Below are 57671 nucleotides of genomic sequence, written 5' to 3'. Positions count from 1 at the left end.
ATGTAACAGGGACCCCGAAGTCGGGGGGTCATGCATTTGCCTCATTGTTTTAAGAGGTCAGATGCGAACAACCCTGTTGGTGAGGATGGCAAATGGGCTGTCCCAACGGGATATCAGGAGACGGAATTCGTTATGATGTTCAAGTCTGAAAAGAAAACACGGGCAGCCCTGTCCGTAATGGCAGTGATGCTTGGCGCCGCAGTGGCTCCGGTGTCTTCTTATGCGCAGGATGCGTCTGCCGACGCTGGCGCACAGGCTGCCGGCGCACCGCGCCTCGGTTGGTACAAGACCTGCAGCAAGCAGGAAGACAATGACGTCTGCGTCGTGCAGAACGTCGTTCTGGCCACCGGCGGTCAGCTCGTTACGGGCGTTGGCCTCATCACCGTTTCCGGCAAGGTGAACAACAAGAGCCTGCAGGTTTCCGTTCCTCCTGCACGTCTGATCCCGCCGGGCATCGGCATGCAGATCGACGGCGGCAAGCCGCAGAAGATCGACTATCTGATGTGCATGCCGGATCGTTGCGTTGCGCAGATCCCGCTGACCGACGCGATGGTTGCCAGCCTGAAGAAGGGCACCGATCTGGTCCTGACCTCGATCAACTTCCGCCGTGCGCCGAACCCGATCAAGATCTCGCTTGAAGGCTTCACCGGCGCATTCGACGGCGAAGCGGTTTCCGCTTCCAAGCTCGCCGAAAGCCAGAAGAGCCTGCAGGACAGCATGCAGAAGAAGGCTGACGAAGCGCGCAAGAAGCTTGAAGACGCCCAGAAGGCTGCCAAGGCCCAGTAATTTCGATCCTTACGGATTGTCGAGAAACCCGGCTTCGCGCCGGGTTTTTTGTTGCCTGAATTCCGGGTTCCGGCCAAAGAAAAACCCCGCTGGGAAGGCGGGGTTTGAAATGGATATGCAGCCGCTTAGTGGGTGAAGCTCATCTTGGGTTTGAACTGTCCCGTCGGTGCCATATCGAAAATCTGGTAGACCTGTTCGTTACGAAGCGGTTCGCCGCTTTCGTCATTCATCAGGTTCTGTTCGGATACGTAGGCGACGTATTCGTTTTCTTCGTTTTCGGCGAGCAAGTGGTAGAAGGGCTGATCCTTGCTGGGGCGCACGTCGGCGGGAATAGAATTCCACCATTCTTCCGTATTCGCGAATTCCGGATCGACATCGAAGATGACGCCGCGAAACGGAAATACCTTGTGCCGAACCACTTCGCCGATACTGAACTTAGCTAGTCTTTCTTTCATGGTACGACTTCCTTTCATCACCTGATTTGGTGATTGATCTCACTCAAATCAAGATTTGTGCGAGAACTCGTCACATGAGTGTCACATCGACGCGAGGTTTCCGTGACATCGGATAGACGAAAGCCCCGGCGAACCGGGGCTTTCTGAGGGCTTACGCCGAGTAGTACATGTCGTATTCGACCGGATGCGGGGTCATGTCGTAGCGCATGACCTCGATCATCTTCAGCTCGATGAACGAGTCGATCTGGTCGTCGTCGAAGACGCCGCCGGCGGTCAGGAACTTGCGGTCCTTGTCCAGGCTTTCCAGCGCTTCACGCAACGAACCGCACACCGTCGGGATCTTCTTCAGTTCCTTCGGCGGCAGGTCGTAGAGATCCTTGTCCATGGCCTTGCCGGGATGGATCTTGTTCTTGATGCCGTCGAGGCCGGCCATCAGCATGGCGGCGAAGGCGAGGTAGGGGTTCGCCATCGGATCCGGGAAGCGGACTTCGACGCGCTTTGCCTTCGGGTTGCTGCCGAACGGAATACGGCACGAAGCCGAGCGGTTGCGCGCCGAATAGGCGAGCAGAACCGGTGCTTCATAGCCCGGGACGAGACGCTTGTAGGAGTTCGTCGACGGGTTGGTGAAGGCGTTCAGCGCCTTGGCGTGCTTGATGATGCCGCCGATGAAGTAGAGGCAGCTCTCGGAGAGACCTGCATATTCATCGCCTGCGAAGCTCGGCTTGCCGCTCTTCCAGATCGACATGTGGACGTGCATGCCCGAGCCGTTGTCGCCGAAAATCGGTTTCGGCATGAAGGTTGCCGTCTTGCCGTAGGCATTAGCGACCTGGTGCACGACGTACTTGTAGATCTGCATCTTGTCGGCGTTGCGGACGAGCGTGTCGAACTTGATGCCGAGCTCGTGCTGGGCAGCGGCCACTTCGTGGTGGTGCTTTTCGACGACGACGCCCATTTCCGAGAGAACCGTCAGCATTTCGGAGCGCATGTCCTGGCAGCTGTCGATCGGCGGAACCGGGAAGTAACCGCCCTTGACGCGCGGACGGTGGCCCAAGTTGCCGGTCTCATATTCGGTGTCGTCGTTGGACGGCAGTTCGGTCGAATCGAGCTTGAAGCCGGTGTTGTAGGGGTCGGCCTTGTAGCGAACGTCGTCGAAGATGAAGAACTCGGCTTCAGGACCCACGAAGACGGTGTCGCCGATGCCTGATGCCTTCAGATAGGCTTCGGCCTTCTTGGCGGTGCCGCGCGGATCGCGGTTATAAGCTTCGCCGGAGACCGGATCGAGAATGTCGCAGAGGATGACCATGGTGGACTGCGCGAAAAACGGGTCCATGTGGACCGTTTCCGTGTCGGGCATCAGCACCATGTCGGATTCGTTGATCGCCTTCCAGCCGCCGATCGAGGAGCCGTCGAACATGACGCCATCGGCGAACATGTCTTCATCGACGCAAACCACGTCCATCGTGACGTGCTGCAGCTTGCCCTTGGGATCGGTAAAGCGCAGGTCAACAAACTTGACGTCGTTATCCTTGATTTGCTTGAGGATTTCGCTTGCGGTCGCCATAAAATGGTTCCTTCATTTGAGAAGACGAGACGATTGCCTCGCCTGGACCAAACAGGTCAGATCGCATCGACACCGGTTTCGCCGGTACGGATACGAATGACTTCTTCGATATTGGATACGAAAATCTTGCCGTCGCCGATACGGCCGGTTTGCGCGGCCTTGCGGATCGCGTCGATGACGGCCTCCGCGTTCTCGTCGGCGAGGACGACTTCGACCTTCACCTTCGGCAGGAAATCGACGACATACTCCGCGCCACGGTACAATTCCGTGTGGCCTTTTTGGCGACCGAAGCCCTTTGCTTCCGTGACTGTGATCCCCTGCAGGCCAACTTCCTGAAGGGCTTCCTTCACTTCGTCCAGCTTGAAGGGCTTAATGATCGCTTCGATCTTTTTCATGAGAAAATGACTCTCCGCTTCTCCCGTTATAGCAGGCTCATACCCACCCCCCGATAGAATGCAGTTATCGTGCCAGTTGGAAAGCGGAATCTTCGTGGAAATGGCAGCCGGAGACCGAAAGTCGAGCGATTTTCAGCAATTTCAACGATTTTTTTGTCAAAAACGGCGCGGGTTGCAAGCGAAAAGCTTAAATTTCGACCGAAATGAGGAATATTCGCGATGTCTGATGCTTTCTTTCTGGCTTGTAGTGAAGGTTAAAATATATGCAAATGACTAAATAATAACCTTCCAGATTTTGCGCCAATCGGTTGTTTTTTAGGCGGATTCTGCTTGAATGGCCGGATGGACACTCAACTCGCCGACCTTCTCCTTACCCCCGCCGAAATGACCACCGTCGATGCTGCCGCAGCAGCCTCGGGCATCGACAGTTTCGGCCTGATGCTGCAGGCGGGCGCCGGCGTGGCGGCGGCCTTCCTGCGGCACTACCCGTCTGCGCGGCGGGCCGTCGTACTGTGCGGCCCCGGCAACAATGGCGGCGACGGATATGTTGCGGCACGCTGTCTGCAAGATAGTGGTGTCGCGGTTGCGGTGTTTCACTTGGGGGATCCCGATCGACTGAAGAGCGACGCTGCGCGGGCTTTCAGCGGTTGGTCCGGTGAGGGTGCGCCGATAGAGGCCTATCAACCCGCAGGCGGTGACGTCGTGATCGACGCGCTGTTCGGGGCCGGGTTGACGCGGGCCGTGCCAGAAGTCGTCAGTGCGGTAATCGTGCGTATAGAAAAAGCTCGCCTGCCGGTGCTTGCCGTCGACCTGCCATCCGGCATCGATGGCCGGACGGGCATGGTGCTGGGGGCGGCATTTACCGCCGAGCGCACGATCACCTTCATGACGCGCAAGCCGGGCCATCTGCTAATGCCGGGGCGGGAGCTTTCGGGCGTGCTCGAGGTGCTCGATATCGGCATACCCGCGCGGATCGTGCGCAGGCAAGCGTCAGGCAAACTGGCGGAGAACCGGCCGGAACAATGGCAGCGGTGGCTGCCGTCTTCGGGGCAGGAGACCCACAAGTACAAGCGCGGCCACCTCGTCGTCTTCTCTGGCGAGAAGGGCAAGACGGGTGCCGCGCGGATGTCGGCCATGTCTGGATTGAAGGCGGGCGCCGGGCTGGTGACGATCGCTTCGCCTGCGGATGCCCTGGAAGAGAACGCGACGCATCTGACGGCCGTGATGCTGCACGGCATCGATAGGGACGCCGAGCTCCTGGATTGGCTGAAGGACGAACGGTTGCGCAGCTTCGTGCTCGGGCCGGGCTTCGGAGCTGGCGAGAAGGCGCGTGGTTTTGTGGTGGCACTCGCGGCGCGGCATCTGGTTCTGGATGCCGATGGCATCACCTCCTTCCGCGAGGATCCTGCGGCGCTGTTCGCGTTGTTCGCTGAAGGCGAGACGCGGCTGGTTCTGACGCCGCATGAGGGAGAGTTTTCGCGGTTGTTTCCGGATATCGCCGCCGACGACAATCTAGGCAAGGCCGACAAGGCACTGGCGGCCGCGGCGCGGGCGAATGCGGCCATCGTCTACAAGGGGCCCGACACCGTGATCGCCTCGCCGGATGGTCGGGCGTTGATCAACACCAATGCTCCGATCTGGCTCGCCACAGCCGGCTCCGGCGATGTGCTGGCGGGGATCATCGGAGCGCTGATGGCGCAGGGGCTGCCGGCCTTCGAGGCCGCCGCCGCCGGCGTTTACATGCATGGCGAAGCGGGCAACCGGGCCGGCAAGGGGCTGACGGCGGAGGACCTCGTCAGCCACGTGCTGCTACTCTGATTGTTTCGCGCTCTGACTACTTGCCGACCTCATCCTGCAGCGCGATGGCGCCGAAGGGGGCATTGACCTTGCCCTCGTGGATCATGAAAGCGAAAACGTCGCGCGGCTCGACCTTGACCTTGCGGTCGCTATCGATAAGCGGCAGATCATCAGGCACCTTGCCTTCCGCCCAGGTTTCCAGGCGCTTGGCCCAGGCTTTCAGCTCTTTCGGCGGATAGCAGGTCCGGATTTCGTCCGAGCCCTTTTGCAGGCGTGTGTAGACGAAATCGGCGGTGACATCCGCCACCATCGGATAATCGAAATGTTCGGCGATAACGGGTGCGACACCGTATTTCGCCAAGAGCGTCACGAACTCAGGCACCTTGAAGCTGTCGTGACGGACCTCGACGACATGTTTAAGCGGCAGGCCATCCTGCTTGTCCGGCAAGAGCTTCAGGAAGCCCTCGAAATCCTCCGGCTCGAACTTCTTCGTCGGCGCGAACTGCCAGAGAATGGGGCCGAGATGCGGGCCAAGCTCGACGATGCCCTGGCCGAGAAAGCGCTCGACCGATTCACCGGCTTCGGAGAGGATCTTGCGGTTGGTGCTGAAGCGACTGGCCTTCAGCGAGAAGATGAAACCCTCGGGGACATCGGCGGCCCACTTGGCGAAGGTCTCGGGCTTCTGCGAGCTGTAATAGGTGCCGTTGACCTCGATGACCTTCAGCTGCCGGCTGGCATAATTCAACTCGTCCTTCTGCTTCAGCGTGGACGGGAAGAAGTGGTTGCGCCAGGGCTCGAATGTCCAGCCGCCGATGCCGACGCGAATGGTGCCGGGTTTTGTCATGACTTCAATCCATCCTATTCGTTTTCGCCAAAACCGCTTTTCGGATAGTCGGCCTCACGCGGCACGAGCCGGTAAACGCGTCCATCCTTCTCTGCACCTTCGAAATCATGGTCTCGCAAGGCACGACGTACGCGATCCAGCTTGCGGATATCCTCCGGGCTTACCGTCGGGGACCACTCGCCAACGTCGTCGTGAAGCTCCACGATGACCTCGGCGGCATATTCCCCCTCACGAATGAGCTGCGACGCCTGTCTCGTCATTGCGGCTTCCTCCTGGTGAAATCGTCATTCCAGCGATCTGGATCGGGAATGTATGCTGTTATCAACACCGCCGGTTCGGATGCACCTGATGGGATGCCCCAAAGCAAATGTACGGGTCTTCCCCGCTCGTCCGTCTGCAGGACCAGAACACAGGGCCCCTTGTGATAGTCCGGATACTCCTCCACGACGAGCGCCGACGATATGTCCATCACCAACGGCTCGATCAGCAGACCGTCGTTCAACAACTCCTGCAGTGCGTGTGCCGAGACCCTGAATTTGCCGTCAGCGATCAACACACGTACCGTGGAGAGGATCTCGCTCACTCCGCCGCCTGCACCTTCTTCACCGGCCGCCGCTCCAGCAGTTCCTTCAGGAACTGGCCGGTATAGGACCGCTTTTCCTTGACGATCGCCTCGGGCGTGCCAGACGCCACGATCTCGCCGCCGCCATCACCGCCTTCGGGGCCGAAGTCGAGGACCCAGTCGGCGGTCTTGATGACTTCAAGATTGTGCTCGATGACGACGACCGAGTTGCCCTGGTTGACCAGTTCGTGCAGCATTTCGAGCAGCTTGGCGACGTCGTGGAAGTGCAGGCCGGTCGTCGGCTCGTCGAGAATGTAGAGCGTGCGGCCGGTCGAGCGCTTTGAGAGCTCCTTGGCGAGCTTGACGCGCTGGGCTTCGCCGCCCGACAGCGTGTTCGCCTGCTGGCCGACCTTGATGTAGCCGAGGCCGACATCGAAGAGGGCCTGCAGCTTGTCGCGCACGGCGGGGACGGCGGCGAAGAACTCGACGCCTTCCTCGACGGTCATGTCGAGCACGTCGGCGATCGATTTCTGCTTGAAGGTGACGTCGAGCGTTTCGCGGTTGTAGCGCTTGCCGTGGCAGACGTCGCAAGTGACGTAGACGTCGGGCAGGAAGTGCATCTCGATCTTGATGACGCCGTCGCCCTGGCAGGCCTCGCAGCGGCCGCCCTTGACGTTGAAGGAGAAGCGGCCGGGCTGGTAGCCGCGCGCCTTGGCTTCCGGCAGCCCGGCGAACCAGTCGCGGATCGGCGTGAAGGCGCCGGTATAGGTGGCCGGGTTCGAGCGCGGGGTGCGGCCGATCGGCGACTGGTCGATGTCGATGACCTTGTCGATATGCTCGAAGCCGTCGATGCGATCGTGATCCGCCGGGATTTCGCGCGCGCCCATGACGCGGCGGGCGGCCGACTTGTAGAGCGTCTCGATCAGGAAGGTGGACTTGCCGCCACCGGACACGCCCGTGACCGCCGTGAAGACGCCGAGCGGGATCGACGCCGTGACGTTCTTCAGATTGTTGCCGCGGGCGCCGACGACCTTGATTTCCTTGCCCTTCTTAACCTTGCGTCGTTCTTCCGGCACGGTCACGCCGAGCTCGCCCGACAGGTATTTACCGGTCAGTGACTTCGGGTTGGCCATGATGTCCTGCGGTGTGCCGTGGGCGATGACCTGGCCGCCATGAATGCCGGCGGCCGGTCCGATATCGACGACATCGTCGGCTTGCAGGATGGCGTCCTCGTCGTGTTCGACGACGATCACGGTGTTGCCGATGTCGCGCAGGTGCTTCAGCGTTTCCAGCAGGCGGGCGTTGTCGCGCTGGTGCAGGCCGATCGACGGCTCGTCGAGTACGTAGAGAACGCCGGTGAGGCCGGAGCCGATCTGCGAGGCCAAGCGAATGCGCTGGCTTTCGCCACCCGACAGAGTGCCGGAGTTGCGCGAGAGGCTCAGATATTCGAGGCCGACGTCGTTGAGGAAGCGCAGGCGGTCCCTGATCTCTTTCAGGATTCGGACGGCGATTTCGTTCTGCTTCGCGTTGAAGCTGTCAGGCAGTGTTTCGAACCAGTCGCGGGCGACGCGGATCGACATATCCGTGACCTGGCCGATATGCAGCTTGTTGACCTTGACGGCCAGCGCTTCCGGCTTCAGGCGGAATCCGTTGCAGGACGGGCAGGGGGCGGCCGACATGTAGCGCTCGATCTCCTCGCGCGCCCAGGCGCTGTCGGTTTCTTTCCAGCGGCGCTCGAGATTGGTGATGATGCCTTCGAAATTCTTGTGCGTCGTGTAGGAGCGGGCGCCGTCGACGTAGTGGAATTCGATCTTCTCCTCGGTGCCGTTGAGGATGACGTCCTGCGCCTTGGCGGAAAGATCGTTCCAGCGGGCGCCGAGCTTGAAGCCGAAATGCTTGCCGAGCGCTTCCAGCGTCTGGTTGTAATAGGGCGAGGACGACTTGGCCCAGGGGGCGATGGCGCCGTCGCGCAGCGTACGCTCGGGTTCCGGCACGATTAGGTTGGCGTCGATCTTCTGCTGGGCGCCGAGGCCGTCGCAGGTCGGGCAGGCGCCGGCCGGATTGTTGAAGGAGAACAGGCGCGGCTCGATCTCGGAAATCGTGAAGCCGGACACCGGGCAGGCGAACTTTTCCGAGAACAGCACGCGCTCGTGCGTTTCGTTCAGCGACTTGTTGGCCGAGCCGCCGGCGGCGGTTTCCTCCACGGGCAGCGGCTTGTCGGCGAATTCGGCGATGGCGAGGCCGTCTGCGAGCTTCAGCGAGGTCTCCAGACTGTCGGCCAGTCGCGCCGAGACATCGGCGCGCACGACGACGCGGTCGACGACGATATCGATGTCGTGCTTGTATTTCTTGTCGAGCGCGGGGGCATCGGCGATCTCGTAAAACTGGCCGTCGATCTTGACGCGCTGGAAGCCCTTTTTCATGAGCTCCGCGAGTTCCTTCTTATACTCGCCCTTACGGCCACGCACGAGCGGGGCGAGGATGAAGAGGCGCGTGCCTTCCTCGAAGGCGAGGATGCGGTCGACCATCTGGCTGACGGTCTGGCTCTCGATCGGCAGGCCGGTGGCCGGCGAATAGGGAACGCCGACGCGTGCGAAGAGCAGGCGCATATAGTCGTAGATCTCAGTGACGGTGCCAACAGTCGAGCGCGGGTTGCGTGAAGTCGTCTTCTGCTCGATGGAGATCGCCGGCGAGAGGCCGTCGATCTGGTCGACATCGGGCTTCTGCATCATTTCGAGGAACTGGCGGGCATAGGCCGACAGGCTCTCGACATAGCGGCGCTGGCCCTCGGCATAGATGGTGTCGAAAGCGAGCGAGGATTTGCCCGATCCCGACAGGCCCGTCATGACGATCAGCTTGTTGCGCGGCAGATCGAGGTCGATGCCCTTCAGATTGTGCTCGCGCGCGCCACGGATTGAAATCGTCTTCAGTTCGCTCATCGTCTTCTGCTTCTGTGCTGGAACAAGCCCCTTATTTAGTGATGCCGGCGGGCGAGTCGAGGCTCAATGTCTAGATGGTGCAAGGTTTTCGATTCGGTTGACAGGATCATAGGGATAAAATAGAACAAATAAAGAACAAAATTCCTTGTGGATGAACCGCTATGGACGTCCATCGCGCCGCCTCTATGGTTTAAGGTGCATCGATTGTTTCAAGCGCCGCCGGGCAGGGCGGCAGGTAGGGTGAAAAGTATGGCTGGCAGCGTGAACAAGGTAATTCTGATCGGAAACGTGGGTGCTGACCCCGAAATCCGTCGGACGCAGGACGGCCGGCCGATCGCCAACCTCCGCATCGCGACATCGGAGACCTGGCGCGACCGCAATTCGGGCGAGCGCCGCGAGAAGACCGAGTGGCACACCGTGGTCGTCTTCAACGAAGGCCTGTGCAAGGTCGTCGAGCAGTACGTCAAGAAGGGCGCCAAGCTCTATATCGAAGGCGCGCTGCAGACCCGCAAGTGGCAGGACCAGCAGGGTCAGGATCGTTATTCCACGGAAGTCGTGCTGCAGGGCTTCGGCTCAACGCTGACGATGCTCGATGGACGCGGCGAAGGCGGTGGCGATCGCTCTGGCGGTGGTTACGGCGGTGGCCGTGGCGGCAATGCCGGCGGTGGTGATTTCGGCGGTGGCGGCGGTTATGGCGACGATTACGGTTCGCCGTCGCAGTCTTCCGGCCGTGGTGGCTCGGGCGGTGGTTCGTCTTCCGGCGGTGGCGGCAATTTCTCGCGCGATCTGGACGACGATATTCCGTTTTGATCGAACGACAGACCGAAAGGTTTCAGACGGCGCGCTTTGGGGCGCGCCGTTTGCGTTTTAACTGAAAGCTCAGACGGGCGAGGGAACGAGGTTCATCGCCGACTTGATGCCATCGACGACGAACTGGGTCGCGAGCGCCGCCAGGATGACGCCGAGCAGGCGGGTCAGGATGGCGCGGCCGGTGACGCCGAGGAAGCGGTCCAGCCGGTCGGCGATCAAGAGCGCCAGGAAGAGCAGGAGCAGGCTTGCGGCGATCACGATGATCAGCTGCGCCAGTTCGAAGGCCGTCTGCATCGAGCCCGCGATCAGGATGGTCGCGGAGATGGCGCCCGGGCCCGAGATCAGCGGAATGGCCAGCGGGAAGACGGCGATGTTCTGGATGTGGTCGACGGTGATCGCGGCCGTGCCGGTCTTTTCCTTGCGATCCTGGCGCTTCTCGAACACCATTTCAAAGGCGATCCAGAAGAGCAGCAGGCCGCCGGCGATGCGGAAGGCGCCGATCGAGATGCCGAGCACGCCGAGCACGCTGGATCCGAAGAGCGCGAAGACGGCGAGAATGATGAAGGCGATGATCGTGCCGCGCATCGCCACCTGCTTGCGCTGGGCTCTGCTCATGCCGACAGTGAGGCCGAGAAAGATCGGCGCGAGACCCGGCGGATCGATCGTGACGAGCAGGGTTGTAAAGGCGTTGATCAGTTGGTCGGCGCTTGCCATCATCTCTCCATATACCCATATCCGGGCTTGGTTTTCGCGCGATTGTGATGTGGGCAAACCGATTTTGCAAATGGCGCGGCGTGCGTGACGGTGATTGGGGCGCATAAGCCTCGTTTCGCCCTGATTAGACCGTAAAAGCCTGTTCAAAACTTCCTGCAAAATTGGCTTAGGAACAGCCTTTCCGCTATAAATCTTCAAGTGATTCTAGAAGAGATGTGATCCATTTTGACTGAGCAAACACCCCCCGGCGGCGGGAAGCTCCCGCCAGGCATCGAGCCCATCTCCATTATGGAGGAAATGCAGCGGTCGTATCTCGATTACGCGATGAGCGTTATCGTCAGCCGCGCGCTTCCTGACGTGCGCGACGGCCTCAAGCCCGTGCACCGGCGCATCCTCTACGGCATGTCCGAGCTCGGCATCGACTGGAACAAGAAATACGTCAAATGCGCCCGCGTGACCGGGGACGTGATGGGTAAATACCATCCGCACGGCAACACCGCGATCTACGACGCGCTGGCGCGTATGGCGCAGGACTGGTCTCTTCGCCTTCCGCTTATCGATGGCCAGGGCAACTTCGGCTCCGTCGACGGTGATCCGCCGGCGGCCGAACGCTACACCGAATGCCGCCTCGAGAAGGCCGCGCATTCGCTGCTCGACGATCTCGACAAGGAAACGGTCGATTTCCGCGACAACTACGACGGTACGCTCTCCGAGCCCGTGGTGGTTCCCGCGAAATTCCCGAACCTGCTCGTCAACGGCGCCGGCGGTATCGCCGTCGGCATGGCGACCAACATTCCGCCGCACAATCTCGTCGAAGTCATCAATGGCTGTATCGCGCTGATCGACGATCCGGCGATCGAGTTGCCCGAGATGATGCAGATCATTCCAGGTCCCGATTTCCCAACCGGCGCCAAGATCCTCGGCCGTTCCGGCATCCGCTCGGCTTACGAGACGGGCCGTGGCTCGGTGATCATGCGCGGCGTCGCGACGATCGAGCCGATGCGCGGCGATCGCGAGCAGATCATCATCACCGAGATCCCGTATCAGGTGAACAAGTCGACGATGATCGAGAAGATGGCCGAACTGGTGCGCGACAAGCGCATCGAGGGCATCTCCGACCTGCGCGATGAGAGCGACCGTCAGGGCTACCGCGTCGTCGTCGAGCTGAAGCGCGACGCCAATGCCGACGTCATCCTGAACCAGCTCTATCGCTATACGCCGCTGCAGACCTCGTTCGGCTGCAACATGGTGGCGCTGAACGGCGGCAAGCCCGAACAGCTGCAGCTGCTCGACATGCTGCGCGCCTTCGTCTCGTTCCGCGAGGAAGTCGTTAGTCGGCGTACAAAATTCTTGCTGCGCAAGGCTCGCGAGCGCGCGCACGTCTTGGTCGGTCTGGCGATCGCTGTCGCCAACATCGACGAAGTCATCCGCGTCATCCGCCAGGCACCGGATCCGCAGTCCGCCCGCGAAGAGCTGATGACCCGCCGCTGGCCGGCGCATGACGTCGAAAGCCTGATCCGCCTGATCGACGATCCGCGCCACCGCATCAACGACGACATGACGTACAACCTCTCGGAAGAGCAGGCACGGGCCATTCTCGAACTGCGTCTCGCTCGTCTGACGGCCCTTGGCCGCGACGAAATCGGCGACGAACTCAACAAGATCGGCGAGGAAATCAAGGATTACCTCGATATCCTGTCGTCGCGCGTGCGCATCCAGTCGATCGTCAAGGACGAGCTTGCTGCTGTCCGCGACGAGTTCGGCACGCCGCGCCGCACCGAGATCATGGATGGCGGCCTCGAAATGGACGATGAAGATCTCATCGCCCGCGAGGATATGGTCGTTACCGTCTCGCACCTCGGCTACATCAAGCGCGTGCCGCTGACGACCTACCGCGCGCAGCGCCGCGGCGGCAAGGGTCGCTCCGGCATGACCACGCGTGACGAAGATTTCGTTAGCCAGCTATTCGTGCTCAATACGCATACGCCGGTTCTGTTCTTCTCGTCACGCGGCATCGTCTACAAGGAAAAGGTCTATCGTCTGCCGATCGGCACGCCGACCTCTCGCGGCAAGGCGATGATCAACATGCTGCCGCTCGCTCCAGGCGAGCGCATCACCACCATCCTGCCGCTGCCGGAGGACGAGGACAGCTGGGCTACGCTCGACGTGATGTTCTCGACGACGCGCGGCACCGTGCGCCGCAACAAGCTCAGCGACTTCGTCCAGGTCAACCGCAACGGCAAGATCGCGATGAAGCTCGAAGAGGAGGGCGACGAGATCCTCTCCGTCGAGACCTGCACCGAGCACGACGACGTGCTTCTGACGACGGCGCTCGGCCAGTGCATCCGCTTTGCGGTCGACGACGTCCGCGTCTTCGCGGGCCGCAACTCGATCGGCGTACGAGGGATCAACCTCGGCGATAACGACCGCATCATCTCGATGACGATCGTCGGCCATGTCGATGCCGAGCCGTGGGAACGCGCCGCTTATCTCAAGCGCGCAGCCAACGAACGCCGCCTGACGACGGGTGAGGCCGAGGAAATCGCGCTGGTTGGCGAGGAAGTCACCGAAGAGGGACAGCTGAGCGACGAGCGCTACGAAGAGCTGAAGGCACGCGAACAGTACGTGCTGACGGTTTCCGAGAAGGGCTACGGCAAGCGGTCTTCCTCCTACGACTTCCGCATCTCCGGCCGTGGCGGCAAGGGCATTCGCGCCACCGATACGTCGAAGACGGGCGAGATCGGCGAACTCGTCGCTGCCTTCCCTGTCGATGACAACGACCAGATCATGCTGGTTTCGGATGGCGGTCAGCTGATCCGCGTGCCGGTTGGCGGCATCCGCATCGCCAGCCGCGCGACGAAGGGCGTGACCATCTTCTCGACCGCCAAGGACGAGAAGGTCGTGTCGGTCGAGCGCATCCGCGATCCGGAAGACGAGGTCGAAGAAGGTGCCGAGAACGGCGACGAGACCGCTGTTGTGCCGGGCGAGGAGCCTGCCGCAGAGGCTGGCGACGAAACGCCGCCGGACGCCGAGGCGTAAGAATTCCGCGCACCGGGTTTCCGGTGGGTGGATATGAATTGAAGAGAAGGGCCGGACCTTATGGGTTCGGCCCTTTTTGTTTGAGTTGCGGAGGCCTTGGCGCCGCTCTCAGCGAGCTTGCCGCGGGGATGTCGATGCTCTGCGGGACGGCAAAAGAGATATTGTTTTTCCTGATAAATCCCTGGGTTGCAGTCCTCGTTGTTTTTGGTGAGTATTCCTCACGATGCAACCAGATGGCGATTCGCAGGCTTGATGGAGGATCTGCCCGCCGATCGCTCGATGACCAGTAAGGAGGACGTCATGCACCCGTATTTGCTGCAATCAATTGAGACCGCTCAAGCCTCGGATCGCCTTGACGTGGCCGATATCGCGCAGAAGCGGATGCTCGTCATATCGGCCGCGAGAGCGATCCATCGCATGCATGCCGAACTGGGCATCGATCTCGCCCAGAGCGAGCTGCGGCGCGGGCATATCGTCTACGACCTCGCGGAGCTTGCGACGCTGATCGATGACGGCGTGCCGGATCATGTGGTGGCATCCGGGCTGAAGGAAGCGGCTGAGGTAATGGCAAGTCTTTGCCATTTACTGACGGAGGATGCCGCCGCGGAGTGAATTTCCGGCGCCGCTATTTGGTGCGGCGGTGGTCGCGGGCATTGAGCGTTCGGCCCAAGCCAACAGAACAAAAAGGCCGCATCGTTTCCGATGCGGCCTTTTGTTTGTCTCTCGTTCCGCCTTAGTTCAGGCGGCCTGCCGCGTGGGCGAGCATGGTGTAGACCTTGCCGGTGTCTGACGTCAGGTAGGACTGGGTGATCGTCCGGTCGCGGTCGGTGCGGGCGACGTCGGCGAGCAGCTTTTCGAAGTCGGCGATGTAGCGGTTGACGGCAGTGCGGAATTCCGGCTCGCGGTCATACTTGTGCTTGATCTCGTCGAAGGTCTGCTGGCCCTTCAGCGTGTAGAGGCGGCGCGTGAAGACGTCGCGTTCGCCACGCTGGTAGCGGCGCCACAGATCGACCGAGGCATCGTGATCGATGGCGCGGGCGATATCGACGGAGAGCGAGTTCAGCGATTCCACCACGTGGCGCGGATTGCGGTTGTCGCCGGCGCGCGGCGCCTGGGGTGCCGGTGCCTCTACGCGGGGCGCCGGCTGGCGGGCAACGGATTCCTCTGCGCTCTCGTCGCGCGATGCGCCGCGAAGCAGGTCGCTGATCCAGCCGCCGGATGCTGGCGATGCAGCAGGCGCCTGGGTCACGGCAGGCGCGCGCTGCGGCGTCGCGGGCGTTGCTGCCGCAGTGCCGAGCGAACCGCGCAGGCCGAAGCCTTCGATCGAGGAGGGCGGAATGGCGGCCGCGGCCGGGGTCGGCAACGGCGCAGGGGCCGGTACTGGAGCCGGTTGCGGCTGCTGCTGGATCGCGGGCTGCACCGGCGCCTGGCGCGGCGCAGGTTGTGGCTGCGGCTGCTGGGGCTGGGCAAGCGTGCGGGCGGCGGGCTCGGAAACTTCGAGCTGCTGCGTCGAGCGGCCGACGATGTGCGAGATGTCCTGCAGCGCCTTGATCTGCTCGGAGACGGCGCGGCGCATGGCAGCCGCGCTTTCCTTGGCTTCCTCGGGCAGGTCGAACGCGCCGCGCTTCAGCTCGCTGCGCGTCATGTCCAGTTCCTTGCGGATATCGCCGGCGGAGCGGCGGATTTCCTCGGTAGCGCCAGAGAAGCGGGCGACGGCTTCGTCGACGGCTTCGCGCAGCGATTCACGCATCTGCTGTGCGGCGCCATCCGACAGGCGACCTGCGTCGCCCATCATGCGCTCGACTTCCGACAGCGACGCCGTCAGGCCGCCGCGAACGCGGTTGGCGAGTTCGCCGGAGCGGCGCTCGGCATTGCCAAGCGTGGTGTCGAGCGTCGCGTTGACGTCTTCGCTGGCCTTGCTGACGCTGCTGCGCATCGCTTCGGCGGCTTCCGCGGCGCGCTTTTCGGCATCCGAGAGCGTGGTGCTGATATCGGCGAAGGACGACTGCACGCCTTGGCGCAGATTGTGGCTGACCTGGTTCGAGCGCTGTTCGGCGCGATCGAAGGCCGAGTCGACCATGCTGCCGAGGGCACGCATCGTCTTTTCGATGTCTTCCGAGCGCTGGACGAGGCCGACCGACAGCGTCTGCAGCGCGGATTCGCGATCTTCCAGCGTCGAGACGAGGTTGGACTGGGCGGCGCCGAGCAGGCTGGAGGCCTGCGTCAGAACCTTGGAGTGCTCGTCGAAACGGCCGATGATGCTGCCGACCTGCGAAAGCGTCTGGCCGGAGATGTCGGAGAGGCGATCGACCTTGCCTTCGAGAAGGCGGGTCGAGGCTGCGACCATTTCGGCGGCCTTGGAGGCCGAGTCGGTGAAGCGCGAGGTGGTGTCGCCGAGGCGGCCATCCACGGCGCTCAGCTCTTCGGCCGCGCGGCTCATCATCTGGCCCATGACCATGCTGTTGTCGGACAGGCGGTCGATCAGGCGGTTGACGTTGGAGAGCAGGCTGTTTTCAATCGCATCGACGGCCGAGGTGGCGCGTTCGGTGCGGGCGTTGATCGCGTCGATCAAAGCGGTGTTTTCGGTGCGCAGGCGCTCGGCGCTCTGGTCGCTCGCCGCCGTGAGCTGCGCAGCACTCTGCTCGCTGGCGGCGGTGATCTGTGCAGCACTCTGTTCGCCGGCAGACGTGATCTGCGCCGCGGCCTCGCGGCCGGTCTGCGCGTAGCGATCGATCATCGGGCGGGCGGTCTCGTCGAGAATGCGCGACAGCTCGGTCGTGCGGCCTGCGAGCATGGAGTTCAGCTCGCGGGTGCGGTCATCGAGGGCGGCGCGGATCGAGCTTCCACGCGCTTCGAGGGCCTGCTCCACGGTGTTGAGCGTGCCGTCAAGTTCGCGCGAGCGCTCTTCAAGGCCGCTGCGGATCGCATTGCCGCGGGCTTCGAGCGCGCGGTCGACATCGGCCATGGTGGAGGCGATCTCTTCGCTGGCGCTTGCGATCGTCGTGCGGATATCCGTGCCGTGGCTGGCGAAGGTGTTCTGCGCGTCGTTCAGCGCCTTGGAGATGGCGCCGACCTGGCCGCTGACGAGCGTTTCGGCCTCTGCCACCTTGTTGATGATGGCGTTGCCCGCTTCGGAGAAGGTCTGGGCGACGGCTGCGGCCTGGCCGGCGAGGCGGTTCTGCGCCTCGGAAACACGGCCGACGATCTGCTCGGAGCGCTCACCCATCGAACGGGCGAAATCGCTGCTCTTGGCGTCGAGGCCTTCGGCGAACTGCTGGCCGGTCTGGCTGAGGGAGGCTGCGGCGCGCGTGGCTTCCTCGTCCATGCCCTGCGTGGTGTCGGCGACCGCGCTGCGCAGCGAGGCGGCGAGGCCGGCGGCCTTGCCTTCGATCGTGCGGTTGACGGCGTCGAGGCCGACGTTGAGCGCGCGGTCCATGGTGGACAGACGTTCGTCGATCTTGGCGGTGCCACGGTCCATGGCTTCGCCGATACCTGCGGTGCGGGCGTCGATACCGTCAGTCAGGCTGGCGGCGCGGCTGTCGATCTCGGAGGCGAGGTGGCTGGTGCGGCCATCGATCGTCTCGGAGAACTTGGCAATGCTATCATCGACAGCGGATGCGATGCGGCCGGAGGTTTCGTCGCTGAGAGCGCCGAGCCTTGAGATGCCATCCGTCAGTGTGCCCGTCAGGCGTTCGCCCGCGGCATCGACCTGCTGTGCAACACCGCCGACGCCGTCGCGAATCCGGTTTTCAAGCGCTGCGAGGCCGGCTTCGACGCGCGAGCCGGTGTCGGCGAAGCGGCCGGTCATGCCTTCGATCGACTGGTCGAGGTGCGAGGCGAAGCTCTCCGTCGAGCGGGAAATTTCGTCGGCCGCGGTCTGGAAGCGACCGGCGATGTTGCCGGTGCTGTCGCGCAGGCGGTCTTCGAGCGACTGGGCGCTGTTGTCGATCGCCTGGCGAATGGAGGCTTCGCGATCTTCCAGCGACATTTCGAGCATGCTGACGCTTGCGGCGATCGAGGCGCCGATGGTGGTCGCCTGGTCGGAGAGCGTATCGCCAAGCTGGGCATGCGCTTCATTGAGCGTCAGGTTGATCGCCTGCGTGCGGTCGTCGAGCGTGGCGCGGATGCGGGCATGCGCCGAAACGAGGCCGTCTTCCAGCTTGGTCGTGGCATTGCCAGTCAGCGCCTCGAAGCGGTCGGCGGCGGAGGTCAGGCCACCTTCGATGCGGTCGGTACCATCGGTGATGGTGCTGGAGATGGAGGAGGCGTGTTCGGCGAGCGTGCGTTCCAGGCGCTGCTGATTTTCGGTGTAGGCGCCGCGGATTTCCTGGGCCTTGTCGGTGAAGGCGCCGGCGACGCGAGCTTCGGCTCCGGCGACGCTATCGATCAGCGCATTGGTGCGGGCGTCCAGAACCTCGTCGAAGCGGCTCTGGCTGTCGCCGAGCGAGATGGCAAGCGCCATGGACTTTTCGGCGAGCGTGTCGGCGAGGCGGTCGTGCACGTCGGCAACCGTGTCGTTGATCGACTTGGCGTTCTGCGAAAGCGTGCTTTCGATACGGTCGTGGCCGCTGACTAGCGAGTTCGCGATGCTTTCGGCATGGTGGCCGAGCGTGTCCTCAAGGCGCGAATGGCCTTCGTTGAGTGCGATCGCAAGACCCATCGCCTTGTCGTCGAGGGCTTCGTTGATCCGGTCGTGGCCGCTGGCGAGAGAGGTCGCGATGTTGCCGGCATGGCGGCCGAGCGTGTCTTCGAGGCGCGAGTGGCCTTCGTTGAGCGCGATCGCCAAGCCCATGGACTTGTCTTCGAGCGCTTCGCTGATGCGGTCGTGACCGCTGGAGAGCGAGGCCGCAATGCCATCGGCGTGGTGCGCCAGCGTATCGGCGAGGCGGCCCTGGCTGTCGTCGAGCGAGATGGCGAAGGCCATGGCGCGGTCGTCGATCGCTTCGGTCAGCTTCTCCTGGCCGGCGGCGAGCGATTGCGAGATCGCTTCCGCGCGGGTGTCGAGCGCGGTCTCGATCAGGCTGCGGCCCTCGTTCATCGAGGCATTGAAGGCGGCGCTGCGTTCGGCGATGGCGTCGGCAAGCTTGCGCTCGCCTGCTGCCAGCGACTGCGAGATGGCGCCGGCATGCGAGCCGAGTGTGTCCTCGATGCGGCTGTGGCCTTCATTGAGCGAGATGGCGAGCGCCATGGCGCGGTCGTCGAGCGTCTCGGCAAGACGATCATGACCGGAGGCGATGGAGCCGGCGATGGCATCGACCTGCGAGCCAAGCGTCTCCTCGAAGCGGCTCTGGCTTTCGTTGAGCGAGATCGCGAGCGCCATGGCCTTGTCATCGAGCGTATCGGCGAGGCGGTCATGGCTGCCGGTGACGGCTTCGATGATCGCTTCCGAGCGGCTGGCAAGGGTGTTTTCGAAGCGCGACTGGCTGTCGGAAAGCGCGCCGAGGAAGACGCCACTGCGCGCCGACATGACGTCGTCGATGCGCTCATGGGCGGAATCCAGCGCCTGGGTGATATCCTCAGCGCGCTTGGAGATCGTGGTGTTCAGCTCGTCGGCACGGCCGAAGGCCGAGGTGATCTGGTCGGTACCGGCCGAAACCGCCGAGCTCAGATCCGACGTCGTCGACAGCAGCGTATCGCGGAACTCGGTGGCGCGGGCCGAGAGGTTGTTGTGGAGCTCCGAGGTGCCGGAGGCGAGCGCCAGCGAGATTTCGGAGGTGGCGTGGCTGAGCGCCGAGGTCATTTCGGCAGTGCGGGCGCCAATCGCGCTCGCGACTTCGTCGACCTTGCCCGAAAGCGTGCTTTCCAGCACTTCCTGGCCGGTCGAAAGCGCCGTCGTCAGCGCGAAGGACTGGTCGGTCAGCGACGAGCCGATGCGCTCGATGCTGGAACTCAGGATGCCGTTCAGCGAATCCGAGCCGCCGGTCAGGGTATCGTTGATGCGGTTCAGGCTCTCCATCAGCTTGGTGTCGAGCGTGCCGGCGCGCTTGTCGAAGGCGTTGGCGAATTCGGCGACACGTTCGTCGAAGGAGGTGGACAGCTGGGCGACGGTCGCCTGCAGGCGCTCGTCGAAGAAGCCGGAGCGCAGGTCGAGGTCCATGATCGTGTCATCGACGCTGGACTGCAGGCTGTGGCGGAAGCTGGTGCCGCGCTCGTCGAGCGTGCTGTTCAGCTTGGCGAGCACGTCATCCAGCGTGCTGGTGATCGTACGTTCGCCGCCGGTCAGGCTTTCGTTGATATCGCGGGTGCGCGCGATCAGGATCTCGTTCAGCTGGCGGGCGCGGTCGTTGAGCGCGGCGTTCAGCTTCTCGGCGTTGCTGTCCATGGTGGACGCACGCGTCTCGAACTGGCTGAGAATGGTGTTGCCGTGGTCGCTCAGGCTAGACGTCAGCGAATCCAGGCGGTTATCGAACTCGTTGGCGAGCGCGAAACCGGAGGAGGTCAGCGTCTGCAGCAGCGAATCGGTCTTGGCGGCGAGCAGCGTGCCAAGCGACTGGATGGCGGATTCCGACTTCTCGGTGATCGTGGCGGCGCGCGTGTCGATCATCGAGGCGAAGGCTTCGCCTGAGGTCGCAAGACGCACGGCGATTTCTTCGGTGGCCAGCGACAGGTCTTCGCGCAGCTGGTCGTGAACGCCGACGATCGAGGTGCGGATGCGCTCGGCGTGATTGACGATCGCCTCGCGCTCGGAGCCGAGTTCGTGGACGAGACCGCGCACGCGCAGTTCGTTGTCGGCGTAGCTGCGCTCCAGCGCATTGACTTCCGAGTGGACGAGGGTTTCGAGCTCGGAGGCACGGGCGATGGTGCGCTCGATGCCTTCGTTCATGGCGGAGACTTCACGACGCACGGCCTGGCCGACCGTCATGATGCGTTCCGACGCGATGGTTTCCGGCTCGGAGAGGCGCAGCGCCACTTCCGCCATCGAGCGGGCGGCGTTTCGCATGTCCTGGGCGCGCGCCATCATGATGGCGAAGGCGTAGAACAGGAGAACCGGGATGACGATGCCGACGAGACCGGCGATCACGCCGGGCAGGGCGACGAGGTCGGAAATCGAGCGGATCTGCCAGATCTGCGGCGAATAGAGGAGCGACATCAGGCCGAGGCCGCCGACGATCCACAAAAGCGAAACGAGCGTGGCGTTGCGCAGCGCCGGACGGGCGGAACCGTTGTCGAGTGATTTCAAGAGCGAAGCGGGGCTGACCCGGCTGCCGTCGTTTGCGGCAAAGGCCGGCGCGCGCGATCCCTGCTCGGGGGAGCGGGGCGTTGCGGCGGGGCGCTGCTGCTTGGCATCGTCTTTACGCTGATTGCGGACAGTTGGCTTTTCGGACACTTTTGCCTCCGAGGCGTCTTGCTTCCTGACTTGTGGAGACGGCGTATCATCGTCCTCGAAGTCGATCTGCAGGGCTTCATCCAGCGCCTTGAACGCCTTGTCCTCGATCGATTCGTTGTACTTGTTGTTCGCCATTCCGTTACGCCTCGTTACATCTCAGCCGGTTTACTACGCACCCGGGTTTCCGCGTCACCCGAACAAACCTTGCCTCTGAACCTGTCCGCCCAAAATCCGTAGAGCGGATAAGTATGTCATTTCAGAGTGGATAGCTGCTTTCGCACACTTACGGTATCAAAACATTACCATTATCCACTTGGCGAGCAAAGGCTTCCACAACCCAGCTCTCCCAGTCGTATCGTAGTGACACATCCGGGCCTGCTAGACAATTAACGCCTTCGGTCAAATGCTGAGTTATTAACGCTTGATTAACCCGAATTAACGCCGGCGCGGCCTTGAAATCCAATGTGTTAGAAGTGTTTGACTGATGTTAACCATATAGCGAGAAATTCGCCCTGATTGCGCCCGAATTTAACGCGATTGGCACTGCGCCCCCGCAACATCATTCAAACGGCGGGACCTAAGACGGGAGAATTGGCATATGGCAGCAGTCAGTATTGCGTTCGCGGCGCCAGATCATGGCAAGGGACAGGTTCCCTCGCAACAGCGGCCGGTCGACCTTGTTCACCTGGCCAACCAGACGATGGGCGACAAGGCGCTTGAACTTGAGGTCTTGCAGATGTTCGCGCGCCAGGCGCGCGCCTGCCTGCACGACATGTCTTCCGGCGACGGCAAGGCGATCGTAGCCGCGGCCCACAAGCTCAAGGGCGCGGCAAGCGCTGTCGGCGCCTTCAGGGTACGCGATGCCGCCGAAGCGCTTGAAGGCAATTGCGGCGATGCCTCGAACATGGCGGCCGTCGGCGTCGCCGTCATCGAGGCGGAGAATTTCATCCTGAAGCTTTGCCGCTAGGCGGCAATGACGCCATCAGGTGTTCGATCATGGGACCCGTTGCACCATTGCGGAGCAGCGGGTCTTTTTATTGCTCCTTGCGTGGCGCAATCTGACAAGCGTGTCGCTTCCAAATCTGGAATGAAGAGCGCAAGGGCGGTCGTTGTTGACTGCCTCGCGTAATTGTTGGAAGTAAAAATCCAAACCCATCCCATTGATGATCACCGGAAAACACCATGCCCAAACTGACCATTGTCGCTTTCGACGGTACGCGCTTCGATCTTGATGTCGATCAAGGATCGACCGTCATGGAAAACGCCGTGCGCAACTCCGTGCCGGGCATCGAAGCCGAATGTGGCGGCGCCTGCGCTTGCGCGACCTGTCATGTCTACGTCGACGAGGAGTGGACCGAACGCGTCGGTCCGCCCGAAGCGATGGAAGAAGACATGCTTGATTTCGCCTTCGACGTCCGCCCGACCTCGCGTCTCTCCTGTCAGATCCGCATGAAGGCGGCGCTGGACGGGTTGACCGTGCATGTGCCGGAGCGCCAGGCTTAATTCTCCGAAGCATAATCCTCCCGAGGATGAAGCGGCCAAAAAAAGCCTCGCTTGCCGATGTGACGAGCGAGGCGAGGTAGGCGCATTACCTACGGCCAAGGGAGGATCGACCGCGGCTTCGCAACGCGCCAGGAGAACCCAGAAAACGAAAGTCCCGGCTAACGGACCTGAACTTTCGAACGACTGAATATTAGCGCGTTGTGTTTCACAAATCTATGGTGAGAAATTACCATTCATTGGCTGGGGCCGTGCCGGTTTCGCACAATTTTCATTGCGCGGCTAAGGTCCGGCCGTCGATTTCTGCCCGAGAATCAGCTATTTTTCGCCGTCCGATGGTTTCAGGCGATTATTCAGCAGGCGTAGCATGCGCTTCTGGAAGTTGACGGCCTCCACCTGATCGAATCGCGCCTGCAGCCTGTCGTGCTCGGCAATTCCCCGCGTCGATACCTCGGTCACCAGCTCCTGCATGGCTTCGCAATTGGGCTGCGGCGGGAGCGCCATGATCTTGCGTTCCATGTTGCGCGCCTGGGTTCGGGCGATCTCGGCATGGCGTTCCTCATGCCGCTTGATGTCGCTCGACAGCGTGTCCCAGATCATCGACAGCTCGGGGCTGGCGCCGCGGCGATTGTTCCAGCGCGGCAGGATGATCTGCGTATGCACGGTAACGCGCGCGGTGCTGACGCGGCAGCGGCCGTTTTCCTCGACATAGGTGGCATCGCCGCCGAAGCGGATCTTGGTGGCGCCGGGGTGGCGGGCCGACGAGCCGTTGGCCGTCGGGCCACGCGTGCTCAGCTGCTCGTCCAGTTCGTCGGCGGTTTTGCCCTTGATGTTGAAATAGGAATAGCTCTTGGTCGCCACGACGGCGGCGCTTGCGGGATAGCCAGCGGACAGCGAGACGGAAATGGCGAGGAGGAGCGGCATATAACGCGACACGGACGGCATTCTGCAAATACTCATGTTGAAGTTTGCGGGAGCTTGGGGCATAGCCACCGCTAGCGCAATATGATGACGCTGTTTTTTCGATCGATAGGATGAATGCAGGTGGCAAAGCTTGGCAGCAGTTTCTGGCGCGTCGGGCACGGCCGCGAGATTGAGCTCGGCTCGACCGCGGTCATCATGGCGATCGTCAACGTCACGCCGGACTCTTTTTCCGACGGCGGTCGCTACGACAGCGTCGACAAGGCCGTTGCGCATGCGCTCGATGCCGTCGAGGCCGGTGCCGCTATTATCGATATCGGCGGCGAATCCACGCGGCCGGATGCGGCGAGCGTCGATGCGCGTGAAGAGCAGGCGCGGGTGTTGCCCGTCATCGAGGCGCTGCGCGGCAAGACCGAGGCGCTGATTTCCATCGACACCTATCGCGCCGAGACCGCCCGACTTGCCGTCGAGGCCGGTGCGCATATCGTCAACGATGTCTTCGGGTTGCAGAAGGAGCCCGACATCGCAGATATTGCGGCGAAGACCGGCGCGGGGCTTTGCGTGATGCATACCGGTCGCGACCGTGACAAGCTGGATGATGTCATCGCTGATCAATTCCTTTTCCTGGAGCGGTCTCTCGAGATCGCCGGGCGCGCCGGCGTGGCGCTGGACCGCATCGTTCTCGATCCCGGCTTCGGCTTTGCTAAGGACACGCAAGAGAATCTCGAACTGATGGCGCGTTGCGACGAGCTTCAGCGGCTTGGCTTTCCGATCCTGGCCGGCACGTCGCGCAAGCGGTTCGTCGGGGCGGTAACGGGCCGCGAGGCGGCCGATCGCGATGCCGGCACGGCGGCCACCAGCGTGCTTTTGAGACTGAAGGGCGCCGCGATTTTTCGGGTGCACGATGTCGCAATCAACAGGGACGCACTTGCGGTGACTGATGCTATGCTGAAGGCACGCGACGCATTCGAGCGGAAGGGCACGTTATGAGCACCACCTACACCATCACCCTGCAGAACTGCGCCTTCTTCGCCCGCCACGGCGTTCACGACGAAGAGGAGTTTCTGGGACAGCGTTTCTTTGTCGATGCCGAGCTCGATGTCGTGACCGGCACCGCGCTGGAGACGGATTCGATCGACGATACCGTCAATTACGGCATCGCCTTCACCGTCATCGAGGAGATCGTCACCGGTAAGCGACGTTATCTCATCGAGGCGCTTGCGCTCGATATCGCCAAGGGGCTCTGTCAGAAATTCCCGCAGATCAAGCGGGCGAAAATTACCGTCCGCAAGCCGAACGCGCCGGTTCCCGGCGTGCTTGATTTCGTCCAGGTGAGCGTCGAACATTTTGTCTGACATGGCTTTTGAGACCGCCACGCTTGGACTTGGCGGCAATATCGGCGATCCCGTCCACTCCATGGCGCAGGCGCTCAAGGCGTTGGACGCGCGGGCGGATTGCCGCGTCGGCGCGGTCTCCCGGCTCTACCGCACGCCGCCATGGGGCAAGACGGACCAGTCGTTCTTTTTCAATTGTTGCGCCAAAGTGTCGACGTCGCTTCAGCCGGAAGCGCTGCTCGATGTCTGCCTCGACATAGAGCGCGGCATGAAGCGGGAGCGCATCGAGCGCTGGGGGCCGCGCACGCTCGATATCGATGTGCTGACCTACAACGACATCAGCCAGGATGCGCCGAGGCTGGAGCTCCCGCATCCAAGGATGACCGATCGCGGCTTCGTGCTGATGCCGCTCGCAGACTTTGCGCCCGACCTGATCGTCAAGGGTGTCGCGGTGCGCGAATGGCTTGCTCGCGCCGATATCCAGGGGATCGAGGTCGCCGATCAGAGTATGGATTGGTGGCGTGACGCCTGAAACGAAAGAAGCGGCCATGTGGCCGCTTCGTCGTATGCTTCGTTTGTCTCTATTGATTATTCGACCGAGCCGACGGTCATTTCGTCGACTTGGCGCGACAGGGTCAGGCCGATCACGGGGATCATCTGGCTTTCGACCTTGACGGACACCGTGACGTTCATCGTCTTGTCGTCGCGGACGCGGGCGATCATGGCGCCGTTGAGCTTGGCGCGGTTGAGGCCGACGACAACGGTGTCTTCAGTCACGGTGCCGGAGACGACGTCGAGACCCTTGCCGGCGGCGCCGTCGAGGAACTTGCCCTTGTAGCTGTTTCCTGACTGAGTGATCAGCGCGCTCATCGGCTGCTTGAAGACGCCGACGCGGCAGCTGCCGTCGAGCTTCACGCCGGTGCCGTCGGTGACGGGTTCGCCGATCAGGTTGCAGGTGAACTTGGTGCCCTTGTACTTGCCGGCGACGATCTCGCCCGGACCTCTCCAGGAGCCTGCGACGGATTCGAAGAATGCCTTGTCACGCGTGGCGGCGGTGGCTGCTGGAGCCGTTTCGGCGAAGGGCGACAGGGCGATTGCCGCAAGACCGAAGAGATAGAGAAACTTGCGCGAGTACATGGATTTTCCTTGGCGAACCATATCGCTTAACTGGCGTCAAGTTTTGCCGAAAAATGGTTAATGCTTGGTTTCCAGTGGGTCGAAAGCAGCGCATTTGCGGGCTTTTCGGTGCCCGAAGGCCACTGGCCTGTCTCGCATAAGCTATTGAATCGCATCGGATTTATGAAATCGACCGTTTGGAGCGAATGGTTTACGGATCTCGGCTCAACTGCGACCGTTGCCGTCACTCTTCGTCATCGATGGCGTGAGATCGCCGATGAAGTCACCGATTCCCGGGCGCTTCAGGGCGCGGAACGACAGCGGGCGGCAGAGGTCCATGGCGGCGATGCCGATGCGGGCGGTCATCAATCCGTTGATCACGCCTTCGCCGAGACGCGCCGAGAGCCTAGATGCCAGGCCGTGGCCGAGAACCTGCTGGACAAGGCTGTCACCGACGGCGATCGAGCCGGTGACGGCGAGATGGGCGAGAACGTCGCGCATCAGCCGCAGCATGCCGAAGGTGCCGGGCCGGCCGCCGTAGAGATCTGCCATGGCGCGGATAAGTTTGGCGGCCTCGTAGAGGACGTAGAGCAGGTCGACGATGGCGCGCGGGCTGACGGCGGTGACGACCGAGACGCGTTTGGAGGCGTTGAGGATGAGGCTGCGTGCTTGTCGATCGAGCGGCGCGAGCAGTTCGCGTTCGGCAAGTGCCACCAGATGCGGGGCGTCGATGATATCGGTCTCTGCCGCCTTCAGCGTGGCCCGGCCGCGCGCGGTCTCAGGCTTGTTAGACAACAGATGCTCCAGGCTCTTGACGAGCGCACGCGCCTTGGCGGGCTTGGTCTCCAGGATCGCCGCTTCCGCCTCGGCCTTGATCGTCTGGACGGCGGCCAGCCGCATCATGCCCGCCGTTTCCCTGACGACCATGGCGATGACCGCCAGGATGCCGATGCCGACGGCGGCAAGCGCGGTGTAACCCAGCCAGTCCGCGCGGCTGAAGAGGTTGCGGATCAGGCTGTCGGTCCAGAGCCCGAAGGCGAGCGAGAACAGCACGCCGAAAGCACCAAGCGCGATCTTGCCGAAGGAAGTACCGCGTTTGCGGGGCTGGGCGACGGGCAGGGCCGGGAGGTCCTTGTCCGGATTGATGAAGGGATCGTCCTCGTCCGGTGTCAGCGTGATCTCGCCCGAGAAAGCTGCCGGCTTGCGGGGCTCCGCTGGCGGCCGGCCGGTTTTGGCCTCCGGTTGCTCGCGCTCGTCCTCATAGGCGAAGGCGGCCGGCGCGCGGCGCGGGGGCTGGTCGGCGGACGGCTTGATCATGCGAGGCGATCTCCGAACAGAAACTGCATGGCCCGATCGAGCCGGATATGCGGCACCGACAGCTTGATGCCGCCGCCGGTCTCCTCAAGGCTCGGCGGGCGAAAGCGGACGATGTTCACGTCGGGCAGCTGCACATGCTCGTCGCCCGATTCGATGCTTGCGAACAGGGCGGAGGGATCTTCGGGCAGGTCGCCGGGAAAGATCGCGGTCTTCCTGATGCCGTCGAAGGTTTCGCCAGAAATCGTTTCACCCTCGATCGGCGTGCCGACGATGACCGGCAATTCGTGACCGTCGCGCTTGACGGTCGCCTCGCGCGTTGCCCGTACCGAGGCGAGTGCCATGACGTCGATGCCGGCGCCCGCCATGCCGATGCGCTGGATGGCGCGATCGACAAGGCGACGTGTCAGGGCGTCGAGGCGGTGGTGGCTTTCGTGATGCAGGTGGTCGGCCTTGGTGGCGGCGACGAGCACGCGGTCGATGCGGCGGCCGAGCAGCGACGACAGAAGCGAATTGGTGCCCGGGCGGAAGCAGGCGAGCACGTCCGTCAGCGCGCGCTCAAGATCCTGCACGGCCTCGGGGCCGCGATTGATTGCCTGCAGCGCATCGACAAGGACGATCTGGCGGTCGATCCGGGAGAAATGCTCGCGGAAGAACGGCTTGACGACGACCGACTTGTAAGCCTCGTAGCGCCGTTCCATCATCGACCAGAGCGATCCTTTTTCTGGTTTGCCGGTCTGCGGCAGCACCAGCGGCGCGAAGGTCAACGCCGGCGAGCCGTCGAGATCGCCGGGGAGAAGGAAGCGGCCGGGTGGGAGCGTAGAGAGGGAACGCTCATCGGCCTTGCAGGCCTTGAGGTAATCGGCGAAGGCGGTGGCGAGTTCGCGGGCGCGCATTTCGTCCGCCTGGGCGGCGATGTCGCAATCTTCTGTCAGCGCCAGCCATGGCTTGGAGAGCTCGGTCCGGATGCCTGTGCGGGCCAGCGCGATCGTCTCTTCGCTGAAAGTGCGGTAGTCCTTGGCCAGCAGCGGCAGGTCGAGCAGCCATTCGCCGGGATAATCGACGATGTCGATCGAGAGCCTGCCTGGCGAGAAGAAGCGGCTCCAGCCGCTGGCGCTCTGATAATCGATGGTCAGCCGAAGCTCGGAGATGGCGCGGGTGGAATCGGGCCAGATCCGGTCTTTCACCAGCGCCTTGATGTGATCCTCGTACTGGAAGCGCGGCACGCTGTCGTCGGGTTGCTCTTCGAGCCGCACGGCGGAGACGCGGCCGGACTGGACGGCCTCGAACAGCGGCAGGCGGCCGCCATGCAGCAGGTTATGGACTAGCGAGGAGATGAAAACCGTCTTTCCCGCCCGCGACAAGCCGGTGACGCCGAGGCGGATCGTCGGGTTGACGAGGCCGGAGGCGCGGTCCGACAGGGTGTCGAAGGCGATGCGCGCGTCGTCGGTGAAGGATGTCATGCTTGGCGGCAAGGCGAAATTCCGATTGCTGGTAGACGCCATATAGGAACCGGCACGCCGAAGAAAAAGAAGGTCGCGCGCCTGTCAGTCGATCATGAAGTCGATCAGGCGCCAGTTGTTGCGGCCCTGGTCGAAATCGAGCACGGCCAGACCACCCGGCGGAAAGCCGTTCGGCAGCGCCTGCGCCAGCAGCTGGTGGCCGATCAGCGCCTCGAGCGTCTGCTCGATGACTGGATTATGGCCGACGAGCATGACGGCGCCCATGTCCTGCTGCGCGCCGAGGATATCCAGATAGATTTCGGGCGTGGCGTTATAGAGCGCGTCGACGAAGCGGACATCGAGATTCTCGCCCATCGCGCGGTGCACGGCATCGGCCGTTTGTCGGCAGCGTATGGCGGTGGAGCTGACGACGAGGTCGGGCTTGTAGCTTTTGTCGGCCGCGTTCTCGGCCAGGATCTCGGCTGCGGCATAACCGCGCTCGCTCAGTGGGCGGTCGAAATCGCTCTGGCCGGGGGCGGGAAATGCCGCTTCGGCGTGTCTCAAAAGATAAATCCGGGAAGGCGGCGGCACGATTGCGGTCATCGGAAAGTCCCCGGTCGATTGATCTATTTCAGTAGCGCCAGCCCGGTGTCTTCGTCAACCGGCGCGCGGAATCCAGTGGGCAAGTTGCACGGCCGCTGCTACTTCAGCTGGCAAGCTGAAACGGTGGCTTTGAAAAATAGTGACGTAAAAATAGCCTGTTAGCTCAAAATTGTGACAGATTTAAAAATGTGTTTACCTAGCGGATTGGGCTTGAATCGAACGCCGTGGTCGGGATATACAGCCGCCAGATGAGATGTTCTTCAGGAGAATCGCGTTGAGTGAGAAGATCGATCTTAGCAAATACGTGCCCTCGGAAGAGGAAGAGTTCATGAACGGTAACCAGCGCGCCTATTTCAGGGCGAAGCTGATTGCCTGGAAGAACGACATCCTCAGAGAGGCGCGCGAAACCCTCGAGCATCTTGCCGAGGAAAGCGCAAACCATCCGGATCTCGCCGACAGGGCGTCGTCCGAGACGGACAGAGCCATCGAGCTGCGCGCCCGTGACCGCCAGAGAAAGCTGATATCCAAGATCGACGCCGCACTGCAGCGTATTGAGGAAGGCACTTACGGCTATTGCGAGGAAACCGGTGAACCGATCGGCCTCAAGCGTCTCGACGCTCGCCCGATCGCAACGCTGTCCATCGAAGCGCAAGAACGCCACGAGCGTCGTGAAAAAGTCTACCGGGACGAATAATCCCGGTTACATCACAAACTAAAAAAGGCACCGCCATCGCGCGGTGCCTTTTTTGTTTGCATGAAAGGGGCGGCCGTTGCCGCCGCCGATCATTTGTCGCGGTTGACGCTCATCTCGCCGAAAATGCGGGCCACCTCGTTTTGAAGGGCGGCGTCCGCACCTGTGATCGGCGCCATCTCGGGATCGCGGCGCGGCATGTTGGAGGGTGCGGGGCGAGCGGGCGCGTTCTGCACCGGCGGTGCATTGTGCATCGGCGCATTGTGCTGTGCCATTGGGCGCTCAGCCGCCAGATTGCTGGTCATTTCCTCTTCCAGAACACGCTGGAAATCGCTGGGCTGGGCCGAGGGGGCCGGGCGGGCGACGGGCTGGAACGCGGCAGGCTGCGGCGTTGGCGCCTGCGGTGCTGGCGGATAGAGGTCGACGCGCTGCGGCGGCGTGGGCGGGCTCATCACCTGCGGCTCGATCCTCTGCGGGGTCAGGACGCGCTGGCGTGCCGAATCGAGGATATCGACGGCTTCGGCCGTTTCGATCGGCGCAGGCTCCGGCCGCGAGAATACCGGAGGCTGCGGGCGCGGTGCGACGGGTGCCGGCGCGATCGATACGGGCGCGACTTGTACCGGGACAGGGCGTGGCGCGGGTTCGATCTCGGGCTCGAAGACCTGATGCTGCGGTGCCGGTGGCGGCGCGATCGGTGGGGTGTCCAGGCGCTCGGCTCTCGGCGCGAACTCTTCGATCGGCGACAGGCCACGCGTCGGCGCCGGTCGCGGTGGGGGTGGGACGATGACCGCTGGCTCTGGTTCTGTCACGGCGGATGTCATCACAGGCTCGGCTGGCCGCTCGCTGGGGGCGGGCGGCTGCGGCGCTTCCGGGCGTGCAGGCTCGCTGGTGGTCTCGACCTGCCCATCCGGGAGGATGCGGCTTTCGATGACGATATCGGAGGGGCCGCCGATCATGATCAGATGTTCGACATCGTCGCGGCGCACCAGCACGAGGCGGCGGCGGGCATCGACGGCGGCGGCGTCGAGAACCTGAAGGCGTGGCTGGCGGTTGCGGCCGCCGCGAACGAAGGGCGAGGATGCCCGGTTACGCATGATCCAGAGGACCGCGACAAGCAGCAGCAGGGCGATGGCCACGCCGCCCGCGGCAATGATGAAGCGGCTGCCATAAGATTCCATGATGCCATCGAACATAGTCACGTACTCCTTTGCGGCGTTCAACCACATGACGACTTTTAAGCTTCCTAGACAAGGGGGAGGCGGCTTGTCCAGTCACCGAAAGGTGCGACGCAATGTCTGTGGAACGTCTCAATCTACATTTAACGGCAAAACTGGCGCTGTAGCTTGTGAATTCAATCACTCTTCATGGAGTGTGGTGTTTTTGGTGAGGCAGCAAATTGCTAAGAAGGAAGAGGCGCCTGATTCCTGCTTCGTCTGTTAGTCACGAATGAAGGCCGGCGGGCAATGCGAGGAAGTACATGACGAAATCCCGTCAGGCCGACAATTTTAGCGAACCGCTCGTGGACCGTGGAGGGCGCGCGGGAACCGCCGTGCGGATCCTGCTTCTGGCGCTGGTGCTGATCGGCGTCGCCGCCGCCTTCGTGGTGTTCAAGACCTCGCTCGACAATGAGATGGTGCTCGGCGTTCTCGGCGTGCTCGCCATGGTCGGCATCTTCTTCCTGGTGTCGTCGATCATCGGCTTCATCGAGGTGATGCCGCAGCGCCAGTCGGACAGCCTTGCCCGCGCCTTTCTCAACAGCCATCCCGACGGATCGCTGATCACCGACGAAAAAGGCCGTATGGTCTACGCCAATGCCGCCTATGGCGCGCTGACCGGCGCCCGTAAGCCGACCGAGGTGCAGACGCTGGAAGCGCTTCTGTCGCGCCACCGTGAATCCAACGAAGCGCTGTATAGGCTCTCGAACGGCCTGCGCGAAGGACGCGAGGGGCGCGAGGAGTTCCGGCTGCTGCGCGCGCTGGGGCCATCGCCGAACGGATCCGGCGCCCATTGGTACCGCCTGAAGGCGCGTATCCTGCAGAGCGAAGAAAGCGGCGGGCGGCCGCTGCATATCTGGCAAATCAGCGACATCACGTCGGAGCGCGACGACCAGGAGCGGTTCTTCAAGGAACTGCAGAACGCCATCGATTATCTCGACCATGCGCCTGCCGGCTTCTTTTCGGCGGGTCGCAAGGGAGAAATCTTCTATCTCAACGCGACGCTTGCCGAGTGGCTGGGGATCGACCTCACCAAGTTCATTCCCGGCTCGATGACGATCGGCGACATGGTTGCCGGCGAGGGGCTGGCGCTGATTCAGTCCGTGCAGGCCGATCCCGGTCTGCAGAAGACGGTGACCCTCGATCTCGACCTGAAGAAATCAAACGGCCAGGGCGTTCCGGTGCAGATCGTTCACAGCGTCACCTCGATGCGCGACGGTGCGCCAGGCGAGAGCCGGTCGATCGTTCTGACGCGGCGCGACAGCACGGCTGGGGATCAGTCGGCGTCGGCTGCATCGATGCGTTTCACGCGCTTCTTCAACAACACGCCGATGGCGATCGCCTCCGTCGATGGCGATGGCCGTATCCTCAGGACCAATGCGCCATTCCTGAAACTCTTTTCCGGCATCGTGTCGCGCGATGACGTCGAGAACGGCGCGCTGTTCGAGACCATCGTGCAGGATGTCGACAAGCCGAGGCTGCAGGGCGCGCTTGCCGCCGCTAAGGACCGGCAGGGCGATATTCCTCCGCTCGATTCCAAGACGCAGGCCGATGACAACAGGCATTTCCGCTTCTACGTCAACGCCGTGATCGACCAGAGCGATGAAGCGCCTGAAGAGGCCGCGATCGTCTACGCAGTCGAGGTGACGGAGCAGAAGGCGCTCGAGGCGCAGATGGCGCAGACGCAGAAGATGAACGCGGTGGGCACGCTCGCCGGCGGTATCGCGCACGACTTCAACAACGTGTTGACCGCCATCCTTCTGTCGTCCGACCACCTGCTGTTGCAGGCGCGGCCGGCCGATCCTGGTTTCGCCGATCTGATGGAGATCAAGCGCAACGCCAACCGTGCGGCCGTTTTGGTGCGCCAGCTGCTTGCCTTCTCGCGCAAGCAGACGATGCGGCCGAGCGTGCTCAATCTTACTGACGTCGTCGGCGATCTGAGAATGCTGGTCGACCGGCTGCTGTCGGGGACCAACGTCAAGCTCGATGTCGAATACGGGCGTGATCTCTGGCCTGTGAAGACCGACCTGTCGCAGTTCGAGCAGGTGCTGATCAACCTGTGCGTCAATGCGCGCGACGCGATGCCCGAGGGCGGCAAGCTGACCGTGCGCACGAAGAACGCGACGGCCGCCGAGGTCGCCGCCTTCAACTACTCCTACATGCCGCACGAGGACATGGTTCTGGTCGAGGTGTCCGACAACGGCACCGGCATCGCGCCTGAAATCATGGACAAGATCTTCGAACCCTTCTTCACCACCAAGGAGGTGGGCAAGGGCACGGGCCTCGGGCTCGCGATGGTCTACGGCATCGTCAAGCAGTCAGGCGGCTACATCCAGCCGGAATCGGAAGTCGGCAAGGGCACGACCTTCCGTGTCTTCCTGCCGCGCCATATCGTCGAGCCGGCGATCGCAGCCGAGGCCGATGCGGTCACGCCGAGCGCCGACAACGTCGTTGCCCTCTCGCCGGCCAAGCCTGAGCAGCCAGAGGATCTGACAGGATCGGCGGTCATCCTGCTCGTGGAGGACGAGGAGGCGGTGCGCCGCGGCGGCAAGCGGATGCTGGAGACGCGCGGCTACACGGTTCACGAGGCGGGATCGGGTGTCGAAGCGCTCGACATCATGGATGAGCTCGATGGCAAGGTGGATATCGTCGTCTCCGACGTCGTCATGCCTGAAATGGACGGGCCTTCGCTGTTGCGCGAACTGCGCAAGAAATATCCGGATCTGAAGTTCATCTTCGTCTCGGGCTATGCCGAGGACGCATTCGCGCGCAACCTGCCGCCAGAGTCCAAGTTCGGGTTCCTGCCGAAGCCGTTCTCGCTGAAGCAGCTGGCTGTGGTGGTCAAGGAGACGCTTGAGGGGTGAGGTGCGGAGGTGCGCTCTTGTAGGGCTTGCCGTGTGAGACCCCCCTCTGTCCTGCCGGACATCTCCCCCACAAGGGGGGAGATCGGCTAGGGGCGGTCGCTAGCTTCACTTTATTGGCGAAAACGCTCGGCCAATGGGGCATCAGCCCATCAAGTGTCAGGCGTTAAGCGCTACCGCGATTTCTCCTGCGAGACGGGCGTTGTTTTCCACCAGTGCGATGTTGGTCTTCAGGCTCTGGCCGTCGGTCAGGTCGAAGATGGTGCTCAGCAGGTAGGGCGTGACGGCCTTGCCGGAGATTTCGTCGCGTTCGGCGCTGTCGAGCGCGCGCTGGATGTAGATTTCCATCTCTTCGGCCGGGATTTCGTCGGCCTCGGGCACCGGATTGGCGATCAGCATGCCGCCGTCGATGCCGAGCTGTTCGCGCACCGTCTGGAAGTTGGCGATGGCCGCCGGGCTGTTCAGCGTCAGCGGGCTGCGCAGGCCTGATGAGCGCGACCAGAAGGCCGGGAATTCTTCGCTTTCGTAGGTGACAACGGGAACGCCAGCGGTTTCCAGCACTTCCAGCGTCTTCGGCACGTCGAGGATCGCCTTGGCGCCGGCGCAGACGACGATGACGCCGGTGCGGGCGAGTTCTTCCAGATCGGCGGAGATGTCGAAGCTCTCTTCCGCGCCGCGATGCACGCCACCGATGCCGCCGGTCGCGAAGACCTTGATGCCGGCGCGTTCGGCGGCGATCATCGTCGCGGCGACGGTGGTTGCGCCGTGGCGGCGCTCGGCGATCGCGAAGGCGAGGTCGGCGCGCGAGACCTTCAGCACATCCTTGGCCTTGGCCAGCTGCTCGAGCTCTTCGGCTTCAAGCCCGATGTGGAGCGTGCCGTGGATGACGGCGATGGTGGCGGGGACGGCACCCTGTTCGCGGATGATCGATTCGACGCTGCGGGCCATCTCGATATTCCCGGGGTAGGGCATGCCGTGGGTGATGATCGTCGATTCGAGCGCCACGATCGGCGCGCCACGCTGCTTGGCGCTCGCCACTTCCTTGGAATAGGTGATCGGCAGCTTGGAGGAGAGAGTGTTCGTCATCGGATCTTCCATTTCGTCTGATTGGGTTTCAATGCAGAATTCTCGCCGGCGGGACAAGAGCCAGAGCCTGTTTCAGCAGATCGGCGGAGAGATTTTCGTTGACCGCATTAGGCGACTGGACCGTCAGCGCTGCAGCAGCCGCTCCCTCGCGGATGGCCTCGCTCATCGGTAGCCCGCGCAAAAGTGCTGCGATAACGCCCGAAGCGAGGGAATCGCCGGCACCGGTCACGTCGGACACGTGCTCGACATTGGCCGGCTGCAGCGCGGCGACATGGCCTGCGGAAAAGGCGATCAGCTCGCGCTGTCCCCGGGTGACGACACCGCCCCTGAGGCCGATATCACCGAGCAGTGACGGCCAGTGGACGGGGTTTTCCGGCCGCTCGCCGGTCAGCGCCGTTGCCTCGGCCTCGTTCAGGAAGAGATGGTCGATCCCCTGCATGCAGGCTTTCAGCTTCACCGCCTTGGCCGGCGAGATGGCGATCGCCGCCACCGGCTTGCCGAGCGCCTTGGCGCGCGCGGTGATCGACACCAGCGTCTCCTCCGGCAGGTTCGCATCGAAGAGGATCATGTCGGTCGCCGAAAACGCGTCGCGCACCGAGCGGATCGACAGGCGGCGCGGCACGAACATGCGGTAGAGATCCATGTCGGCCAGCGCGATCACCAGATTGCCGTCGCGTTCGATGATCGCGGTATAGCTCGGCGTCTTGCGGTCCAGAAAGATGAAGGGGCGGTCGTTGACGCCGGCGAGATCGGCGGCTTCGCTCACCATCTCTCCGGTCGGGTCGCCGCCACGTGGCGAGATCATGGTGACGTCGAAGCCGAGGCGAGCGAGGTTGCGGGCCGCGTTGAAGCCGCCGCCGCCGGCTTCCTCGAACCAGGAGCCGGGGTTGCTGGCGCCATCTGCCGTGGCGCCCGATATGCGGCCCCGGCGATCGATATGGGCACCGCCAAGCACGAGAATCTTCTTGCTCATCTCATCGCTCCGAAATGCAGTCTTGGCCGAATCGTGCGGCCTCCGGAAGCGCGGTCAGCCGCCGTCCAGGTGCTGTAAGCTCTTGCTTTGCATGGATAAAACAAATGTAGAACACAGGCCGTTTTACCTCTTTCTTTCAATGCTTTGAACGGCACTTGCGTGATGAGAACAAATGCGGTACAAAATCGACATCGGCGGCGACATTGCTTGAGCGGCTTCAATAACCTAAAGGTGGATCGAATGTCACAGAATACATTGCGGCTTGTAGAGGACAAATCGGTGGACAAAAGCAAGGCACTTGAAGCGGCACTCTCACAGATCGAGCGGTCGTTCGGCAAGGGCTCTATCATGAAGCTCGGCTCGAACGAGGGCGTGGTCGAGATCGAGACCGTTTCGACGGGCTCTCTCGGACTGGATATCGCACTCGGGATCGGCGGTCTTCCCAAGGGACGTATCATCGAAATTTACGGGCCGGAAAGCTCGGGTAAGACGACGCTGGCGCTGCAGACGATCGCGGAAGCCCAGAAGAAGGGCGGCATCTGCGCCTTCGTCGACGCCGAACACGCGCTTGATCCGGTTTACGCTCGCAAGCTGGGCGTCGATCTGCACAATCTGCTGATCTCGCAGCCGGATACGGGCGAACAGGCGCTCGAAATCACCGACACGCTGGTGCGCTCCGGTGCCGTCGACGTGCTGGTCGTGGACTCGGTTGCGGCGCTGACGCCGCGCGCCGAAATCGAAGGCGAGATGGGCGACAGCCTTCCTGGTCTGCAGGCGCGACTGATGAGCCAAGCGCTGCGCAAGCTGACGGCCTCGATTTCGAAGTCGAAGACCATGGTCATCTTCATCAACCAGATCCGCATGAAGATCGGCGTCATGTTCGGTTCGCCTGAGACGACGACGGGTGGTAACGCGCTGAAGTTCTACGCCTCGGTTCGCCTCGACATCCGCCGCATCGGCGCCGTCAAGGAGCGCGAAGAGGTGATCGGTAACCAGACGCGCGTCAAGGTCGTCAAGAACAAGATGGCGCCTCCCTTCAAGCAGGTCGAATTCGACATCATGTACGGCGAAGGCGTATCGAAGACCGGCGAGCTGGTCGACCTCGGCGTCAAGGCCGGGATCGTCGAGAAGTCCGGCGCCTGGTTCTCCTATAACAGCCAGCGTCTCGGCCAGGGCCGCGAGAACGCCAAGACGTTCCTGCGCGATAATCCCGAGCTGATGCGCGAGATCGAAACCTCGATCCGCCAGAACGCCGGCCTGATCGCCGATCAGCTGCAGAATGGCGGCCCTGACGCCAACGATTCCGACGGCGAATAAGCCTCAATCCACGACTGAATAGTTCAAAGCCGGCTGCATTCCTTGATCAGAATGCAGCCGGTTTTGTTTGTCTGCTGGACAGTGGTTAACGTCGGCGATAAAAGCCACTGAATTTTCAAGATTTGACCTGCCTTGGGCAGCACTGAAGGGCATAGCATGAGCGGTGTGAACGAAATCCGATCGACCTTCCTCGACTACTTCAAGAAGAACGGCCACGAGATCGTTTCATCGAGCCCGCTGGTGCCGCGCAACGACCCGACGCTGATGTTCACGAACGCCGGCATGGTGCAATTCAAGAACGTCTTCACCGGTCTCGAGCAGCGTCCCTACAAGACGGCGTCGACCGCGCAGAAGTGCGTGCGCGCCGGCGGCAAGCATAACGACCTCGACAATGTCGGCTATACTGCGCGCCACCATACCTTCTTCGAAATGCTCGGCAATTTCTCCTTCGGCGATTACTTCAAGGAGCAGGCGATCGAGCATGCCTGGACGCTGATCACCAAGGAGTTCGGCATCGACGCCAAGCGTCTGCTGGTCACCGTCTATCACACCGACGACGAGGCCTTTAATCTCTGGAAGAAGATCGCCGGCCTCTCCGACGACAAGATCATCCGCATTCCGACCAGCGACAATTTCTGGGCGATGGGTGACACCGGCCCGTGCGGCCCCTGTTCCGAGATCTTCTACGATCACGGCGATCATATCTGGGGCGGCCCTCCCGGCTCGCCGGAAGAAGACGGCGATCGCTTCATCGAGATCTGGAACCTCGTCTTCATGCAGTACGAGCAGATCACCAAGGAAGAGCGCGTCGACCTGCCGCGTCCGTCGATCGACACCGGCATGGGTCTCGAGCGTATCGCAGCTCTGCTGCAGGGCAAGCACGACAATTACGACATCGACCTGTTCCGCGCGCTGATCTCGGCATCCGAGGAAGCAACAGGCGTCAAGGCCGAGGGTGAGCAGCGCGCCAGCCATCGCGTCATCGCCGATCACCTGCGTTCGTCCGCATTCCTGATCGCCGACGGCGTTCTGCCGTCCGCCGAAGGCCGCGGCTACGTGCTTCGTCGCATCATGCGCCGCGCCATGCGCCATGCCGAACTGCTCGGCGCCCGCGAGCCGCTGATGTGGAAGCTTTTGCCTGCGCTGATCCAGCAGATGGGCCGCGCCTATCCGGAGCTGGTGCGCGCAGAAGCCTTGATCACCGAGACGCTGAAGCTCGAAGAGACCAAGTTCCGCACGACGCTGAAGCGCGGTCTGTCGCTTCTGTCGGATGCCACGACGACGCTCGGCAAGGGCGACATGCTCGACGGCGAGACCGCCTTCAAGCTCTACGACACCTACGGCTTCCCGCTCGACCTGACGCAGGACGCGCTGCGCGCCCGCGAAATCAACGTCGATCTCGCCGGCTTCACCGACGCCATGGAGCGCCAGAAGGCAGAGGCACGCTCGCATTGGGCAGGTTCCGGCGACAAGGCGACCGAGACGATCTGGTTCGAACTGCGCGACAAGCACGGCGCCACCGAATTCCTCGGCTATGACACCGAGACCGCCGAAGGCGTGGTCCAGGCGATCGTCAAGGACGGCGCTGCCGTCGGCGAAGCGGCCAAGGGCGACAAGGTGCAGATCGTCGTCAACCAGACGCCGTTCTATGGCGAATCCGGTGGCCAGATGGGCGATGCGGGTGTCATTTCTTCCGATAACGCCAAGATCGAAATCACTGATACGCAAAAGCGCGGCGAGGGGCTGTTCGTTCACACGGGCACCGTCGTCGAAGGCTTGGTCAAGGCCGGCGATGCCGTGGCATTGACCGTCGATCACGCCCGCCGTTCGCATATCCGCGCCAACCACTCGGCGACCCATCTGCTGCATGAGGCACTGCGCGAGGTGCTCGGCACCCATGTCGCCCAGAAGGGCTCGCTGGTCACGCCGGATCGCCTGCGCTTCGACGTCTCGCATCCGAAGCCGATGACGGCGGAAGAGCTCAAGGTGGTCGAGGATATGGCCAATGAAATCATTCTGCAGAATTCGCCGGTCACGACCCGACTGATGAGCGTCGACGACGCCCGCGCCGAGGGCGCGATGGCGTTGTTCGGCGAAAAATACGGCGACGAAGTCCGCGTCGTGTCCATGGGTCAGGGCCTGCATGGCGCGAAGACAGGCAAGCCTTACTCGATCGAACTTTGCGGAGGCACGCACGTGTCTGCGACCGGTGACATCGGTCTCGTACGCATTCTCGGTGACAGCGCCGTCAGCTCCGGCGTTCGCCGTCTTGAGGCCGTCACCGGCGAAGCGGCGCGTGCCTATCTCGCCGAACAGGACGAGCGCGTGAAGGCGCTGGCGACCTCGCTCAAGGTTCAGCCGGCCGACGTGCTGACGCGCGTTGAAGCGCTGATGGACGAGCGCCGCAAGCTCGAGAAGGAATTGGCGGATGCCAAGCGCAAGCTCGCCATGGGTGGCGGGCAGGGCGCCTCGGAAGAGGCCGTGCGTGACATCGCCGGCGTCAAGTTCCTCGGCAAGGCCATCTCCGGCGTCGATCCAAAGGATCTCAAGGGTCTGGCGGACGACGGCAAGGCAAGCCTCGGCTCCGGCGTCGTGACCCTGATCGGCGTCTCCGAAGACGGCAAGGCCAGCGCCGTGGTCGCGGTCACCGCTGATCTCGTCGGTCGTTTCAGCGCCGTCGATCTGGTCCGCGTCGCATCCGCCGCTCTCGGCGGCAAGGGTGGCGGCGGCCGTCCCGACATGGCGCAGGCCGGCGGTCCGGATGGATCGAAGGCCGACGAGGCGCTCGAGGCCGTCGCGGCTGCGCTGGCTGGCTGATCGGCCTTTTCTGACTGGATTGCGAAAGGCGGGTGCTTCGGGTGCCCGCCTTTTTCTTTTGCGCCGGCAATTCAGCAGGATTTGTCAAATCGCGTTATGTTTGTCTGCAGCCGGTCAACTGGCATGAGGTTTCGACATGAACGGCACCACGGCATGGGCACTCTACGAAAGCCGCCTGAGGCGGGTTTCGGCCTATATCCATGATCATCTCGATGAAGAGCTGGATATGGACACGCTCGCCGAGATCGCCTGCATGTCGAGCTATCACTGGCACCGGATCTATCGCGCGGTTCATGGAGAGACGCTGACGGCGACCGTCAAGCGGCTGAGACTGCATCGCGCGGCGGGCGATATCGTCCGTTCGGATCTCGGTATCGGGGAGATTGCCAGGCGATCCGGCTATCCCAACCTCCAGTCTTTCAACCGCATTTTCAAATCGGTCTACGGCATGCCGCCGGCCCGTTATCGGAAAGAGGGAAGCCACACGGAGTTCCAACCCTCACCTAACGGAAGGACCAAAGCCATGTTCAACGTTACCTTACGGAAGATCGAGCCCATCGCGCTTGTCGGCGTGCGCCACACAGGCTCCTATATGCAGATCAGCAAGGCGTTCGAGGTTCTCTTCGGTACGCTCCACGCGCGCGGGCTGGCGAGGCCCGATATGCGGATGATCGGCGTCTATTTCGATGATCCCGATCTCGTGTCGGCCGAAGAGCTTCGCTCCATTGCCTGTGTCTCAGTGCAAGGCGAGATTAAGGTCGAGGCACCGCTTGAGCCCTTCACCCTCGACGGCGGGGAGTATGCGGTGCTCAGCCACAAGGGACCCTATGCCGATATGCACAAGGCCTATCAGTGGCTGTTTTCCGAATGGCTGCCGACCTCGGGCCGGCAGCTGCGTGACGGGCTGATGTTCGAGGACTACCTAAACAATCCGCGCGACGTACCGCCGACAGAGTTGGTCACCGAGATCTACATGCCGCTCGCATGAGCCCGTCAGGCGCTCTTCTGCAGCGCCTTGGTGGCTTCGTCATCGATTATGTTCGCCTTCTTATAGGCGGCACGGTCGGTGACGCGGGCGACGTAATCGGCAAAGGCTTGGCGTTTCTCGAAGGTGCCGAATCCGAGGCCCCAGCCGACATGCGAGCCGACATAGACGTCGGCCGCCGTAAAGCGGTTGCCGGCGATATAGGGCGAGGCACTGACGGCTTTTTCGAGCGTGTCCATCACGTCGGCATAGCTGCCATATCCCGCCATCCGGCTCTTGTCTGCCGGCGTGTGGAAGCCGAGGGCGCGGTTGGTGGTGGCTGCTTCCAGCGGGCCCGCGGCGAAGAACATCCAGCGATAGTAGCTGCCGCGTTCTTCGGCCGTCGGCGCAAGGCCTGCTTCCGGAAAAGCTTCGGCCAGATAGGCGCAGATGGCGGCGCATTCGGTGACGACAGTCTTGCCGTGGCGGATCGCCGGCACCTTGCCCATCGGGTTGATGGCAAGATAATCCGGCGCCTTCATGCTGCTTTCGAAGCCGAGGACCTCGGTCGTATAGGGAGCGCCGGTTTCCTCCAGCATCCAGCGGGCGATCCGTCCGCGTGACATCGGGTTGGTGTAGAATATCAGTTCGTCGGCCATGGTGTTCTCCTCGTTTTTTACATAACTGGCGCGGGCCAGCGGCGAGGCAACGTCTATGGCATGGCGATGTCAGATTTTGGCAGTAGCGGTACCAGTCAGAGCGCCTTGCGATACTGGATGAAGCCGGAGCGCTCGGCAATGCGGTCGTAAAGCTTGCGGGCCGTGGCGTTGGTCTCGTGGGTCATCCAGTAGAGCCGGCCGGCGCCATGCTCGCGCGCAAGATCGGCGACGGCCTCGATCAATGCCGCGCCGGTTCCGAGCCCGCGTTGGCTGTCGTCGACATAGAGATCCTGCAGGTAGCAGGTCCATTTCGGCAACCAGGTGGAGCGGTGAAAGATCGCGTGCACGATGCCGACCAGCCTGCCGTCGCCATCGAAGGCGCCGAGTGCGTGCATCGGCTCCGCGGGGTCATGGAAACGGCCCCAGGTCAGGTCCGTGGTCTCCTCGGGGATCGCGACTTCGTAGAAGCGCTGATAGCCGGTCCAGAGCGGCTCCCAGGCGCTGCGGTCCGATGGCTTTAGCGGGCGGATGGTCGTGGTCATCTTATTGTTCCCCTCCTGATGTCCCTGAAACGAAAACGGCGGGGAAAACCCCGCCGCATCGTTCGCATATTCTGGATGGCTTATGCCATGGCCTTCTGCAGGTTTTCGTCGATCTTGTCGAGGAAAGCCGTGGTCGAGAGCCAGGGCTGATCTGGGCCGATCAGCAGCGCCAGGTCCTTGGTCATGAAGCCGGCTTCGACCGTGTCGACGCAGACCTTTTCGAGCGTGGCCGCGAACTTCGCCAGTTCGGCGTTGTCGTCGAGCTTGGCGCGGTGCGCGAGGCCACGGGTCCAGGCGAAGATCGAGGCGATCGAGTTGGTCGAGGTTTCCTGGCCCTTCTGGTGCTGGCGGTAGTGACGCGTCACCGTGCCATGTGCGGCTTCGGCTTCGACGGTCTTGCCATCCGGCGTGAGCAGAACGGAGGTCATCAGGCCGAGCGAGCCGAAGCCCTGGGCAACGGTGTCGGACTGCACGTCGCCGTCGTAGTTCTTGCAGGCCCAGACATAGCCGCCGGACCACTTCAGAGCGGATGCGACCATGTCGTCGATCAGGCGGTGCTCGTAGGTGATGCCGATTTCCTTGAACTGATCCTGGAATTCAGCCTCGTAGACTTCCTGGAAGATGTCCTTGAAGCGGCCGTCATAGGCCTTGAGGATGGTGTTCTTGGTCGACAGGTAAACCGGCCACTTGCGCATCAGGCCGTACATCATCGAGGCGCGGGCGAATTCGCGGATCGACTCGTCGAGGTTGTACATGGCCATGGCCACGCCGGCGCCGGGAGCGTCGAATACTTCCTTTTCGATGACCTGGCCGTCTTCACCGACAAACTTGATGGTCAGCTTGCCCTTGCCCGGGAACTTGAAATCGGTGGCGCGGTACTGGTCGCCGAAGGCGTGACGGCCGACGACGATCGGCTTGGTCCAGCCGGGAACGAGGCGCGGAACGTTCTGGCAGATGATCGGTTCGCGGAAGATGACGCCGCCGAGGATGTTGCGGATCGTGCCGTTCGGGCTCTTCCACATCTGCTTGAGGTTGAATTCCTTGACGCGGTCTTCATCCGGCGTGATCGTCGCGCACTTGATGCCGACGCCGTGCTTCTTGATGGCGTTGGCGGCATCAACAGTCACCTGGTCGTTGGTGGCGTCGCGGTTTTCGACGGAGAGGTCGAAATAGTCGATGTCGAGGTCGAGATACGGATGGATCAGCTTGTCCTTGATAAGCTGCCAGATGATGCGCGTCATTTCATCGCCGTCGAGATCGGCGACGGGGTTGGCGACCTTGATCTTCTTCATGTATCTGCCTCGTTAAGCTTTTGAGGGACATGCGTCCCTGGTGGGTGATATAAAATCACGTGGGCTATAGCATTGTGCGCCCGGAGTGCAAAGCCGCAAGCAGGGCCGATTTGTGTGTTTTTGCGCCATTGCCAAGACACGGAAAATGGCTAGTCTCCGCGCAAAACCATTGCCTCGGACATTTGATCATGAAGACGATTTCACTTGCCTTTGCCGCCTTGCTCGGCCTCACCGCCACGGTATTCGCCGCTGACGCGACGGCGCCGGTCAAGGAGATCATGGAAGCCACGACCAAGAACTGGTCGGGCGCCGACGAAGACTGGCAGGACATCTTCGACGAGAGCAGGCTGACGCGGATCTACAGCAAGGATTTCGTCGCCAAGTACCGCGCGGCGATGCAGAACCCTGCTGCCGACGAGGATGGCGTGTCGCCGTTCGATTACGACGTCATCGTCAATGGCGAGGATGCTTGCCCGCTGCAGGACATGACCTATACGCCGAAGCCCGGCGAAAACGGCGCGACGGAAGTGGTGGTCACGTTCAAGAAGCAGACCTGCATGGATGGGATCGACGACAAGCAGGCGCTGACGACCGTTCGCTTCGAGGTGCTGGAAGAGGGCGGCAAGGCTGTCGTCGACGACGTGTTTACCGAAGGCGATCCCGGCCAGCCGGCGAACTCGCTGAAGAACACCATGGTGCAGATCGCCAAGGGGCAGTGACAAGAGGCAGTGACAAGCTCTCGCTCGGGACGCTTTCGACGGCAAGATTGATTTGCTTTTAAGAGCCTTGGCGATATGTGAGCGGTGAAACACCATTCCTCCGCTCCGGGGCTCGAACTCTTTGTTTTCCGGTTTTGATTTCCGAGATTGGCTGCTAGCCAACGATCCGGCTCTGTCGCGGCTGAGGATGGCTCTGCGCGTCACGCTGTCGGTGGCGCTCTCCTTCGGTGTCCTGCTGGTCATCCATTCACTGCTGTTTCCGCTGCCGATAGCCTCTTACGGGCTCGGGATCGTGCTGGCGATCGAGGGCGGTGTCGCGGTGCGCGACAAGGGCGGCGGGCGGCAGCTGGTGACCCGGCTTCTCGGCTGCGCCGCCAGTCTGGTCGTCGTGGTCATCGCCGCCGGGCTGGAAGGGCACCGGCTGATCTCCGACGCCGTCTTTCTTCTGATCATCTTCCTCGCGGCCTCCGCGCGCGTCTTCGGACCGCGCGGCCATGCGATCGGCATGTTCGCCTTCATGTCGTATTTCCTCGGCGCCTATTTCCAGCCGCCGCTTGCCGAGCTGCCCTTGGTGGCGATCGGCCCGATCGTCTCCTCGCTGATCGCGCATGCGGTGCGCTCCGTCGTGCTTCCTGATGACTGGCGGCGCGATCTGTTGCGGTCGCTCGAAAGCGTGCAGGGGCGGATCAACCAGATCCTCTTCAAGATCGCCGCACTTGCGGCGGAGGAGCGGGTTTCCGATGCCGACCGGCAGGAGCTCAATCAGTTGGAGGAGCGGCTGAAGGACGTGGTGCTGATGGCCGAGAGCTTCATTCCCAGACCCCCAAGTGGCGTATTCGATCCCGGCACCGAGCCGGCGGGCGAACTGGCGATCCGTCTCTTCGACGCGCATCTGGCGGCGGAGGGGGCGATCATGCTCTGCTCGCAATCGCTGCCGCCCTTTGAACTGGTACATCGCGTCATCGAGGGGCATAACGTACGTCCGCCCGGCGAGGATGACGAGGGCCCCTCGGCCGAGGCGACACGCGCGCTGATCAGGCTCGGCAATGCGCGGGCTGAGCTCGTCGAGACTATCGATGAGGGCAACCGGACGGGTTTCGCCGATATCGCCGCCGTGGCCGAGGCGCCGGCTTCAGCGTCTCAGTTGGATTTCTCGTTGCGCAATCCGTTGATGCGCTCGGCGCTGCAGATCACCGTCGCCGCGGCGATCGCCATGACGCTCGGTCTCGGCCTGTCGCGTGAGCGCTGGTTCTGGGCGGTGCTCGCCTCCTTCCTCGTCTTCACCAACACCAATTCCCGAGGCGATACGGCGATGAAGGCGCTGCAGCGTTCGGTGGGCACGCTGTTCGGGATCGGTATCGGGCTTCTGCTCGCGACGCTGCTGAGCGGCCATCTGGCTCCGGCGCTCGCAATCACGAGCGTCTCCATTTTCCTCGCCTTCTACTTCCTGCAGACAAGCTATGCGACGATGACCTTCTTCGTGTCGATCGCGCTTTGCCTGGTTTACGGGATGATCGGATCGCTGACGCTCGACCTGCTTCTGCTGCGTGTCGAGGAAACAGCGCTCGGCGCGGCCGTCGGCACGCTGGTCGCCTTCGTCGTCTTTCCAGCCCGCACCCGCGGCGCGCTCGACCTCGTGCTGGACAAATGGTTTGCTGCTTTGGACACGCTGCTGAAGGCCACCGCCGCCGGCGAGCCGCGACACAGGCTTATCGGCCTGTCGCAGACGCTGGACGCCGCCTACAAGGATCTGGCGACGACGGCGCGGCCGCTTGGGTCGTCATGGTCTGTTGTCACCAGGCCGGGACAGGTCCGGCAGACGCTGGCGATCTTCCTCGCCGCCACCTACTGGGCGCGGATGATGGCCAAGAACCGGGAGGCTTCGATCACCAGCGACGACGCGCACCAATTGATCGAGACCAATCTCGCCCGCGTCGCCTCGGCATCGGCGCGCCGCTCGGAATGCTTCTTCGTCGATCGCAAGATCCCCGTATCGACCTCGCGTCACCATCCGCACGCCAGCAAGGGATGGCGGCAAGGGCTTGAGATGATTGGCTTGACGCTGGAGCGGCTGTATCCGGACGCATAAGCCTTGCCGTTTCAGCCCGTCTTGGCTATTTCCGCGCCTAGCAAAAGGATTTTGACTTCATGGCAGGCACGAACAGCGAGCGTCTTCTTCTGACGGAAGGTCCCGTCATCATTCTGGTCGAACCGCAGATGGGCGAGAATATCGGGATGGTGGCGCGCGCCATGGCGAATTTCGGTCTCTCCGAACTGCGCCTCGTCAATCCGCGCGACGGATGGCCAAACGAGAAGGCGCAGGCCGCCGCGTCAAAGGCCGATCACGTGATCGAGGGCACCAAGGTGTTCGACACGCTGGAGGAGGCAATCGCCGATCTCAACTTCGTCTATGCGACGACGGCGCGCGAGCGGGACGGCTTCAAGCCAGTGCGTTCGCCTGTGGTGGCGGCGCAGACGTTGCGTGCGCGGTTTACGGCGGGCGAGGGGACCGGCATCCTCTTTGGGCGCGAGCGCTGGGGCCTCTCCAACGAAGAGGTGGCGCTGGCCGACGAGATCGTGACCTTCCCGGTCAACCCCGCCTTTGCCTCGCTCAATATCGCGCAGGCCGTGCTCCTGATGTCCTATGAGTGGATGAAATCGGGTATGGAGGATCTCGGCAGCGTTCCCTTCCAGGCGATGGAGCAGACGCCATCGACGAAGGAACAATTGCACGGGCTCTACGACCAGTTGGAAGAGGCGCTGGATTCGCGCAATTATTTCCATCCGCCCGCGAAAAAGCCGAAAATGATCGACAATCTCCGGGCAGTCCTTTCCCGCCGCGCCTTCACGGAGCAGGAAATCAGCGTGATGCGCGGCGTGATCTCCTCCCTCGACCGTTTCTCGCGGCAATATCCGCGCGGAAGCCGGGCGCCCGCAGACGTCAAGGAACAGCAGGAAGATGACAGCAGCGACGCATGAGCTGAAACCAATCCTAGTCTTCGATTCAGGCATTGGCGGGCTGACGGTGCTGCGCGAGGCGCGGGTGTTGATGCCCGAACGCGGTTTCATCTATGTGGCCGACGATGCCGGCTTTCCCTATGGCGGCTGGGAAGAGCAGGCGCTGAAGGAGCGGATCATCGATCTCTTCGCCCGGCTGCTTCGCGAGCACGACCCCGAGGTCTGCATCATCGCCTGCAACACGGCCTTCACACTTGCCGGCGCCGACTTGCGCGCCGCATTTCCCGGCATGACCTTCGTCGGCACCGTGCCGGCGATCAAGCCGGCGGCGGAGCGGACGCGCTCGGGCCTCGTCTCGGTGCTCGCGACACCCGGAACCGTAAAGCGCGCCTACACGCGCGACCTGATCCAGTCCTTCGCGCAGCAGTGCCATGTGCGCCTCGTCGGCTCGGAAAACCTCGCCCGCATGGCGGAAGCCTATATTCGCGGTGATACGCTCTCCGATGAGGCTGTCATGGGCGAGATCGCCCAGTGCTTCGTCGAGAAGGATGGCAGGAAGACGGATATCGTCGTGCTTGCCTGCACGCACTATCCGTTCATGGCCAACATCTTCCGGAGACTGGCGCCGTGGCCGGTGGATTGGCTCGATCCGGCCGAGGCGATTGCCCGGCGCGCGCGCAGCCTCGTCCCTGAAGTGGCCGATGCCGTCCATCCCGACAATTTCGACTTCGCCGTCTTCACCTCGGGCAATCCGGATTTTTCGACGAAACGGCTGATGCAGGGATTTGGTCTCACCATCAGGTGACATCGCCTCGTTGCGGCGATCTTCCGCGCCGTCGGCGCTTTCCTTCGCGATGCCGATATCGCAAGCTCACAGATGGAGAATCGTTCGCGGGCTTCGGCTCCCTGACGCGAACAGGGGAATGTCTTATGTCGTTTCAAAGACTTGTGATGCTGATCTTCTTTCTGCAGCCGATCGCCTTCGGCAGCTGGCTGCCGCGCATACCCGATGTGCAGGCGAAGCTTGGCATGGGGCCGGCCGATCTCGCCATCGCGCTGCTCGGGCTGCCGATCGGTACGCTGATGACCTTGCCCTTCGCCGGCCGGCTGGTCGCGAAAATCGGCGGGCACGCGACGATTATCTATGGTTTCGTGGCCTTTCTCGCGGTCGTCTCGCTACCGGCCTTCGCCGACAACATCACGACGTTGTTCTTCGCGCTGATGATCCTTGGCGTCACGCTGTCGACGCTTGAGCTTGGGCTCAATGTCGAGGCCGACCGGGCGGAGAAGACGACCGGGTTGATGATCATGAGCCGCTGCCATGGCTTCTGGAGCCTCGGCATCATGGCGGGCAGCTTGCTCGGCGTGGGGGCCGCGGCGTTGCATTTGCCGGCGAACTGGTCGATCGCCCTGATCGCGCTGCTGGTGCTGCCGATCGCGCTCTTCGTCAGCGTGCGGTTGCCGCTCGGCCCCGACCCGTCTGCCGAGGCATCGCATGCGCAAAGCGCGCCGTTCAAGCTGCCGAGTGCCGCCCTTCTCGGCATCTGCGCCTTCACCTTCGGCATCACCATGACCGAGGGCGCGATCGCCGACTGGTCGGCGGTCTATCTGCGCGACGTGCTGTTTGCGACCGGCGCGCTGACCGGTCTCGGCTACTCCGTCTTCGCCTGCCTCGTGGCGACGGGGCGTTTCGGCGGCGATTACATGAAGAGCCGCTTCGGCGCCGTTGCCATCGCCCGGGCCTGCGGCTGCGCGTCGCTTGCCGGCATGGTGATCGTGCTCTTGGCACCGAACACGGCGGTGGCGTTGATCGGCTTCGCTGCGATTGGCGTCGGCGTCTCGGTCGGCTTCCCGCTGGCGGTGACGGCATCGGCCAGCCTGACGGACCGGCCGGCGGCTTCCAGCGTCGCCATCCTGACCTTTATCGCGCTCAGCGGCTTCCTCGTCGGTCCGCCGGCGATTGGCTTCGTCGCCGAAGCGTTCGGGCTGCGTGTCGGGCTGGGTATCCTGCTCATTCCGCTGGCCGTCAGCCTGCTTTTCACCCGCATGCTGATCCCGCGCGCCGAGAGCCAAGCAAGCGCGGCCGTGGCGGACAAGGCGGCCTGATTCGAAAAGGTGTGATTGGTTGTGGGTTTTGTTCGGTAGGCCGAGCATTCCACTGCGAATCTGCTAAAGAGTGGCGTTGATTTCAGAAGGGGAATGGGACTTGCAGGTTGGTATCGATATGGGATCGGCGTCGGGAGGCAATCCGGCCACGCTCGATATCGAGGAGCTTCTGGCGACCCGTCTCCTTGTTCAGGGCAATTCCGGCTCCGGCAAGTCGCACCTGTTGCGACGCCTGCTCGAGCAATCCGCGCCGTGGGTGCAGCAGGTCATCATCGATCCCGAGGGCGATTTCGTCACGTTGAGCGACAAGTTCGGCCACGTGGTCGTCGATGGCGAGCGCACGGAGGCAGAGCTTGCGGGCATTGCGAATCGTATTCGCCAGCACCGCGTCTCCTGCGTGCTCACGCTCGAAGGGCTCGAGATCGAGCAGCAGATGCGCGCCGCCGCCGCCTTCCTCAACGGCATGTTCGATGCCGATCGCGAATTCTGGTATCCGGTTCTCGTCGTCGTCGACGAAGCGCAGATGTTTGCCCCGTCGGTTGCCGGCGAAGTCTCGGACGATGCGCGCAAGATGTCGCTCGGCGCGATGACCAACCTGATGTGCCGTGGCCGTAAGCGCGGTCTCGCCGGCGTCATCGCCACGCAGCGTCTGGCCAAGCTCGCCAAGAATGTCGCTGCCGAAGCCTCGAACTTCCTGATGGGCCGCACCTTCCTCGATATCGACATGGCGCGCGCCGCCGACCTGCTCGGCATGGACCGGCGCCAGGCGGAAATGTTCCGCGACCTGAAGCGCGGTAATTTCGTGGCACTCGGCCCGGCTCTGTCGCGCCGTCCGCTGCCGATCCAGATCGGCAATGTCGAGACCTCGGCGCGTTCGTCGAGCCCAAAGCTGATGCCGCTACCGGACTCGCCGCAGGATGTCGAAGACCTGATCTTCACGCCGGATCCCGAAGAGTTCCAGCGGCCGATCGTGCGCCGCGCTGCACCCGCGCCACGCCCGACAACCGATATCCTGGCCGAGCTTTCGCGCTCCGCACCCGCCGCCACCGCGCCGCAGCCGGTCGAAGGCCGCGCCAGCCAGCCGGAAATGTCGGCGGAAGACCGCGAGGAGCGCGTCTCGGCCGTATTGAGCGAAATCCTCGACGATCCGGGTTCGGGTTTTCGCACGGATTCGGTGCTTTACCAGGAGTTCCTCGTGCGCCTTCGCATGCGCCGCGTGCCGGGATCGCCGATGTCGCTGCCGGAATTCCGCCGCCGCGTCGCGGTATCGCGCTCGGGCGTCGATCCCGAGACCGCCGGGACGGAAGCATGGGCAACGGCCCTGTCGCTGTCATCAAGCGTGACCGATGATCTGCAGGGCGTATTTCTGATGCTCGCCAAGGCGGCCGTGTGCGGCGAGCCTTGCCCGTCAGACGCCCGCATCGCGCGCGCCTATGGCACGCATTCCGCGCGTCGCGCCCGGCGTCTCCTCGGCTATTTCGAGGAGCAGGGGACGGTGGTCGTCCACACGGATTTCTCGGGCAAGCGCATCGTCGCTTTCCCCGACATCAACTGCCAGACGGCGCCTGGTGATGCCAACGCTCCCGACGCGGATGACTTGCAGTCGGCTGCTGAGTAAAAGCGGCTAGCTTCCATATTCACATTTCGAGCTGGAAAGCCGCCTTGCGGTTTTTTGTCGTGTATCGGCGTTCGGTACACGATAGGGTTGCTCGTGTCACATGCTGTTCATCTCAGGGGTGGATAACCCCGCATGCCCCACGCGGGCGTAGACCTTTTGCCCAGAGGAGATGTTGGCCATGTCGAATTCCACCCGTGCAATCACCGCATTCGCAGCAGCGCTGCTTGCCACCGTTGCCATTCAGCCTGTTCATGCCGCCGATGCCGCAGCGACCAAGCTCATGGAGCGCGGCGCGAGCGAGGACCTGAGCACGCCCGGCGGCGCACGCCGCATCTCCGGCGACATCACTGAAGCCTACCGCGCCGCGATCGTTGACGGCCGCCCGAAGAACGTCATCCTCCTGATCGGCGACGGCATGGGTGATTCCGAAATCACCATCGCGCGCAACTACGCCGTCGGCGCCGGCCAGTATTTCAAGGGCATCGACGCGCTGCCTGTCACCGGCCAGTACACCCATTACTCGCTCGACAAGAAGACCGGCAAGCCGACTTATGTGACCGACTCCGCCGCATCGGGCACTGCCTGGGCGACGGGCGTGAAGAGCTATAACGGTGCGATCGGCGTCGATATCCGCGAAGAGGCGCACGAGACGTTGCTGGAGAAGGCCAAGGCCGCCGGTCTCGCCACGGGCAACGTGTCCACCGCCGAGCTGCAGGACGCGACGCCTGCCGTGCAGATCGCCCATGTGACGCAGCGCAAGTGCTACGGTCCTGAAGCAACCACCGAGAAGTGCGCCAGCAATGCGCTCGAAAACGGCGGCAAGGGCTCGATCACCGAGCAGCTGATCAATGCGCGCGCCGACGTGACGCTCGGCGGCGGCGCCAAGAGCTTTGGCGAGACGGCGAAGGCCGGCGAATGGAAGGGCAAGACGCTGCGCCAGCAGGCCGAAGAGCGCGGCTACAAGATCGTCACGAACGCCGATGAGCTTGCCGCCGTCAAGCAGGCCAATGACAGCGCCCCGGTTCTCGGTCTCTTCGCCGAGGGCAACATGCCGATCCGCTGGCAGGGCCCGCAGGCCAGCCACTACGGCAATGTCGAGAAGGAGCCCGTCGTCTGCAAGCCAAACGAGAAACGCACGGCCGCCACTCCGACGCTCGCGCAGATGACGTCGAAGGCGATCGAGCTCCTCAGCACCAATGAGAAGGGCTTCTTCCTGCAGGTCGAGGGTGCCTCGATCGACAAGCAGGACCATGCCGCCAACCCTTGCGGCCAGATCGGCGAGACCGTCGACCTCGACGAAGCCGTTCAGGAGGCGCTGAGGTTTGCGGAGCAGAAGGGCGATACGCTCGTCATCGTCACCGCCGACCACGCACATGCCAGCCAGATCATCGATGCAAGCACAAAGGCTCCCGGCCTGACGGAAGCGCTGATGACCAAGGACGGCGCCGTGATGGCCGTCAGCTACGGCAACTCGGACGAGGTCGACGACCAGGGTCACACCGGCGCGCAGCTGCGTATCGCGGCCTACGGTCCGCGTGCGGCCAACGTCAGTGGTTTGACCGACCAGACCGACCTGTTCTACACGATCAGCGACGCGCTTGGCCTTAAAGTCCAGAAGGCAGCGATGAAGTAAGCCGTACCGGCTTTCTTGGAAGCAAGCAGTTCCGGCTTTCTCGAGATCATACGGTTTTGCCGGTGCTGCCATGGATTGTGATTGACATTCCAGTGACTTCACCCTAAAGACCGCGCCAGCACGGGGCAGCAATGTCCCGTGTTTCATTTGACATGTCCCGTGGAGTTTCCAGTTCGCGTAACCGGAAAATCCTGTCGGGCCTCCCTCAAAGAGGCCAAAGGAGGGCGTGTTTCCTTCGAGCGGTTTGGAAACAGACCGCCGTAACACTCTGAAAGGAAATACGATGAGCAAGCGCGAATCGTCCAAGTACAAAATTGACCGCCGTATGGGCGAAAACATCTGGGGCCGTCCTAAGTCCCCGGTGAACCGCCGCGAATACGGCCCGGGCCAGCACGGCCAGCGCCGCAAGGGCAAGCTCTCGGACTTCGGTGTGCAGTTGCGCGCCAAGCAGAAGCTCAAGGGTTACTACGGTGACCTGCGCGAGAAGCAGTTCCGCGCGATCTTCGCCGAAGCAGCTCGCCGCAAGGGCGACACTTCTGAAAACCTCATCGGTCTGTTGGAATCCCGCCTGGATGCGATCGTTTATCGCGCCAAGTTCGTTCCGACCGTCTTCGCTGCCCGTCAGTTCGTCAACCACGGCCACGTGACCGTGAACGGCGTTCGCGTCAACATCGGTTCCTACCGTTGCAAGGCCGGCGACGTCATCGAAGTTCGTCAGAAGTCCAAGCAGCTGGTTTCGGTTCTCGAAGCTATCAGCCTGGCTGAACGCGACGTTCCTGAGTACATCGAAGTCGACCACAACAAGATGGTCGCTACCTTCGCTCGTGTACCGGCTCTCAGCGACGTACCGTACGCTGTTGTCATGGAACCGCACCTGGTGGTCGAATTCTATTCGCGTTAATCGCGAGGCGTTTTCGCATACGGAAAAGCCGCCTCTCGGGGCGGCTTTTTTGTTATCTTGAGAGGGGTCGTGATGACGGATTTGCAGGCAATCCTCGACAGTATCTACACCGAACTCCAGCCGCGTATCGGCGAGGGCAAGGTCGCGGACTATATTCCGGAGCTTGCCAAGATCGATCCCTCCCAGTTCGGGCTCTCGGTCGTCACTGTCGATGGCAAGGTCTATAGCGTCGGCGATGCTGCCGTGCCGTTCTCGATCCAGAGTATCTCCAAGGTCTTCATGCTGACGCTGGCGCTCGGCAAGGTCGGCGAGGGGCTGTGGAAGCGGGTCGGGCGCGAGCCTTCAGGCAATTCCTTCAACTCGATCGTCCAGCTTGAGCAGGAAGCCGGCATCCCTCGTAACCCGTTCATCAATGCCGGCGCGATTGCCGTTGCCGACGTGGTGCTTGCCGGACACGAGCCGCGCGAGGCGATCGGCGAGGTCCTGCGCTTCGTGCGCTATCTGGCCGATGACGAGACGGTGACGATCGACGACAAGGTTGCCAAGTCGGAGACGCAGACCGGCTACCGCAATTTCGCGCTCGCCAATTTCATGCGCGCCTACAAAAACATCGATCATCCGGTCGAGCATGTGCTCGGCGTCTATTTCCACCAATGCGCGCTGTCGATGACCTGCGAGCAACTGGCCCGCGCCGGTCTCTTTCTCGCCGCCCGCGGTGCGAACCCGATGACCGGCCATTCGGTAGTCTCGCCCAAGCGCGCGCGGCGCATCAATGCGCTGATGCTGACTTGCGGCCATTATGACGGATCCGGTGACTTCGCCTATCACGTCGGCCTTCCCGGCAAGAGCGGCGTCGGCGGCGGCATCTTCGCGGTGGCGCCCGGTATCGCCTCGATCGCGGTCTGGTCGCCGGGGCTGAACAAGGTCGGCAACTCGCAGCTCGGCGCCGTTGCGCTGGAAATGTTGGCGGCGCGTACGGGATGGTCGGTTTTCGGCGATTGATGCTGGGTTGTGGCGCGGCTTTCTGCTAGACGGGATTTGGTTTCGACCTGGGGCCAGAACGGATGAGACAATGAATATCGCAGCCAATATCGCGCCAAGCATCGGAGACGAGCTGGAAACGCCTGAAACCGAGGGCGCGATCGCGCATGCGCTGTTTGCCGATGCGCCAAGCTCCGTTTCGTTCAACAAGCTGCGCAAGCGGCTGCTGCGCCAGGTGCGCCAGGCCTTCGACGATTTCGGCATGCTCAAGGGTCAAAAGCGCTGGCTTATCGGGCTTTCCGGTGGGAAGGATTCCTATGGCCTGCTGGCACTGCTGCTCGACCTGCAATGGCGCGGCCTGCTGCCGGTCGAGCTCGTCGCCTGCAATCTCGATCAAGGCCAGCCGAACTTTCCAAAGCATATCCTGCCTGAGTACCTGGCGAAGATCGGCGTCAAGCACCGGATCGAGTATCGCGACACCTATTCGATCGTGAAGGAGAAGGTTCCGGCCGGCGGTACCTATTGCTCGCTCTGTTCGCGTCTGCGCCGCGGCAATCTCTATCGTATCGCTCGCGAGGAAGGTTGCGACGCGCTGGTGCTCGGCCACCATCGCGAGGATATTCTCGAAACCTTTTTCATGAACTTCTTCCACGGCGGCCGCCTGGCCTCGATGCCGGCCAAGCTCCTGAACGACGAGGGCGACCTGATGGTGCTCAGGCCGCTGGCCTATTGCGCCGAGGACGACATGGCGAAATTCGCCGCCGCCATGCAGTTTCCGATCATCCCCTGCGACCTCTGCGGTTCGCAGGACGGACTGCAGCGCAACGCCATGAAGGACATGCTCGCCGATATCGAGCGCCGCATGCCCGGCCGCAAGGACACGATGCTGCGCGCGCTCTCGCATGTGAACCCGTCGCATCTGCTCGACCCCAAGCTTTTCGACTTCGCCGGCCTGATGGCGGGCGATACCGCGCCGAAGACCTGATTTCGTTGCGGGCGTAAGCTCTTGTTTTGACACATGTCGTTGTCGCAAAATTGCGGCATAGTCTTTCGACATGTCACAGCGCCAGGAAGGATGAACCATGGTTTCCAGGATAGATGTCACGACGCTTGCCGATCTCTTGCGGCGGGCGGCGAAGGCGGAAATATTGCCGCGCTTCCGCCGGCTCGGCAGCGACGATGTGCGCGCCAAGACCGAGGCGACCGATCTGGTGACGGAAGCCGATCTCGAAGCCGAGCGTATGATCAAGGCCGAGGTCGCGACGCTGTGGCCGGAGGCGCTGTTCATCGGCGAGGAATCCGTCGCAGCGGATCCGGCGCTGCTTGGTAAGCTGAAGGACGCGTCGCTGTCGATCATCGTCGACCCCGTCGACGGCACCTTCAATTTCGCCTCGGGCATTCCCGCCTTCGGCGTCATGGCCTCGGTGGTCGCGAACGGCGAATGCATCGCCGGCATCATCTACGATCCGATGGGCGACGACTGGGTTATTGCCGAAAAGGGCGCCGGCGCATGGCTGAAGCGTCCCGATGGCGATACGCAGAGGCTTTCGGTCGCCAAGCCTGTCGCACTCGAGCAGATGGTCGGCATGGCCTCGACGGGCTTTCTGGCGCCCGGCAAGCGCGCCGAAGTGCTCGCCAACCTCGCCAAGGTCCGCTTCATCTGCAACTATCGCTGCGCCGCCCACGAACACCGGGCGTTCGCCGGCGGCCATGTGCATTATCTGATGTACAACAAGCTGATGCCCTGGGACCACCTCGGCGGCACGCTCGCCTGCGTCGAAGCCGGCGGCTACGCGGCGCGCTTCGATGGCTCAGCCTATCTGCCGCAGCATGTCGACGGTGGCCTGCTGATCGCGCCGGACAAGGAGAGCTGGGAGCTGCTTCGGCGCGAGGTGTTTACGGTTTAAGGGATGCTCGCTTGAGATGCGGCCGCACGGAATGTGTGGCCGCGTCAGGCTTGAGCGGGAACCCTTCTTGAAGCATGTTGTGCTTGCCGACGTTTTCGGGAGGAACACCAATGAGCTTCGAGTATCTTCTGACCGCTTTCATCATATGTGTGACGCCGGGGATCGGCGTGATCTATACGCTTTCGTCCACTCTGGGTGGGGGAATTCGCGCCGGCTTCTGGGCCGCAATCGGCTGTACTGTCGCTACCGTTCTTCATCTGGCAGTCGCCATGGCCGGGCTCGCCGCTGTGCTCTACACCAGCGCGATCCTGTTCCAGACGGTCAAGTTTGCCGGTGTTGCATACCTGATCTGGATGGCCTGGGCTGTTCTCAACGATCATGAGGGGCTGTCGGTTCGGCCGTGCGCGACAGCATCCGCAGGGCGGCTCGTGTGGCGCGGAATTCTGCTGAACATTCTGAACCCCAAGTTGCCGCTGTTTTTCATTGCATTCATTCCGCAATTCGTCCCAGCGGGCAGCTCGATCGGCGTTCTGGTCGAACTCGGCTTTGGCTTCACCATGATGACCTTTGCGGTGTTCATGGGATACGCGGTCGCTGCCGCAACGGGACGGGAGAGACTGTTGCAGAGCCGGCGTGCGATGAACTGGATGCGCCGAGCCTTTGCCGTTTCCTTCGCCTTTTTGGGACTGAAGCTGGCGACCGAGGCAACGCGATAGGCTGCCGTGCGGAATTGAAAGGGCCCCGTTGCCGGGGCCTCTTGATGTTTAGAAATGTCCAGCGCCCGGATCGAGCTGCGGATCGTCGCCCGGGTGGGTGAAGAGCTTGCCGCCTTCGGCCCAGAGCGTGGCTGCGATGCTGATCAGGCCGAACAGCGCGAATCCGCCGAATAGTGGCTGTACCGTGCCGTTGAACAGTTGGCCGACGACGCCGCCAAGGATCGCGCCGAAGGTGGTGGAGACGAAGCCGGTGATGG

At 62.6% G+C, this 57671-nt stretch carries 48 protein-coding genes (1 of these 48 running past the window's edge); 27 read left to right on the top strand and 21 right to left on the bottom strand.

Going from position 1 to position 57671, the window contains the following annotated elements; all coding sequences use genetic code 11:
• The first annotated feature begins 132 nt into the window (after positions 1–132).
• Positions 133–786 carry an invasion associated locus B family protein gene (locus ACIQUB_RS28185; RefSeq protein WP_113236250.1) on the top strand — a complete coding sequence of 218 codons (654 nt, stop codon included), beginning with the start codon at positions 133–135 and terminating at the stop codon, positions 784–786.
• Between the two features lie 125 nt (positions 787–911).
• Here the strand turns inward: ACIQUB_RS28185 and hspQ are convergent, their stop codons facing one another.
• The 3 genes from hspQ to ACIQUB_RS28170 all read right to left on the bottom strand — a co-directional run bounded on the left by hspQ (position 912) and on the right by ACIQUB_RS28170 (position 3197).
• The gene (hspQ, locus tag ACIQUB_RS28180) at positions 912–1241 is read right to left on the bottom strand and encodes a heat shock protein HspQ (RefSeq protein WP_018900558.1); all 330 of its coding nucleotides are present in this window, start codon (positions 1239–1241) and stop codon (positions 912–914) included.
• Between the two features lie 151 nt (positions 1242–1392).
• The gene (gene glnA / locus ACIQUB_RS28175) at positions 1393–2802 is read right to left on the bottom strand and encodes a type I glutamate--ammonia ligase (RefSeq protein ID WP_018900557.1); all 1410 of its coding nucleotides are present in this window, start codon (positions 2800–2802) and stop codon (positions 1393–1395) included.
• 56 nt (positions 2803–2858) lie between these two features.
• On the bottom strand, positions 2859–3197 hold the full coding sequence (locus ACIQUB_RS28170) for a P-II family nitrogen regulator (RefSeq protein ID WP_018900556.1): 339 nt from the start codon (positions 3195–3197) through the stop codon (positions 2859–2861).
• 342 nt (positions 3198–3539) lie between these two features.
• Between ACIQUB_RS28170 and ACIQUB_RS28165 the strand changes: the two genes are divergently transcribed.
• Positions 3540–5015, top strand: coding sequence for an NAD(P)H-hydrate dehydratase (locus tag ACIQUB_RS28165; RefSeq protein ID WP_113236251.1), 1476 nt, complete (start codon positions 3540–3542; stop codon positions 5013–5015).
• Between the two features lie 16 nt (positions 5016–5031).
• On the opposite strand, the gene ACIQUB_RS28160 is transcribed toward ACIQUB_RS28165, so the two are convergent.
• Genes ACIQUB_RS28160 through uvrA form a run of 4 tightly spaced genes read right to left on the bottom strand, consistent with a single transcriptional unit; the run spans position 5032 to position 9339 of the window.
• Positions 5032–5838 carry a DUF72 domain-containing protein gene (locus ACIQUB_RS28160; RefSeq protein WP_113236252.1) on the bottom strand — a complete coding sequence of 269 codons (807 nt, stop codon included), beginning with the start codon at positions 5836–5838 and terminating at the stop codon, positions 5032–5034.
• Positions 5839–5852: 14 nt separating this feature from the next.
• Complete coding sequence (locus tag ACIQUB_RS28155) at positions 5853–6098, bottom strand: hypothetical protein (protein WP_113236253.1); 246 nt, start codon at positions 6096–6098, stop codon at positions 5853–5855.
• Entirely contained in the window at positions 6095–6421 is a 327-nt protein-coding gene (locus tag ACIQUB_RS28150) for a DUF4258 domain-containing protein (RefSeq protein ID WP_113236254.1), read from the bottom strand. The genes ACIQUB_RS28155 and ACIQUB_RS28150 overlap by 4 nt, the downstream gene beginning before the upstream one ends.
• A complete protein-coding gene (uvrA, locus tag ACIQUB_RS28145) occupies positions 6418–9339 on the bottom strand; it encodes an excinuclease ABC subunit UvrA (protein WP_037178290.1) in 2922 nt (973 codons plus the stop codon). The genes ACIQUB_RS28150 and uvrA overlap by 4 nt, the downstream gene beginning before the upstream one ends.
• A gap of 249 nt (positions 9340–9588) precedes the next feature.
• Between uvrA and ACIQUB_RS28140 the strand changes: the two genes are divergently transcribed.
• A complete protein-coding gene (locus tag ACIQUB_RS28140; protein ID WP_047512240.1) occupies positions 9589–10149 on the top strand; it encodes a single-stranded DNA-binding protein in 561 nt (186 codons plus the stop codon).
• A gap of 69 nt (positions 10150–10218) precedes the next feature.
• On the opposite strand, the gene ACIQUB_RS28135 is transcribed toward ACIQUB_RS28140, so the two are convergent.
• Positions 10219–10863 (bottom strand): MarC family protein, encoded by a 645-nt coding sequence (locus ACIQUB_RS28135; protein WP_402934336.1) that lies wholly within the window; start codon positions 10861–10863, stop codon positions 10219–10221.
• A 225-nt stretch (positions 10864–11088) separates the two neighbouring features.
• Here ACIQUB_RS28135 and gyrA point away from each other — a divergent pair, with 225 nt between their 5' ends.
• Together gyrA and ACIQUB_RS28125 are read left to right on the top strand one after the other, a co-directional pair.
• Positions 11089–13902, top strand: coding sequence for a DNA gyrase subunit A (gyrA, locus tag ACIQUB_RS28130; protein WP_113236255.1), 2814 nt, complete (start codon positions 11089–11091; stop codon positions 13900–13902).
• A gap of 198 nt (positions 13903–14100) precedes the next feature.
• A complete protein-coding gene (locus tag ACIQUB_RS28125; protein WP_402934334.1) occupies positions 14101–14514 on the top strand; it encodes a hypothetical protein in 414 nt (137 codons plus the stop codon).
• 121 nt (positions 14515–14635) lie between these two features.
• Here ACIQUB_RS28125 and ACIQUB_RS28120 read toward each other — a convergent pair whose 3' ends face one another.
• Entirely contained in the window at positions 14636–21364 is a 6729-nt protein-coding gene (locus ACIQUB_RS28120) for a hypothetical protein (protein WP_113236257.1), read from the bottom strand.
• A gap of 463 nt (positions 21365–21827) precedes the next feature.
• On the opposite strand from ACIQUB_RS28120, the gene ACIQUB_RS28115 reads away from it, so the two are divergent.
• Both ACIQUB_RS28115 and ACIQUB_RS28110 read left to right on the top strand, forming a co-directional pair.
• A complete protein-coding gene (locus tag ACIQUB_RS28115; RefSeq protein WP_018900545.1) occupies positions 21828–22196 on the top strand; it encodes an Hpt domain-containing protein in 369 nt (122 codons plus the stop codon).
• A gap of 215 nt (positions 22197–22411) precedes the next feature.
• On the top strand, positions 22412–22732 hold the full coding sequence (locus ACIQUB_RS28110; protein WP_018900544.1) for a 2Fe-2S iron-sulfur cluster-binding protein: 321 nt from the start codon (positions 22412–22414) through the stop codon (positions 22730–22732).
• Between the two features lie 315 nt (positions 22733–23047).
• On the opposite strand, the gene ACIQUB_RS28105 is transcribed toward ACIQUB_RS28110, so the two are convergent.
• Positions 23048–23674, bottom strand: coding sequence for a DUF922 domain-containing Zn-dependent protease (locus tag ACIQUB_RS28105; protein WP_112941636.1), 627 nt, complete (start codon positions 23672–23674; stop codon positions 23048–23050).
• A gap of 93 nt (positions 23675–23767) precedes the next feature.
• Here ACIQUB_RS28105 and folP point away from each other — a divergent pair, with 93 nt between their 5' ends.
• Genes folP through folK form a run of 3 tightly spaced genes read left to right on the top strand, consistent with a single transcriptional unit; the run spans position 23768 to position 25516 of the window.
• Positions 23768–24640 carry a dihydropteroate synthase gene (gene folP / locus ACIQUB_RS28100; RefSeq protein ID WP_113236259.1) on the top strand — a complete coding sequence of 291 codons (873 nt, stop codon included), beginning with the start codon at positions 23768–23770 and terminating at the stop codon, positions 24638–24640.
• Complete coding sequence (gene folB / locus ACIQUB_RS28095; protein WP_018900541.1) at positions 24637–25005, top strand: dihydroneopterin aldolase; 369 nt, start codon at positions 24637–24639, stop codon at positions 25003–25005. The genes folP and folB overlap by 4 nt, the downstream gene beginning before the upstream one ends.
• Position 25006: 1 nt before the next feature.
• A complete protein-coding gene (gene folK / locus ACIQUB_RS28090; RefSeq protein WP_402934328.1) occupies positions 25007–25516 on the top strand; it encodes a 2-amino-4-hydroxy-6-hydroxymethyldihydropteridine diphosphokinase in 510 nt (169 codons plus the stop codon).
• Between the two features lie 56 nt (positions 25517–25572).
• Here folK and ACIQUB_RS28085 read toward each other — a convergent pair whose 3' ends face one another.
• The 4 genes from ACIQUB_RS28085 to ACIQUB_RS28070 form a co-directional block, all read right to left on the bottom strand.
• Positions 25573–26121 (bottom strand): hypothetical protein, encoded by a 549-nt coding sequence (locus ACIQUB_RS28085; RefSeq protein WP_047512225.1) that lies wholly within the window; start codon positions 26119–26121, stop codon positions 25573–25575.
• Positions 26122–26325: 204 nt separating this feature from the next.
• Positions 26326–27417: a TIGR01620 family protein gene (locus tag ACIQUB_RS28080; RefSeq protein ID WP_113236261.1), complete on the bottom strand. Its 1092-nt coding sequence runs from the start codon at positions 27415–27417 to the stop codon at positions 26326–26328.
• Entirely contained in the window at positions 27414–28889 is a 1476-nt protein-coding gene (locus tag ACIQUB_RS28075; protein WP_113236262.1) for a YcjX family protein, read from the bottom strand. Before ACIQUB_RS28075 ends, ACIQUB_RS28080 begins: the two co-directional genes overlap by 4 nt.
• A 72-nt stretch (positions 28890–28961) precedes the next feature.
• Positions 28962–29459 (bottom strand): histidine phosphatase family protein, encoded by a 498-nt coding sequence (locus tag ACIQUB_RS28070; protein ID WP_018900536.1) that lies wholly within the window; start codon positions 29457–29459, stop codon positions 28962–28964.
• A gap of 274 nt (positions 29460–29733) precedes the next feature.
• Here ACIQUB_RS28070 and dksA point away from each other — a divergent pair, with 274 nt between their 5' ends.
• The gene (dksA, locus tag ACIQUB_RS28065) at positions 29734–30153 is read left to right on the top strand and encodes an RNA polymerase-binding protein DksA (RefSeq protein ID WP_018900535.1); all 420 of its coding nucleotides are present in this window, start codon (positions 29734–29736) and stop codon (positions 30151–30153) included.
• Positions 30154–30242: 89 nt separating this feature from the next.
• Here the strand turns inward: dksA and ACIQUB_RS28060 are convergent, their stop codons facing one another.
• Positions 30243–31343, bottom strand: coding sequence for a flagellar biosynthetic protein FliO (locus ACIQUB_RS28060; RefSeq protein ID WP_402934321.1), 1101 nt, complete (start codon positions 31341–31343; stop codon positions 30243–30245).
• 284 nt (positions 31344–31627) lie between these two features.
• On the opposite strand from ACIQUB_RS28060, the gene cckA reads away from it, so the two are divergent.
• On the top strand, positions 31628–34228 hold the full coding sequence (cckA, locus tag ACIQUB_RS28055) for a cell cycle histidine kinase CckA (protein ID WP_402934318.1): 2601 nt from the start codon (positions 31628–31630) through the stop codon (positions 34226–34228).
• A gap of 156 nt (positions 34229–34384) precedes the next feature.
• Here the strand turns inward: cckA and ACIQUB_RS28050 are convergent, their stop codons facing one another.
• Together ACIQUB_RS28050 and ACIQUB_RS28045 are read right to left on the bottom strand one after the other, a co-directional pair.
• The gene (locus ACIQUB_RS28050) at positions 34385–35311 is read right to left on the bottom strand and encodes a pseudouridine-5'-phosphate glycosidase (protein WP_026283681.1); all 927 of its coding nucleotides are present in this window, start codon (positions 35309–35311) and stop codon (positions 34385–34387) included.
• Between the two features lie 28 nt (positions 35312–35339).
• A complete protein-coding gene (locus ACIQUB_RS28045) occupies positions 35340–36284 on the bottom strand; it encodes a carbohydrate kinase family protein (RefSeq protein WP_113236603.1) in 945 nt (314 codons plus the stop codon).
• 240 nt (positions 36285–36524) lie between these two features.
• Between ACIQUB_RS28045 and recA the strand changes: the two genes are divergently transcribed.
• The 3 genes from recA to ACIQUB_RS28030 all read left to right on the top strand — a co-directional run bounded on the left by recA (position 36525) and on the right by ACIQUB_RS28030 (position 41406).
• A complete protein-coding gene (gene recA, locus ACIQUB_RS28040) occupies positions 36525–37601 on the top strand; it encodes a recombinase RecA (RefSeq protein WP_047512212.1) in 1077 nt (358 codons plus the stop codon).
• 156 nt (positions 37602–37757) lie between these two features.
• Positions 37758–40418 (top strand): alanine--tRNA ligase, encoded by a 2661-nt coding sequence (gene alaS / locus ACIQUB_RS28035; protein WP_113236604.1) that lies wholly within the window; start codon positions 37758–37760, stop codon positions 40416–40418.
• Positions 40419–40554: 136 nt separating this feature from the next.
• Positions 40555–41406 carry a GyrI-like domain-containing protein gene (locus ACIQUB_RS28030; RefSeq protein WP_402934313.1) on the top strand — a complete coding sequence of 284 codons (852 nt, stop codon included), beginning with the start codon at positions 40555–40557 and terminating at the stop codon, positions 41404–41406.
• A gap of 5 nt (positions 41407–41411) precedes the next feature.
• On the opposite strand, the gene ACIQUB_RS28025 is transcribed toward ACIQUB_RS28030, so the two are convergent.
• The 3 genes from ACIQUB_RS28025 to ACIQUB_RS28015 all read right to left on the bottom strand — a co-directional run bounded on the left by ACIQUB_RS28025 (position 41412) and on the right by ACIQUB_RS28015 (position 43875).
• Positions 41412–42041 (bottom strand): glutathione S-transferase family protein, encoded by a 630-nt coding sequence (locus ACIQUB_RS28025; RefSeq protein WP_113236606.1) that lies wholly within the window; start codon positions 42039–42041, stop codon positions 41412–41414.
• Between the two features lie 95 nt (positions 42042–42136).
• Entirely contained in the window at positions 42137–42583 is a 447-nt protein-coding gene (locus ACIQUB_RS28020) for a GNAT family N-acetyltransferase (protein ID WP_113236607.1), read from the bottom strand.
• An 80-nt stretch (positions 42584–42663) separates the two neighbouring features.
• A complete protein-coding gene (locus ACIQUB_RS28015; RefSeq protein WP_113236608.1) occupies positions 42664–43875 on the bottom strand; it encodes an NADP-dependent isocitrate dehydrogenase in 1212 nt (403 codons plus the stop codon).
• Positions 43876–44063: 188 nt separating this feature from the next.
• On the opposite strand from ACIQUB_RS28015, the gene ACIQUB_RS28010 reads away from it, so the two are divergent.
• From ACIQUB_RS28010 to ACIQUB_RS27955, 12 genes are all read left to right on the top strand, one after another.
• Complete coding sequence (locus ACIQUB_RS28010; RefSeq protein WP_047512200.1) at positions 44064–44594, top strand: hypothetical protein; 531 nt, start codon at positions 44064–44066, stop codon at positions 44592–44594.
• A gap of 121 nt (positions 44595–44715) precedes the next feature.
• Entirely contained in the window at positions 44716–46683 is a 1968-nt protein-coding gene (locus ACIQUB_RS28005; protein WP_113236609.1) for an FUSC family protein, read from the top strand.
• 59 nt (positions 46684–46742) lie between these two features.
• Positions 46743–47573 carry an RNA methyltransferase gene (locus ACIQUB_RS28000; protein WP_113236610.1) on the top strand — a complete coding sequence of 277 codons (831 nt, stop codon included), beginning with the start codon at positions 46743–46745 and terminating at the stop codon, positions 47571–47573.
• The gene (gene murI / locus ACIQUB_RS27995) at positions 47554–48357 is read left to right on the top strand and encodes a glutamate racemase (protein ID WP_113236611.1); all 804 of its coding nucleotides are present in this window, start codon (positions 47554–47556) and stop codon (positions 48355–48357) included. The genes ACIQUB_RS28000 and murI overlap by 20 nt, the downstream gene beginning before the upstream one ends.
• Positions 48358–48482: 125 nt before the next feature.
• Positions 48483–49658, top strand: a complete 1176-nt coding sequence (locus tag ACIQUB_RS27990; protein ID WP_113236612.1) for an MFS transporter — start codon at positions 48483–48485, stop codon at positions 49656–49658.
• 100 nt (positions 49659–49758) lie between these two features.
• The gene (locus ACIQUB_RS27985) at positions 49759–51276 is read left to right on the top strand and encodes an ATP-binding protein (RefSeq protein ID WP_113236613.1); all 1518 of its coding nucleotides are present in this window, start codon (positions 49759–49761) and stop codon (positions 51274–51276) included.
• A 178-nt stretch (positions 51277–51454) separates the two neighbouring features.
• Positions 51455–52909, top strand: a complete 1455-nt coding sequence (gene phoA / locus ACIQUB_RS27980; RefSeq protein ID WP_113236614.1) for an alkaline phosphatase — start codon at positions 51455–51457, stop codon at positions 52907–52909.
• 283 nt (positions 52910–53192) lie between these two features.
• Positions 53193–53810, top strand: a complete 618-nt coding sequence (gene rpsD / locus ACIQUB_RS27975; RefSeq protein WP_018902188.1) for a 30S ribosomal protein S4 — start codon at positions 53193–53195, stop codon at positions 53808–53810.
• A 72-nt stretch (positions 53811–53882) separates the two neighbouring features.
• Positions 53883–54812, top strand: coding sequence for a glutaminase (locus ACIQUB_RS27970; RefSeq protein WP_113236615.1), 930 nt, complete (start codon positions 53883–53885; stop codon positions 54810–54812).
• 70 nt (positions 54813–54882) lie between these two features.
• A complete protein-coding gene (ttcA, locus tag ACIQUB_RS27965) occupies positions 54883–55776 on the top strand; it encodes a tRNA 2-thiocytidine(32) synthetase TtcA (RefSeq protein ID WP_113236616.1) in 894 nt (297 codons plus the stop codon).
• A 97-nt stretch (positions 55777–55873) separates the two neighbouring features.
• Positions 55874–56698 (top strand): inositol monophosphatase family protein, encoded by an 825-nt coding sequence (locus tag ACIQUB_RS27960; RefSeq protein WP_113236617.1) that lies wholly within the window; start codon positions 55874–55876, stop codon positions 56696–56698.
• Positions 56699–56772: 74 nt separating this feature from the next.
• Positions 56773–57414, top strand: coding sequence for a LysE family translocator (locus ACIQUB_RS27955; protein WP_402934302.1), 642 nt, complete (start codon positions 56773–56775; stop codon positions 57412–57414).
• A 48-nt stretch (positions 57415–57462) separates the two neighbouring features.
• Here the strand turns inward: ACIQUB_RS27955 and ACIQUB_RS27950 are convergent, their stop codons facing one another.
• A protein-coding gene (locus ACIQUB_RS27950) for a multidrug effflux MFS transporter (protein ID WP_113236619.1) crosses the window boundary here: on the bottom strand, positions 57463–57671 show its 3' end. The gene runs 1072 nt beyond the window's last position; only the last 209 of its 1281 coding nucleotides appear in the window; the start codon falls outside the window, past its right edge; it ends in the stop codon at positions 57463–57465.

Origin of the sequence: Rhizobium sp. NPDC090275 (assembly GCF_044772225.1) — a bacterium.
GTDB lineage: Bacteria > Pseudomonadota > Alphaproteobacteria > Rhizobiales > Rhizobiaceae > Rhizobium.
Note: the sequence above shows the minus strand (reverse complement) of the source record. Positions and strands in the feature narration are given on the sequence as shown.

Excerpts from the sequence above, each read along its gene's own strand:
- ACIQUB_RS28080 (WP_113236261.1), bottom strand. The coding sequence starts at position 27,417 with ATGATCAAGCCGTCCGCCGACCAGCCCCCGCGCCGCGCGCCGGCCGCC.
- recA (WP_047512212.1), top strand. The coding sequence starts at position 36,525 with ATGTCACAGAATACATTGCGGCTTGTAGAGGACAAATCGGTGGACAAA.
- ACIQUB_RS28030 (WP_402934313.1), top strand. The coding sequence starts at position 40,555 with ATGAACGGCACCACGGCATGGGCACTCTACGAAAGCCGCCTGAGGCGG.
- ACIQUB_RS28165 (WP_113236251.1), top strand. The coding sequence starts at position 3,540 with ATGGACACTCAACTCGCCGACCTTCTCCTTACCCCCGCCGAAATGACC.
- ACIQUB_RS28020 (WP_113236607.1), bottom strand. The coding sequence starts at position 42,583 with ATGACCACGACCATCCGCCCGCTAAAGCCATCGGACCGCAGCGCCTGG.
- phoA (WP_113236614.1), top strand. The coding sequence starts at position 51,455 with ATGTCGAATTCCACCCGTGCAATCACCGCATTCGCAGCAGCGCTGCTT.
- ACIQUB_RS28155 (WP_113236253.1), bottom strand. The coding sequence starts at position 6,098 with ATGACGAGACAGGCGTCGCAGCTCATTCGTGAGGGGGAATATGCCGCC.
- ACIQUB_RS27970 (WP_113236615.1), top strand. The coding sequence starts at position 53,883 with ATGACGGATTTGCAGGCAATCCTCGACAGTATCTACACCGAACTCCAG.
- ACIQUB_RS28015 (WP_113236608.1), bottom strand. The coding sequence starts at position 43,875 with ATGAAGAAGATCAAGGTCGCCAACCCCGTCGCCGATCTCGACGGCGAT.
- glnA (WP_018900557.1), bottom strand. The coding sequence starts at position 2,802 with ATGGCGACCGCAAGCGAAATCCTCAAGCAAATCAAGGATAACGACGTC.
- folP (WP_113236259.1), top strand. The coding sequence starts at position 23,768 with ATGCAGGTGGCAAAGCTTGGCAGCAGTTTCTGGCGCGTCGGGCACGGC.
- ACIQUB_RS28135 (WP_402934336.1), bottom strand. The coding sequence starts at position 10,863 with ATGGCAAGCGCCGACCAACTGATCAACGCCTTTACAACCCTGCTCGTC.
- ACIQUB_RS28110 (WP_018900544.1), top strand. The coding sequence starts at position 22,412 with ATGCCCAAACTGACCATTGTCGCTTTCGACGGTACGCGCTTCGATCTT.
- ACIQUB_RS28105 (WP_112941636.1), bottom strand. The coding sequence starts at position 23,674 with ATGCCGTCCGTGTCGCGTTATATGCCGCTCCTCCTCGCCATTTCCGTC.
- ACIQUB_RS28185 (WP_113236250.1), top strand. The coding sequence starts at position 133 with ATGATGTTCAAGTCTGAAAAGAAAACACGGGCAGCCCTGTCCGTAATG.
- folB (WP_018900541.1), top strand. The coding sequence starts at position 24,637 with ATGAGCACCACCTACACCATCACCCTGCAGAACTGCGCCTTCTTCGCC.
- ACIQUB_RS28045 (WP_113236603.1), bottom strand. The coding sequence starts at position 36,284 with ATGAGCAAGAAGATTCTCGTGCTTGGCGGTGCCCATATCGATCGCCGG.
- ACIQUB_RS28140 (WP_047512240.1), top strand. The coding sequence starts at position 9,589 with ATGGCTGGCAGCGTGAACAAGGTAATTCTGATCGGAAACGTGGGTGCT.
- ACIQUB_RS28050 (WP_026283681.1), bottom strand. The coding sequence starts at position 35,311 with ATGACGAACACTCTCTCCTCCAAGCTGCCGATCACCTATTCCAAGGAA.
- ACIQUB_RS28010 (WP_047512200.1), top strand. The coding sequence starts at position 44,064 with ATGAAGACGATTTCACTTGCCTTTGCCGCCTTGCTCGGCCTCACCGCC.
- ACIQUB_RS27960 (WP_113236617.1), top strand. The coding sequence starts at position 55,874 with ATGGTTTCCAGGATAGATGTCACGACGCTTGCCGATCTCTTGCGGCGG.
- alaS (WP_113236604.1), top strand. The coding sequence starts at position 37,758 with ATGAGCGGTGTGAACGAAATCCGATCGACCTTCCTCGACTACTTCAAG.
- ACIQUB_RS27990 (WP_113236612.1), top strand. The coding sequence starts at position 48,483 with ATGTCGTTTCAAAGACTTGTGATGCTGATCTTCTTTCTGCAGCCGATC.
- ACIQUB_RS28085 (WP_047512225.1), bottom strand. The coding sequence starts at position 26,121 with ATGTACTCGCGCAAGTTTCTCTATCTCTTCGGTCTTGCGGCAATCGCC.
- ACIQUB_RS28115 (WP_018900545.1), top strand. The coding sequence starts at position 21,828 with ATGGCAGCAGTCAGTATTGCGTTCGCGGCGCCAGATCATGGCAAGGGA.
- uvrA (WP_037178290.1), bottom strand. The coding sequence starts at position 9,339 with ATGAGCGAACTGAAGACGATTTCAATCCGTGGCGCGCGCGAGCACAAT.
- ACIQUB_RS27955 (WP_402934302.1), top strand. The coding sequence starts at position 56,773 with ATGTTGTGCTTGCCGACGTTTTCGGGAGGAACACCAATGAGCTTCGAG.
- ACIQUB_RS28000 (WP_113236610.1), top strand. The coding sequence starts at position 46,743 with ATGGCAGGCACGAACAGCGAGCGTCTTCTTCTGACGGAAGGTCCCGTC.
- ACIQUB_RS28070 (WP_018900536.1), bottom strand. The coding sequence starts at position 29,459 with ATGACCGCAATCGTGCCGCCGCCTTCCCGGATTTATCTTTTGAGACAC.
- ttcA (WP_113236616.1), top strand. The coding sequence starts at position 54,883 with ATGAATATCGCAGCCAATATCGCGCCAAGCATCGGAGACGAGCTGGAA.
- ACIQUB_RS28120 (WP_113236257.1), bottom strand. The coding sequence starts at position 21,364 with ATGGCGAACAACAAGTACAACGAATCGATCGAGGACAAGGCGTTCAAG.
- ACIQUB_RS28060 (WP_402934321.1), bottom strand. The coding sequence starts at position 31,343 with ATGTTCGATGGCATCATGGAATCTTATGGCAGCCGCTTCATCATTGCC.
- ACIQUB_RS28170 (WP_018900556.1), bottom strand. The coding sequence starts at position 3,197 with ATGAAAAAGATCGAAGCGATCATTAAGCCCTTCAAGCTGGACGAAGTG.
- rpsD (WP_018902188.1), top strand. The coding sequence starts at position 53,193 with ATGAGCAAGCGCGAATCGTCCAAGTACAAAATTGACCGCCGTATGGGC.
- cckA (WP_402934318.1), top strand. The coding sequence starts at position 31,628 with ATGACGAAATCCCGTCAGGCCGACAATTTTAGCGAACCGCTCGTGGAC.
- folK (WP_402934328.1), top strand. The coding sequence starts at position 25,007 with ATGGCTTTTGAGACCGCCACGCTTGGACTTGGCGGCAATATCGGCGAT.
- hspQ (WP_018900558.1), bottom strand. The coding sequence starts at position 1,241 with ATGAAAGAAAGACTAGCTAAGTTCAGTATCGGCGAAGTGGTTCGGCAC.
- ACIQUB_RS28025 (WP_113236606.1), bottom strand. The coding sequence starts at position 42,041 with ATGGCCGACGAACTGATATTCTACACCAACCCGATGTCACGCGGACGG.
- murI (WP_113236611.1), top strand. The coding sequence starts at position 47,554 with ATGACAGCAGCGACGCATGAGCTGAAACCAATCCTAGTCTTCGATTCA.
- ACIQUB_RS28160 (WP_113236252.1), bottom strand. The coding sequence starts at position 5,838 with ATGACAAAACCCGGCACCATTCGCGTCGGCATCGGCGGCTGGACATTC.